Annotated in this window: 53 protein-coding genes, 8 tRNA genes and 1 rRNA gene (1 of these 62 running past the window's edge); 44 read left to right on the forward strand and 18 right to left on the reverse strand. The window is 46.1% G+C overall.

Annotated elements, in window-relative coordinates; all coding sequences use genetic code 11:
* Positions 1-28: 28 nt before the first annotated feature.
* The 11 genes from rrf to AB4114_RS15775 all read left to right on the forward strand — a co-directional run bounded on the left by rrf (position 29) and on the right by AB4114_RS15775 (position 2,068).
* Positions 29-145 (forward strand): 5S ribosomal RNA (gene rrf / locus AB4114_RS15725).
* 29 nt (positions 146-174) lie between these two features.
* Positions 175-250: transfer RNA gene (locus AB4114_RS15730), tRNA-Ala, on the forward strand.
* Positions 251-254: 4 nt separating this feature from the next.
* A tRNA-Asn gene (locus tag AB4114_RS15735) sits at positions 255-330 on the forward strand.
* 9 nt (positions 331-339) lie between these two features.
* A tRNA-Glu gene (locus AB4114_RS15740) sits at positions 340-414 on the forward strand.
* 80 nt (positions 415-494) lie between these two features.
* Positions 495-570: transfer RNA gene (locus tag AB4114_RS15745), tRNA-Val, on the forward strand.
* Positions 571-595: 25 nt separating this feature from the next.
* Positions 596-666: transfer RNA gene (locus tag AB4114_RS15750), tRNA-Cys, on the forward strand.
* A gap of 10 nt (positions 667-676) precedes the next feature.
* Positions 677-762: transfer RNA gene (locus tag AB4114_RS15755), tRNA-Leu, on the forward strand.
* A gap of 16 nt (positions 763-778) precedes the next feature.
* Positions 779-855: transfer RNA gene (locus tag AB4114_RS15760), tRNA-Arg, on the forward strand.
* Between the two features lie 20 nt (positions 856-875).
* Positions 876-946, forward strand: a tRNA-Gly gene (locus tag AB4114_RS15765).
* A gap of 151 nt (positions 947-1,097) precedes the next feature.
* Entirely contained in the window at positions 1,098-1,442 is a 345-nt protein-coding gene (locus tag AB4114_RS15770) for a hypothetical protein (RefSeq protein WP_441989294.1), read from the forward strand.
* Between the two features lie 23 nt (positions 1,443-1,465).
* Positions 1,466-2,068: an SHOCT domain-containing protein gene (locus tag AB4114_RS15775; protein WP_441989295.1), complete on the forward strand. Its 603-nt coding sequence runs from the start codon at positions 1,466-1,468 to the stop codon at positions 2,066-2,068.
* Positions 2,069-2,272: 204 nt separating this feature from the next.
* On the opposite strand, the gene AB4114_RS15780 is transcribed toward AB4114_RS15775, so the two are convergent.
* The 4 genes from AB4114_RS15780 to AB4114_RS15795 all read right to left on the reverse strand — a co-directional run bounded on the left by AB4114_RS15780 (position 2,273) and on the right by AB4114_RS15795 (position 7,426).
* On the reverse strand, positions 2,273-3,295 hold the full coding sequence (locus tag AB4114_RS15780; RefSeq protein WP_441989296.1) for an ABC transporter substrate-binding protein: 1,023 nt from the start codon (positions 3,293-3,295) through the stop codon (positions 2,273-2,275).
* A 43-nt stretch (positions 3,296-3,338) separates the two neighbouring features.
* Positions 3,339-4,502 (reverse strand): amidohydrolase family protein, encoded by a 1,164-nt coding sequence (locus AB4114_RS15785; RefSeq protein WP_441989297.1) that lies wholly within the window; start codon positions 4,500-4,502, stop codon positions 3,339-3,341.
* A 63-nt stretch (positions 4,503-4,565) separates the two neighbouring features.
* A complete protein-coding gene (locus tag AB4114_RS15790; RefSeq protein ID WP_441989298.1) occupies positions 4,566-6,146 on the reverse strand; it encodes a PucR family transcriptional regulator in 1,581 nt (526 codons plus the stop codon).
* 20 nt (positions 6,147-6,166) lie between these two features.
* Positions 6,167-7,426, reverse strand: a complete 1,260-nt coding sequence (locus AB4114_RS15795; protein WP_441989299.1) for an amidohydrolase family protein — start codon at positions 7,424-7,426, stop codon at positions 6,167-6,169.
* Positions 7,427-7,764: 338 nt separating this feature from the next.
* Here AB4114_RS15795 and AB4114_RS15800 point away from each other — a divergent pair, with 338 nt between their 5' ends.
* The 9 genes from AB4114_RS15800 (at position 7,765) to AB4114_RS15840 (ending at position 15,670) form a co-directional block, all read left to right on the forward strand.
* On the forward strand, positions 7,765-8,727 hold the full coding sequence (locus AB4114_RS15800; protein ID WP_441989300.1) for an MBL fold metallo-hydrolase: 963 nt from the start codon (positions 7,765-7,767) through the stop codon (positions 8,725-8,727).
* 280 nt (positions 8,728-9,007) lie between these two features.
* On the forward strand, positions 9,008-9,751 hold the full coding sequence (locus AB4114_RS15805; protein WP_441989301.1) for an SDR family oxidoreductase: 744 nt from the start codon (positions 9,008-9,010) through the stop codon (positions 9,749-9,751).
* Position 9,752: 1 nt separating this feature from the next.
* Positions 9,753-10,343 (forward strand): TetR family transcriptional regulator, encoded by a 591-nt coding sequence (locus tag AB4114_RS15810; protein ID WP_441989302.1) that lies wholly within the window; start codon positions 9,753-9,755, stop codon positions 10,341-10,343.
* A complete protein-coding gene (locus AB4114_RS15815) occupies positions 10,340-11,377 on the forward strand; it encodes a S66 peptidase family protein (RefSeq protein WP_441989303.1) in 1,038 nt (345 codons plus the stop codon). Before AB4114_RS15810 ends, AB4114_RS15815 begins: the two co-directional genes overlap by 4 nt.
* A gap of 55 nt (positions 11,378-11,432) precedes the next feature.
* The gene (locus tag AB4114_RS15820; protein WP_441989474.1) at positions 11,433-11,885 is read left to right on the forward strand and encodes an NUDIX domain-containing protein; all 453 of its coding nucleotides are present in this window, start codon (positions 11,433-11,435) and stop codon (positions 11,883-11,885) included.
* An 84-nt stretch (positions 11,886-11,969) separates the two neighbouring features.
* Positions 11,970-12,131: a hypothetical protein gene (locus AB4114_RS15825; RefSeq protein ID WP_441989304.1), complete on the forward strand. Its 162-nt coding sequence runs from the start codon at positions 11,970-11,972 to the stop codon at positions 12,129-12,131.
* Positions 12,132-12,283: 152 nt separating this feature from the next.
* Positions 12,284-14,083: a hypothetical protein gene (locus AB4114_RS15830; protein WP_441989305.1), complete on the forward strand. Its 1,800-nt coding sequence runs from the start codon at positions 12,284-12,286 to the stop codon at positions 14,081-14,083.
* A gap of 332 nt (positions 14,084-14,415) precedes the next feature.
* Entirely contained in the window at positions 14,416-15,237 is an 822-nt protein-coding gene (locus AB4114_RS15835) for a squalene/phytoene synthase family protein (RefSeq protein WP_441989306.1), read from the forward strand.
* Positions 15,238-15,319: 82 nt separating this feature from the next.
* Positions 15,320-15,670 carry a hypothetical protein gene (locus tag AB4114_RS15840; protein WP_441989307.1) on the forward strand — a complete coding sequence of 117 codons (351 nt, stop codon included), beginning with the start codon at positions 15,320-15,322 and terminating at the stop codon, positions 15,668-15,670.
* An 87-nt stretch (positions 15,671-15,757) separates the two neighbouring features.
* On the opposite strand, the gene AB4114_RS15845 is transcribed toward AB4114_RS15840, so the two are convergent.
* From AB4114_RS15845 to AB4114_RS15860, 4 genes are all read right to left on the reverse strand, one after another.
* Positions 15,758-17,701 (reverse strand): FtsX-like permease family protein, encoded by a 1,944-nt coding sequence (locus AB4114_RS15845; protein ID WP_441989308.1) that lies wholly within the window; start codon positions 17,699-17,701, stop codon positions 15,758-15,760.
* A complete protein-coding gene (locus AB4114_RS15850; RefSeq protein WP_441989309.1) occupies positions 17,691-18,452 on the reverse strand; it encodes an ABC transporter ATP-binding protein in 762 nt (253 codons plus the stop codon). Before AB4114_RS15850 ends, AB4114_RS15845 begins: the two co-directional genes overlap by 11 nt.
* Before the next feature lie 101 nt (positions 18,453-18,553).
* A complete protein-coding gene (locus AB4114_RS15855; protein ID WP_441989310.1) occupies positions 18,554-19,564 on the reverse strand; it encodes a sensor histidine kinase in 1,011 nt (336 codons plus the stop codon).
* Complete coding sequence (locus AB4114_RS15860) at positions 19,557-20,252, reverse strand: response regulator transcription factor (protein WP_441989311.1); 696 nt, start codon at positions 20,250-20,252, stop codon at positions 19,557-19,559. Before AB4114_RS15860 ends, AB4114_RS15855 begins: the two co-directional genes overlap by 8 nt.
* 127 nt (positions 20,253-20,379) lie before the next feature.
* On the opposite strand from AB4114_RS15860, the gene AB4114_RS15865 reads away from it, so the two are divergent.
* From AB4114_RS15865 to rpmF, 3 genes are all read left to right on the forward strand, one after another.
* On the forward strand, positions 20,380-21,114 hold the full coding sequence (locus AB4114_RS15865) for a class I SAM-dependent methyltransferase (protein WP_441989312.1): 735 nt from the start codon (positions 20,380-20,382) through the stop codon (positions 21,112-21,114).
* 122 nt (positions 21,115-21,236) lie between these two features.
* Complete coding sequence (locus AB4114_RS15870) at positions 21,237-21,863, forward strand: hypothetical protein (RefSeq protein WP_441989313.1); 627 nt, start codon at positions 21,237-21,239, stop codon at positions 21,861-21,863.
* A 117-nt stretch (positions 21,864-21,980) separates the two neighbouring features.
* The gene (gene rpmF / locus AB4114_RS15875) at positions 21,981-22,157 is read left to right on the forward strand and encodes a 50S ribosomal protein L32 (protein ID WP_047680282.1); all 177 of its coding nucleotides are present in this window, start codon (positions 21,981-21,983) and stop codon (positions 22,155-22,157) included.
* A gap of 390 nt (positions 22,158-22,547) precedes the next feature.
* Here the strand turns inward: rpmF and AB4114_RS15880 are convergent, their stop codons facing one another.
* Both AB4114_RS15880 and AB4114_RS15885 read right to left on the reverse strand, forming a co-directional pair.
* On the reverse strand, positions 22,548-23,315 hold the full coding sequence (locus AB4114_RS15880) for a DODA-type extradiol aromatic ring-opening family dioxygenase (protein WP_441989314.1): 768 nt from the start codon (positions 23,313-23,315) through the stop codon (positions 22,548-22,550).
* Positions 23,316-23,357: 42 nt separating this feature from the next.
* Complete coding sequence (locus AB4114_RS15885) at positions 23,358-23,711, reverse strand: DoxX family protein (RefSeq protein ID WP_441989315.1); 354 nt, start codon at positions 23,709-23,711, stop codon at positions 23,358-23,360.
* Positions 23,712-23,846: 135 nt separating this feature from the next.
* Here AB4114_RS15885 and AB4114_RS15890 point away from each other — a divergent pair, with 135 nt between their 5' ends.
* On the forward strand, positions 23,847-24,230 hold the full coding sequence (locus AB4114_RS15890) for a winged helix-turn-helix transcriptional regulator (protein ID WP_171628932.1): 384 nt from the start codon (positions 23,847-23,849) through the stop codon (positions 24,228-24,230).
* 78 nt (positions 24,231-24,308) lie between these two features.
* On the opposite strand, the gene AB4114_RS15895 is transcribed toward AB4114_RS15890, so the two are convergent.
* Complete coding sequence (locus AB4114_RS15895) at positions 24,309-26,294, reverse strand: hypothetical protein (protein WP_441989316.1); 1,986 nt, start codon at positions 26,292-26,294, stop codon at positions 24,309-24,311.
* Positions 26,295-26,435: 141 nt separating this feature from the next.
* Between AB4114_RS15895 and AB4114_RS15900 the strand changes: the two genes are divergently transcribed.
* From AB4114_RS15900 to AB4114_RS15915, 4 genes are all read left to right on the forward strand, one after another.
* The gene (locus tag AB4114_RS15900; RefSeq protein WP_441989317.1) at positions 26,436-27,290 is read left to right on the forward strand and encodes a hypothetical protein; all 855 of its coding nucleotides are present in this window, start codon (positions 26,436-26,438) and stop codon (positions 27,288-27,290) included.
* A gap of 42 nt (positions 27,291-27,332) precedes the next feature.
* Complete coding sequence (locus AB4114_RS15905) at positions 27,333-28,094, forward strand: hypothetical protein (protein ID WP_441989318.1); 762 nt, start codon at positions 27,333-27,335, stop codon at positions 28,092-28,094.
* A 1,080-nt stretch (positions 28,095-29,174) separates the two neighbouring features.
* Positions 29,175-29,849, forward strand: a complete 675-nt coding sequence (locus tag AB4114_RS15910) for a phosphatase PAP2 family protein (protein ID WP_441989319.1) — start codon at positions 29,175-29,177, stop codon at positions 29,847-29,849.
* Entirely contained in the window at positions 29,846-31,027 is a 1,182-nt protein-coding gene (locus tag AB4114_RS15915) for an MGDG synthase family glycosyltransferase (protein WP_441989320.1), read from the forward strand. Before AB4114_RS15910 ends, AB4114_RS15915 begins: the two co-directional genes overlap by 4 nt.
* Positions 31,028-31,093: 66 nt before the next feature.
* On the opposite strand, the gene AB4114_RS15920 is transcribed toward AB4114_RS15915, so the two are convergent.
* On the reverse strand, positions 31,094-32,002 hold the full coding sequence (locus AB4114_RS15920; protein ID WP_441989321.1) for an ArsR/SmtB family transcription factor: 909 nt from the start codon (positions 32,000-32,002) through the stop codon (positions 31,094-31,096).
* A gap of 230 nt (positions 32,003-32,232) precedes the next feature.
* On the opposite strand from AB4114_RS15920, the gene AB4114_RS15925 reads away from it, so the two are divergent.
* Together AB4114_RS15925 and AB4114_RS15930 are read left to right on the forward strand one after the other, a co-directional pair.
* Positions 32,233-32,964, forward strand: a complete 732-nt coding sequence (locus AB4114_RS15925; RefSeq protein WP_441989322.1) for a sialate O-acetylesterase — start codon at positions 32,233-32,235, stop codon at positions 32,962-32,964.
* 45 nt (positions 32,965-33,009) lie between these two features.
* Complete coding sequence (locus AB4114_RS15930) at positions 33,010-33,726, forward strand: sialate O-acetylesterase (RefSeq protein WP_441989323.1); 717 nt, start codon at positions 33,010-33,012, stop codon at positions 33,724-33,726.
* A 309-nt stretch (positions 33,727-34,035) separates the two neighbouring features.
* On the opposite strand, the gene AB4114_RS15935 is transcribed toward AB4114_RS15930, so the two are convergent.
* Positions 34,036-35,700 (reverse strand): DUF2339 domain-containing protein, encoded by a 1,665-nt coding sequence (locus tag AB4114_RS15935; protein ID WP_441989324.1) that lies wholly within the window; start codon positions 35,698-35,700, stop codon positions 34,036-34,038.
* 190 nt (positions 35,701-35,890) lie between these two features.
* Positions 35,891-36,475, reverse strand: a complete 585-nt coding sequence (locus AB4114_RS15940; protein ID WP_441989325.1) for an AAA family ATPase — start codon at positions 36,473-36,475, stop codon at positions 35,891-35,893.
* A gap of 189 nt (positions 36,476-36,664) precedes the next feature.
* On the opposite strand from AB4114_RS15940, the gene AB4114_RS15945 reads away from it, so the two are divergent.
* The 10 genes from AB4114_RS15945 (at position 36,665) to AB4114_RS15990 (ending at position 47,902) form a co-directional block, all read left to right on the forward strand.
* A complete protein-coding gene (locus tag AB4114_RS15945) occupies positions 36,665-37,798 on the forward strand; it encodes a serine hydrolase domain-containing protein (RefSeq protein WP_441989326.1) in 1,134 nt (377 codons plus the stop codon).
* A gap of 123 nt (positions 37,799-37,921) precedes the next feature.
* Complete coding sequence (locus AB4114_RS15950) at positions 37,922-38,641, forward strand: 4'-phosphopantetheinyl transferase family protein (protein ID WP_441989327.1); 720 nt, start codon at positions 37,922-37,924, stop codon at positions 38,639-38,641.
* 85 nt (positions 38,642-38,726) lie between these two features.
* A complete protein-coding gene (locus AB4114_RS15955) occupies positions 38,727-40,319 on the forward strand; it encodes an AraC family transcriptional regulator (protein WP_441989475.1) in 1,593 nt (530 codons plus the stop codon).
* Between the two features lie 100 nt (positions 40,320-40,419).
* Entirely contained in the window at positions 40,420-41,427 is a 1,008-nt protein-coding gene (locus AB4114_RS15960) for an ABC transporter substrate-binding protein (protein ID WP_441989328.1), read from the forward strand.
* Positions 41,428-41,437: 10 nt separating this feature from the next.
* A complete protein-coding gene (locus AB4114_RS15965; RefSeq protein ID WP_441989329.1) occupies positions 41,438-42,445 on the forward strand; it encodes a FecCD family ABC transporter permease in 1,008 nt (335 codons plus the stop codon).
* Complete coding sequence (locus AB4114_RS15970; protein ID WP_441989476.1) at positions 42,438-43,466, forward strand: FecCD family ABC transporter permease; 1,029 nt, start codon at positions 42,438-42,440, stop codon at positions 43,464-43,466. Before AB4114_RS15965 ends, AB4114_RS15970 begins: the two co-directional genes overlap by 8 nt.
* A gap of 581 nt (positions 43,467-44,047) precedes the next feature.
* Entirely contained in the window at positions 44,048-44,608 is a 561-nt protein-coding gene (locus AB4114_RS15975) for a helix-turn-helix domain-containing protein (protein ID WP_441989330.1), read from the forward strand.
* 216 nt (positions 44,609-44,824) lie between these two features.
* Entirely contained in the window at positions 44,825-46,057 is a 1,233-nt protein-coding gene (locus tag AB4114_RS15980) for a CynX/NimT family MFS transporter (protein ID WP_441989331.1), read from the forward strand.
* Positions 46,054-46,251, forward strand: coding sequence for a hypothetical protein (locus tag AB4114_RS15985; protein WP_441989332.1), 198 nt, complete (start codon positions 46,054-46,056; stop codon positions 46,249-46,251). The genes AB4114_RS15980 and AB4114_RS15985 overlap by 4 nt, the downstream gene beginning before the upstream one ends.
* 778 nt (positions 46,252-47,029) lie before the next feature.
* Positions 47,030-47,902: an alpha/beta hydrolase gene (locus AB4114_RS15990; protein ID WP_441989333.1), complete on the forward strand. Its 873-nt coding sequence runs from the start codon at positions 47,030-47,032 to the stop codon at positions 47,900-47,902.
* Between the two features lie 654 nt (positions 47,903-48,556).
* Here the strand turns inward: AB4114_RS15990 and AB4114_RS15995 are convergent.
* Positions 48,557-49,429, reverse strand: coding sequence for an AraC family transcriptional regulator (locus tag AB4114_RS15995; protein WP_441989334.1), 873 nt, complete (start codon positions 49,427-49,429; stop codon positions 48,557-48,559).
* Positions 49,430-49,600: 171 nt separating this feature from the next.
* Between AB4114_RS15995 and AB4114_RS16000 the strand changes: the two genes are divergently transcribed.
* The gene (locus AB4114_RS16000) at positions 49,601-50,038 is read left to right on the forward strand and encodes a GNAT family N-acetyltransferase (protein ID WP_441989335.1); all 438 of its coding nucleotides are present in this window, start codon (positions 49,601-49,603) and stop codon (positions 50,036-50,038) included.
* A 33-nt stretch (positions 50,039-50,071) separates the two neighbouring features.
* Positions 50,072-50,563, forward strand: a complete 492-nt coding sequence (locus AB4114_RS16005) for a GNAT family N-acetyltransferase (protein WP_441989336.1) — start codon at positions 50,072-50,074, stop codon at positions 50,561-50,563.
* Between the two features lie 171 nt (positions 50,564-50,734).
* Here AB4114_RS16005 and AB4114_RS16010 read toward each other — a convergent pair whose 3' ends face one another.
* The 3 genes from AB4114_RS16010 to AB4114_RS16020 all read right to left on the reverse strand — a co-directional run bounded on the left by AB4114_RS16010 (position 50,735) and on the right by AB4114_RS16020 (position 54,910).
* Positions 50,735-51,835, reverse strand: a complete 1,101-nt coding sequence (locus AB4114_RS16010; RefSeq protein WP_441989337.1) for a GerAB/ArcD/ProY family transporter — start codon at positions 51,833-51,835, stop codon at positions 50,735-50,737.
* Between the two features lie 262 nt (positions 51,836-52,097).
* A complete protein-coding gene (locus AB4114_RS16015) occupies positions 52,098-53,285 on the reverse strand; it encodes a Ger(x)C family spore germination protein (RefSeq protein WP_441989338.1) in 1,188 nt (395 codons plus the stop codon).
* Between the two features lie 38 nt (positions 53,286-53,323).
* Entirely contained in the window at positions 53,324-54,910 is a 1,587-nt protein-coding gene (locus AB4114_RS16020) for a spore germination protein (protein WP_441989339.1), read from the reverse strand.
* A gap of 126 nt (positions 54,911-55,036) precedes the next feature.
* Here AB4114_RS16020 and AB4114_RS16025 point away from each other — a divergent pair, with 126 nt between their 5' ends.
* Both AB4114_RS16025 and AB4114_RS16030 read left to right on the forward strand, forming a co-directional pair.
* Positions 55,037-56,482, forward strand: a complete 1,446-nt coding sequence (locus AB4114_RS16025; RefSeq protein WP_441989340.1) for a DEAD/DEAH box helicase — start codon at positions 55,037-55,039, stop codon at positions 56,480-56,482.
* Between the two features lie 484 nt (positions 56,483-56,966).
* Positions 56,967-57,671 carry the 5' portion of a carbohydrate ABC transporter permease gene (locus AB4114_RS16030; RefSeq protein ID WP_441989341.1) on the forward strand. 240 nt of this gene lie beyond the right edge of the window, so only the first 705 of its 945 coding nucleotides appear in the window; it begins with the start codon at positions 56,967-56,969; the stop codon falls past the right edge of the window.

Below are 57,671 nucleotides of genomic sequence, written 5' to 3' on the forward strand. Positions count from 1 at the left end.
TTCAAGGCGCAAACAAACGCTTTGACTGTTTGGTGATGATGGCGGAAGGGATCCACGCGTTCCCATCTCGAACACGACCGTTAAGCCTTCCAGCGTCGATGGTACTTGAACCGCAGGGTTCTGGGAGAGTAGAACGTTGCCAAGCAGTTACCCTAACGGGTATTTTTTTTGTCTGGGGCCATAGCTCAGCTGGGAGAGCGCCTGCCTTGCAAGCAGGAGGTCAGCGGTTCGATCCCGCTTGGCTCCACCATTATTCCCTGATAGCTCAGTTGGTAGAGCACTCGACTGTTAATCGAGTTGTCACAGGTTCGAGTCCTGTTCGGGGAGCCATTTCTTCAAGGCCCGTTGGTCAAGTGGTTAAGACACCTCCCTTTCACGGAGGTAACAGGGGTTCGAGTCCCCTACGGGTCACCAATATTCCCCACAAAGTGACGTATTGCTGTCGAAGCATATTGCGATTACTTTGCGTGGACCCCAAAAGAATTTCTTCCCATGGAGGCTTAGCTCAGCTGGGAGAGCATCTGCCTTACAAGCAGAGGGTCGGCGGTTCGATCCCGTCAGCCTCCACCATATATTTGGTTGATTAAAAGATTTCGGCGCTATAGCCAAGTGGTAAGGCAGAGCTCTGCAAAAGCTTTACCCCCAGTTCGAATCTGGGTAGCGCCTTTATATATAAGCCGGAGTGGCGGAATCGGCAGACGCACAGGACTTAAAATCCTGCGGTAGGTGACTACCGTACCAGTTCAAGTCTGGTCTTCGGCATTATAACAACTTAGATGCGCCCTTAGCTCAGCTGGATAGAGTATTTGACTACGAATCAAAAGGTCGGGAGTTCGAATCTCTCAGGGCGCGCCATCTTTGCTTAAACAAACTGCGCGGGCGTAGTTTAATGGTAGAACTTCAGCCTTCCAAGCTGATCGCGCGGGTTCGATTCCCGCCGCCCGCTTACAAAGAAAAGGCCACCTTCGGGTGGTCTTTTTCTTATGTCTCTGTGTTAATTACAGTATTTACTATTCATTTCGTGATATATTACTAGTGAGAGAATTGTAAAATAAAAACGACAAGCGATGAAGAGAATGCGTGGGAGGATGTTCGAAATGAAAGAAAGTCAACAATCAAATAACACCTTTGAGCTGGTATTAGTAAATGCTTTGAAGGTACCTGGAGTTAAAGTGAATCGAAAAGAGTTCCTTGCTCATACGCTAGCAGATTATGCTAACTCTGAACAGCTTGCTGCAGTGTTAGATAAGGGGCCAGTGGAGGCAGGGATTCCACTTAGTATAATTAACAAGGTTGCCAAATCATTAATTGAGAAACGTACAATGCAAAGTACGGCTGTCTCATTTGCTGCAGGTCTTCCGGGCGGGCTTGCAATGGCAGCGACTATACCGGCAGATACACTGCAATTTTTCGGTGTAGCTCTACGTATGGCACAGAACTAGCTTACTTGTTTGGTTATAAGGATATGTGGGAACAAGACAAGCTCGACAGTGAGCGGGTAAGAGGAGAACTTACGATTTTCTTGGGTGTGATGTTTGGTGTAGGTGGTTCTGCTTCTGCATTGAAGATTTTATCTGCAAAACTTTCACAGCAGGTCCTCAAGAAACTTCCGCAGAAGGCGTTGACCAAAACCGTTTATTATCCAATCATAAAGAAAGTAGCTGCTGCAATTGGCATCAAGATTACCAAGAGGACTTTTGCGCAAGGAATATCGAAAGCGATTCCAGTTATCGGAGGCATTATCTCCGGTGGACTGACTTATGCTTCGATGAAGCCAATGGGAAATCGACTGAGAGAAACCTTATTTGATGCAGTTGGGAATTATTCAAATGAGGACTTTGAGAAAGACTATCAGGATGTCAAGAATGAAGTCATAGATATCACTACTGATGTCACTGAAGTGATTGAAGAGCCATTTGAGGAAGCAACCATTTCCAAGACAGATAAGCCAGAATTCAGCGTGGCTGACGAGTTGCTCAAATTCAAACAGCTGCTTGATATGGGTGTGCTGACTCAAGCTGAATTCGATGAGAAGAAGTCCGAGTTGCTAAGTTTAAAAAGAAACTAGCGATTATTGCCAATGGTTTGAACAGTTCTTTATCATTAACCATACTCATTAGTTGGAAGAACTGAACCCTAGCACACCAGCGTTTACACAAACAAAACCACCTTCGGGTGGTCTTTTTTATTGCATTAGGCAGGGAAGAGCCCATAAAGGATTTAGCAAATCCCTACCTACAGCGGCAATCATATAGGGGTAGGTAGGTGTTTGTTACTTCACCGGCAGAAACTCATTCGTATACAAATCCTTAACCGGAATATCCTCTTTGATCATGCCGGCTTCTTTCATTTGGCTAACGAGTGTTTTCCAACGTTCGTCGGACATGTAACCGACGCCGTGGGCTTTGGCATCGCCGCCGAAGATGAAGTCTTTGGCAACGGCTTGCGCATCCTTCAGGTGATCGACGTCATAGTCTTTGTTAACGCCGTTAAGGGCATTATTGACTTCGTCGCCGTGCGCGTAGTAGTAGTCCCAGCCTTCGCTGGTGGCTTTGATATAGCGCTTAATCAAGTCGGGATTTTTCTTGATAAAGTCATCTGTGGCAATAACGACGTTGCCGTAAGGGTTGTAGCCAAGGTCTGCGTTCAGGAACCAGTCGACGTTGACGCCTTGTTTTTTCAACACGTACGGCTCGTTGGTAGCGAAGCCTTGGGTGATGGAGTCCTTATCGGCAGAGAAGCCAGCGAGAGAGCCTGTATAGTTTTGGATTTGTACTTTGTCGAGTTTATACTTGTAGCTGATGTACTGCCAGAACGGAAAGCCAACGGCGGTGTAAACTTTGCGTCCGTTGAGGTCTTCGATTTTCTTGATACCAGAGTCTTTATGGAAAATCAGGTTTTGAGGATTGGTTTGCAGATTGGCATAGATAACTTTGACGGGAATCCCTTCCTTGCGGGCAAGGACAACTTCATCGGCATTGGCCATCGCGAATTGCACTTTGCCACCAGCAACGAGTTGAACGTTGGAAACTTGAGGTCCGCCCTGTTGAAGCGTAATGTCGATGCCAGCCTTCTCGTAGATCTTCGCCAGCTGCGCAGCGTAGTGTCCACCCATTTCTGGTTGGGCAAACCAGCTCATGGCTTGAGTGATTTTGTCTGGCGCTTTCGAGCTTGACGCGGCCGTTGATGCTGCAGGTGTTCCTGACGTTGTTGATGTACTCGTTCCACAAGCAGAGAGCAGAAGGACTGTTGCAATTGTGGTTGTAGCTACCTTTGTTTTCCCCAGTAATGTCATTTGAAATCTCCCCATTCCCTTTAAATGTGTATGGTCACGTTATCTATATCTTCCAAGCGTTCAGCAGCTGTCTGCCAGCAACAGGAACGCCACGAACACTAACGACCTCGCGCGGAGGGGCTGCAGCGGCAGCATGCTCGGCATTTACCGCAGCTAGGAGGATGAAATCGGCAGGGTCGCCGATTTGGAAGATCCCTGCGGTAGAGCCAAGGTGCGGATAGACGGAACGTAGACGCTCATCGTCATTCCAACGATACATATCCGCCATTCTTCGGGCACGCATGAGTTGATCGGTGAAACCGAAGGGTGTCCATGCATCCAGCCCGGTATGATCGGAGCCGAGGTATACTCGCACGCCTTCAGCTCTTAATTGCGCGACGCGAGGCATAGCGGAATCGATTGGCACGCTGGTGATGATGGCGATATCTAGGGTGGCTAGCCGCTTCGCTATCGCAAGGGATTCGCTTTCGGATACCTCGCCTAAGCAGTAGGCGTGGCTGACGGCGACTTTCCCCATTTTACCCGTCTGCTCGGTGTAGTCCATGATGCGCTCTAAGGTGAAGAGTCCTAGGTGTCCAGGGTCGTGCAAGTGAATATCAACCTCGGCGTCATGAGCCAGGCTCATTTCGAAGATGGCACGTAAGCAAGCCTCGATATCGCGGTCTACGCCAGCAGGATCCACGCCGCCGACAATTGTTGCGCCCTCCTGAAGGGCTTGATTAATGAGGTTAATGGATTGTGAACGAATCAGTCCTTGCTGCGGGAACGCGACGATCTCGATGGTTAATGCCCCTAAGAATTCCTCCTGAAGCTCCCGCACCATGGCGAGATGGGATAAACCGATCTCCGGGTCAATGTCGACATGAACGCGGAGACGGGTCGTTCCGAAGGCCAGCATCTGCTGCAGAATGCCTCGGGCTCTCTCCTTTTGCCCACTTTTGAGAGGAGCCAGAAGGTCTTTCTCCATTTGGAATTGATCGTATAAGGAAGCAACTTTTTTTCGCGGAATCCACTGATCATCAGGAAAAGCTTTATCCAAATGCACGTGATAGTCTTTGAAAGTAGGCACCATGAGCATGCCTTGTGCGTCCCAAGAGGGAGTCTCCTCGCTATTCGCAGCAGGTACGATCTCGGCGAAAACGCCTTGCTTCAATAGCAGGTTATGTAGGGCACCGTTTACAAGAACGTTACGTAGCCATTGTTCCATCGTGATAACTCCTTTCGCAGCGGAAAAGCGTAGTGTCTGTTTTTATAGTCTAGTTGCTTGCATTTATTTCAGATAATTTCGGAAGAGAAAAGCTAGCTTCAAGCGCAGGAGATCACTCATCTTTTTAAAATCCATCTGCAATAAATCTGCGATTTTCTCCAGTCGGTACGAAACCGTATTGCGATGGACAAAGAGATAGCGGCTTGTTTCATTAATCGATCCGTCATACTCAAAATATACTTCCAAGGTTAACGCCAGCTCGGGATCGACCTGCTTGTTCTTACTGTAAATGGGCTCCAATACGTAGTTGTAATACCCTCGCATGGCTTCCTCGGATAAATGCTGGAACAAGGAGAATAGTTCGATGGAATCATGATGCAGGACAGTTTGACTCATACGCAGTCGCTCAGCGGCGTGGTGCGTTTCCAAGCATTCGTTGAATGCGTTGAAGATGAGTTCAGGTTGAGCTTTCACACGACTGACCCAGCAGTGCAGACCAGCGGCAGAGGTTTTGGAAGTTAGCTGCGACAAGCAGGAATTTAGTGAAGATAGGAAATCTTTCTTATGAAAAGTTTGTTCCTCCGGAAGAGCGAAGATCGAGAATAATCCTTCTGCCAAGTAGAAGTGCTCTGATTCATACTGCTGCAACTGCGGATGATAGATCAGCAACTGACGAACCTCATTAAGCAGCCTAGTTGAGCCAGGTTGTTCCAACGGGATTGTCGTAAGCACACATTGGTAGGTGGTGGACATGACGGTGAGATGGTAGCTTTTGCAGCTTTTCATGAAATCGTGAAAGGACAGCTCTCGCTGGAAAAAATCCGTAAACACTTGACTAAGCGCGTGCTGTCGTGAGGGGTCTTTGCCTTTCTGAATATCGAGTCCGAGATGATAGGTTAAGATTTCGGCGGCTTGATGGAACAAAGCTTCCTCTTCCTTCAACATCAACGGAGAATTCACATACACCTTGAAAAAGCCCGTGCAGCCTAGAGAATCCATCAGTGGGATGCGGAAGCATCGGGTGTCTCCGAAGCCTTCCCATTGCGGCGATTTCGTCCATGGCCATTGGTGAAGGATGATATCCTCCGACCAAGAAGTGTTGTGAAAAAGTACGTTGCCACCTTGACCGAATACGGCGATCGGTTGCCCCAAGATACCTGAGATCATATGAAAAATATCCGAGGATTCCTTATTGCGCAGGGCGAATTGCATGAGTTGCTTTTGTTTTTCTAGGACAGTCTGTAGTTTCTTGGTTGTCTTCGTGTGCTCCGCGTTGAATAAAGCGTCCATCTGATCGGAAAAAGTGAATTCGAATGGCAGCTCTAGGATCGGCATTTCGAGTCGATTGGCCTCGTCGTACAACTCTTGTGGAATTTGATCCCAATATCGGCCAACCTTGATGCCTAGCCCTGCTCCACCTCGCTCATCCAACATCCGTAAGGTGGAAAGGGCCATATCCAAGTGATCTTTCATGACAAAAGCGGTCGTAAACAGCATCTCGCCGGATTTGATCCAATCGCCCGCATCAGGGGCGTCCATGACATTGACGGATCGCAGAATACGTGACAAACCTTTCTCTCCAGCAACTAATTTGGCACGTGACAAAGGGTAAATGGTTAACGCTTCTTCAACGGTCAGGTGCATCTAATCCCCGCCTTTCCTCATTAGGAGCTCACTTGTTCATTGTAAAAGGTCGTCTGCTTCACAGTTGAAGCTACCAGTTGTCCTCGCTTCCAGACGTAGCGTCTAGGTACTCTTTCGTAGAAGGCACTGCGCAGATTAGTTGACTCGAATAGCACGAGATCAGCATCCGCTCCGATGTGCAGACCATAATTCTCAAGTTCTAATGCTTTCGCCGCACGGGTAGTCGCCATTTCGATCAGTGTGACAACGTCCTGCTTGGAGCCCATATACGTGGTATGTGCGAGGAGCATGCCTGTGTCCAGTGGATCTGCCGTGCCGAAAGGTGTAAAAGGGTTCTGAATGTTATTGCTTCCATAGATCACATTAGCTCCTTGCTCCAAAAGGAGGGGCACAGGGGTCAGTCCCCGTCTGTGACTGTGATCGTCTCCGCGTCCGTTCAGATACAGGTCTGTTGCGGGTAATGACATGACATGGATACCTGCTTCCGCAATAGCTGTACAGATGACTTGAGCCTCTTCATAAGGGAGTGAACCGAGTGAAGTCAGATGCCCCACGCTTACGCGCCCTTGCATCTCATACGCATGCGTCATACGGATGATGCTGAGAATCGCTAACATGGACGGATCGTCAGAGAAATCTACGTGTAAGTCTATGGATTTGTTGAAAGCTTTGGCTAAGTTAAAAACGGTGCTGAGATGCGCTTGTAAATCTGCATCCTGATACGTGATTCCGCCGACGACATCGGCGCCAAGTTGTAGGGCTTGCGTGAGCAGTTCTTCGGTTCCAGGCTGCTTGGCGATGCCTTCTTGGGGGAAGGCGACGATTTGCAGGGTGATCTGATTGGCGTAGCGTTCTTTCAGCGCTAACATCACTTCGAAACCGATTAGGCCAACGATAGGATCAATCTCAACATGACAACGCATGTGAGTCACACCATTGGCAATGGCTTGTTGGATGACTTGGATCGAACGAGCCTCGATATCTGTTGAGGTGAAGGCGTGTTTAAGCTCCAAGGTAGAGGCGATCGCTTGCTGGATCGAGTTGGCGTCTTTCGTCATGAGATTCAATAGAAAGGCCTTATCCAGATGAATATGTGGTTCTATTAGACCGGGGAGTAGAACTCGCCCGTTGGCTTCAATTAGTTGCCCAGCGCTGAGAGCGTTAGGGTTGCCAGGGAGATGCTCCTGAAGGTAAATAATTTTCCCATCCCGAATGCCGACATCCATCAAGGTGCCGAAGTGGGGGTTAGAGAAGCATCGGATGATCAAATCAGGTTCCATACCTTAGCACCTCATTAATGTCAGGTAATATGACGTAGTTTCAATTTGTTAACTGAATTATAGGTCTGTTCGCTCGAAACAGTCAATGATCTGGTAGATGGATTGTGTTTTTCATTAAAACAGGCAGGTGGATTGTGATTATATAAATTTTAGTGTCAATAAATATGACGCGTATGACTTAGTAGGTGGATTTCAATGTCTTGCTCTCTTTTGATATACTTAAAGGTAAGATTTTACGCGTGTAACGGAGGGTTCCAAGGGATCTAACGGGAGTTTGCATCCGCTGGAGCTGGGTTAGAACGGAAATAAATTGTAAGAAGATGAATGGGGATGAACGTATGGCGCGGCAGCGATATAGCAACGTAGATCCAAATGCGAAGACGAAAACATGGAAAGAAGTACGTCGCTGGCAGAAAGAGCGGAAGGGTAAAGTGAAGGATCTAAGCTTCCGGATTGGCCAGTCCGAACATAAGCAGCAGGAGCTGCTGAAAAATAATCAGGGTGAAGTCACGATCACATGGATCGGGCATGCAACCTTTTTGCTGCAAGTGGGTGGAATGACGATTGTAACCGACCCCGTATGGGCCACACGAATGGGTTTTAGTCCAAGGCTCGAGGAGCCAGGTTTATCTATAGAAGAGATCCCGCCTGTTGATGTTATATTGCTGTCTCACGCGCATTACGATCACTTGCATGTGGGTTCGTTGAAAAAGCTGCGAGGCACGCCATATGTGCTTGTGCCCGAAGGGCTTGGCACTAAGGTGCGGAAGCTGGGGTTCCGCACGGTCTATGAATTGCCATGGTGGGGAAGTCAGACCGTTGGCCAGCTGGAGTTTCATTTCGTTCCTGCGCAGCACTGGACAAGACGTACGTTAACCGATACGAATACCTCGCTATGGGGCGGATGGATCGTGAAGCGGAGTGCGGCGTCGGAAGGAGAGCAGGATGCGCCAGCAATCTACTTCGCTGGCGATAGTGGATACTTCGCAGGATTTCGGGAGATCGGAGCGAGGTTTCCGGGCATTCGCTACGCGCTGATGCCGATCGGCGCTTACGAGCCGGAGTGGTTCATGGGGATGCAGCACGTTTCCCCGGAGGAAGCGGTGCAGGCGTTTCTTGATGTCGGGGCAAAAGAGTTTATCCCGATGCATTATGGGGCATTTCGTCTTGCCGATGATACGCCCAAAGAGGCATTGAATCGATTGCTGGCGGATTGGCAGCGGAGAGGTCTCGACCCGAGCTTGCTGCGCTTGTTGAAGCATGGAGAAACATTGGTCGCTAGCAGAGTTACAGGGGAATAGGATGCAAATAGAGGTGCTTGATGTAGAGGATGAGAGTCCTGGAATCAAGCACCTCTATGCTTTTGTTTCGCAGGTTGAAATTAGCTACGGTTAAATGATGCTGACACCTTTGTTGCTGTTGCTGGGGGAGAGCTCTTATTGTTTCATTAAAATCGAGAATGACAAAAATCAAATGACAATATTTGATTTTTGTCACTCTCGATTTTATAATAAAGTTAATAAGGCTCGGGGAAGGAAGGCGACGCTACCTTCTCATTACATCGAAAAGGCGGGATTGTGTATGGAGCAGAAATTAACGGGTAAAGTAGCTTTGGTTACGGGTGCATCGAGAGGGATCGGTCAGAAGATTGCAGAAGAGCTTGCGCTGCACGGGGCTAAGGTCGTCGTGAATTATGCGAGCAGTCCAGATAAAGCCGAAGAGGTCGTTAACAGCATTAAGCAACAAGGCGGGGAAGCGATCGCGATTGGGGCGGATATTAGCCAAGTGGAGCAAGTGGAGCTTTTGTTCCAGAAGACGTTGGAGGCGTATGGTCAGGTTGATATTTTGGTCAATAATGCGGGGATTATGATTACGAAACCGATTCTCTCCATTACCGAAGAGGATTTCGATAGGCAGTTTAACATTAATGTGAAAGGGACATTCTTTGCGATTCAGCAAGCGGCGCTGCATATGAAGGAGAATGGTCGGATTATCAATTTCTCTACGTCGGTTAATGGGCAAATGTTCCCTGGGTACAGCTCCTATGCAGGCACGAAAGGCGCTGTTGAGCAGTTCACACGTCAGTTAGCCAAAGAATTAGGACCCAAAGGCATTACGATTAATGCCGTTGCACCAGGACCGGTAAATACCGAATTGTTCACAGTGGGGAAATCCGAGGAACAAATCAAAGCCATAGCTAATATGAATTCGTTCGGCCGCTTAGGAGAACCGGAGGATATTTCGCGAGTCGTACTGTTCCTAGCCGGTGAGGAATCGCAGTGGGTAACGGGACAAACGCTACGTGTGAATGGCGGTTTTGTGTGATATGACGAAGAATGAGTTGCCATTATCGAAGGATGAGATTTTGGATGCGGCGGAGCAAGTGCTGCGGCGGTATGGACCGGACAAAACGTCCGTTGTAGACATAGCCAAGGTGCTGCAAGTGAGCCATGGGACGTTGTACCGGCATTTTGAAAGTAAAGCTGCGCTAAGGGAAGCGGTGACATCGCGTTGGTTGCATACGAGCATCGCAGTTCCTTTGGAAGCTATTGCGAGTGGGAGTGGCGGAAGTGCCATACAGCGGTTGCGATTGTGGTTAGACACGTTGATTCAAACCAAGCGGAGATTCGCTGCGGAAGATGCGGAAATGTTTGCGATGTATGCCAATGTAACGGTTATTGAAGTTGAAATGATTAGCACCCATATGTATCGCTTAACAAAGCAATTAGAACAGATCATTGAGCAGGGGATGGCGAGTAAAGAGTTGAAGCCAGGTGACTCGGAATCGCTTGCTAGAGCCATTTTCATAGCTACCTCACGTTTCCATCATCCATCGCATGCTGGGGAATGGGGAATGGGGAGCATGGAGGAGGACTTTGAAAGTGTCTGGCAGTTATTACTAGGAGGGTTAACATGATCAAACCCAAACGATTAAAGCCAGGCTCCAAAATAGCTATTATTTCTCCCTCCAATGGACTGCCTTACTTGTTCCCGGATATTTACGAGTTGGGCTTGAAGCATCTGGTGGAGGTTTTTGGACTAGAAGTTGTTGAAATGCCATCGGCAAGGATGTCACAAGAGGCGTTGTATAAGAATCCGCAACTTCGTGCTCATGATATTAACCATTGTTTCGAAAATGAAGACATAGATGGGATCATCACTTCGATCGGCGGCTATGAGTCGGTGCGGATTCTACCCTTTTTGAATAAGGACGTTATTGTGAATCATCCTAAATTCATAATGGGATTTTCGGATGCTACGACATTCTTAACGTACTTAAATAATTTGGGGATGATCACGTTCTATGGGCCATCTGTTATGGCGGGATTTGCACAGATAAGAAGTCTCCCTGACGGTTATACCGAGCATCTCAAAGCGATATTGTTTGAAGATCAGTTCCCTTATCACTATGCGCCGTATCAAGCATGGACGAACGGCTATAAAGACTGGAGCCAACTAGAGACCTTGGGCGAGTGTCAGCCGTTTATGGCGAACAAGAACGGGTGGACGTTTATACAAGGTGAAGCGATTGAGCAGGGGTATTTGTGGGGTGGATGTATTGAGGTTCTAGAGTTTATGAAGTCGACGATCTATTGGCCGAAGGATGATTTCTGGCAGGGGAAGATCTTATTTTTTGAAACATCAGAAGAGAAACCATCGCCCATGCAAGTGGGCTATATGCTGCGGAATTATGGTATGCAAGGCATCTTTTCACGTATTAAAGGCGTCATATTTGGGAGAGCGAAGGATTATAGCGCAGCTGAGAATGTAGAACTTAGAGAGATCCTTGTGAATATTATTGCAAAAGAGTTTGGAGCGGAGCGTGTACCGATTGTTGTTGATTTCGACTTTGGGCATACGGATCCGAAATTGATTCTGCCTCTTGGAGGGCGAGTGGAGTTAAACCCGGGGACGAATGAGGTTGTTTTGTTGGAGAGTCCTTTTGAATGATTGAAAAGTAGGAGGATTTGCATAAGTGAGTAAAGTTGAATGTGGCATCTACACAATGTGCCTAGTCCAAGATGGGAATAAGGTGCTTCTGATCAATCGTCCCGCGTCCAAAGGGTTTCCAGGATATCTTGGTCCAGGTGGCAAGGTGGATTTGGCGGAGAGTTTCACGGAAGGGACCGTCCGAGAATTATGGGAAGAAACAGGACTTGTCGTGAAACCGGAAGACCTCATATACAAGGGCGTCGATGAATATTTAGTTCCCGAGAAAAACTATAGATATATGGTGTTTAATTATCTGACTCGGACATTTACCGGGGAGTTGCTAACCGATCCACCTGAAGGCGAGTTAGCTTGGGTAGATATAGACGATGCTTTACAGATGCCGATGCAAGATTGGTTTAAACGGAGGTTTCCTTTATTTTTTGAGTCGGGAACTTTTGAAATTTCGGTTGTATGGGATGAGAGTAATCAATGTATAATTGAGGAAAAAGTAAGAAGATTAGGTTGATAGGATGATCCTAAAAACAACATGAGAGGGTAACAGATTACTATGAGCGAAACCGTAAGTTTGAGCCTTGGAGGCTCCTACGTTGTGGCACCAGATAACCCAAGAAAGACTAAGAATCGTGGTCGGAAATGTATGATTCTTGCCTTTGAGCTTAACGACGAGGAATTAGATATTAGAGTAATCTATCTGGATACGAGTAGGGAAGTATTGCTGAAATTTAGTGATTTGAAGCCGATTACAGAGTGATGGGCTGCATATGAGAAAAACGAGCTACTTAAAAGTAGCTCGTTTTGCATTTTCGTCTCCCATAAGMGGTTCCGATGGCAACTATTCATCAGTGCTGTACGTCTAATTTAATATGGGAAATAAGATGAAATCGAACAAGGATTGGTGTGTGCGTGATGGTGAGATTATGTGGTTTTGGATTTCTAATATCTGTTATGGTGCTGCTGAGCGCGTGTGAAGATGTAACCAAGGGTTCTGCCGTATCCTTATCGCCACAAACAACCTCTCCGGAAGCATCGGCGATCATTTCCACTGCGCCCGTCGAGTCTGTTCAATCCTGGGCTCGGATTAAGCTTCAAAACCTTATTTTCGGTGAACAAAATAGTTCTGAGGGCAGGGTATTCCAAGAATGGAAAGCAGCGGATGTACCTCAGGAACCTTTCCAAGTTGTGTATCAGCTAGAGGACGTTAGTGTGAATGCGACTTTTGCGAACTTGAGCGAAGAGGAACGAAATCAATTAACGGATCATATTCGCGTTGATGGCAACGTGGAATGGAAGGTTGATAAGAGCGGGAATTCCACGAATCAATTAAGCATTCGATTTCATCAGGGAAGTACCCCATTTGTCCTGCGCATAGGCGATCTCCCAGCCATTACATTCGTTCGAAAGGAACCTGTGAGTTATGCATTCAACCCAAGCGCAGGTCGCGATGTCCCGCATTTGATTGTGTGGGCTCAGGAATATGCACCTCGATTGCTGATTCCAGAAGGGGAAAGATCGGTGGAGGTCGTCTTCTCAGAAGAGATGCGCGGGGACTTACCGATGACCATGGAAGGTGTACCTGTAGCAGCCAAATGGGTAGACACTAAACATCTGTTGATCCAACTAGATAATATGAGGGCCGGAGAGAATGGAAAGAGAGAGCTGTTTCTGCGAATGGATAACTTAAGGGACCTAGGCGGCAATCGTTTGGGAGCGGGCCGCGAGAATCTCTTGGTTCAACAAGTGCCGTCAACTACGTGGCGTTACGTCCAGTCAGGCGAGACCGCTGGGGGAGGCCCAAGGGATATATTTTACGATCAATTGATTGTATCTGACGATAGACAAACTTATGTCGGAATTGTTCGCTTAGGCGGCTCCATGGGAGATGGGGACGGAACTAGCTACGCTTTTATTTTGGAGCAAAAAGGGAAGGAACCTGTTGTCATCGAGAATGTGTTCTATTCCACGATAGAGCCAGATAACCAGCCCATCCAATGGATAGATGACAAAACCCTCATGTATGCGTCCTACTTTGGCGTGTATGCCTATGATATTGAGAAACGTGAGAAGCGCATGCTTCATGAGGCTGATCCTGAAGAAGCTCATAATATCAATTACGCTTCGTATGATACGACGAGAGGATTGCTTCACCTTTTAACCTATGAGAACCGACATGAAACGAGTGGATTGGAACGACTCACTTACTCGGCAGGAGATTCCATGCCCCAAAGAACGCAAGATTACACAACAACTGTTGAGGTGGCCAAATACTCCGCATTGGATATGACGATTACCCCAACGGCTGATGGAACTTACTGGACACGTATACAAGATGGTGTTCCCTACACGGATTACGAGCGTAATTCAGGGGGAAAGTTCACCACCAAAGGGATTACTCGGCTCGTCACGAAGCAAGGCGTCTACCTGCAGCAATTTGAAAAAGGGGAATATCAATTGCAAGCCTCAGCGTGGATATTGTGGCAACCAGGCCAAGCCGCCAAGAAGATCGCTCCCTTGCCAGAGGGCAGTATTATCTTTGCTAGCGGGGAGGACTTATTTGCTAGGCAGGATGATACGTATGTTATCTATGATCGTGCACGCAATAAATGGGCATCATGGCAGGCACCCAATGGGGAGAAAACTGCAGAGCCTGTTCGGGGTAAAGATGGCATGTACCGCACCACTGTGGAACGAATCGTGAAACAATGAACGAGGGGGAATCGTTATTGTTTAATCGACTGTATCGTATGCTGTTCGGTAAAAAAAAGGCTGCCAATCGGCAGCCTTTTCTCATGCAAGAAAATGATGAATTTTGAGTGAAATTATTTTATTTCTTTTCATTTTGGGTATAATATCCAGAAAAAGGGATAATTGTTTGCTTCGTGGGAAGTGATGAGTACCTAGCGAATCGTCATATTTGACACTTTTGTGTAAGAAAGTGCAGTTTACTCAACTAGTGGCGGATTGATTTGGATTAAATTTATTAAAGTATGTTATCATTAGGTATCATACACAATTGTAAGTTAAAGGCAAGTTTATACTTGGAGGTAATTACCATTAATACCGATACGCTGAATGATGCAATGACGATGTTGAAGCAAACGAGCCGAACTTTTTATATACCGATTAGCAACTTGGATTTCGGAATAAAAGAGGCTGTCACATCTGCCTATTTATGTATGCGGGCCATCGACGAAATCGAGGATCACGAGGAACTCGCTGACCCTTTGAAAATAGAGCTTTTGTCTGGGGTATATGAAGCGTTTCAGTCCTCAGATATTATCGATTCCATACAGAGCTTGCTGGCGCCTCATAAAGAGGCTTTACCGGAAGTTTCGATGCGACTGGATGAATGGCTGATGCTCTGTCCGCCTACGGCAACACCAATCATTAAGCAGTATATTGCTAAAATGTCATTGGAAATGTCCGAATGGGTTCAAAATGGTTGGAACATTCATACGGAAGAAGATTTGGATCGCTATACGTATAGTGTCGCTGGTATGGTTGGCGAGATGCTGTCAGAGCTGTGGCTATGGCACGATGGAACGCAATCTGATCGCGATAAGGCGATTGCCTTTGGAAGAGGGCTGCAGGCGGTTAATATTCTCCGCAATAAATTGGAAGATGCGAATCGCGGCGTGAACTTCTTTCCGGATGGCTGGGGATTCAAGGAGATGCAGCAATACACGCGTCGCAATTTGAAACTGGCAGATAGCTATATTGCCGACCTGAAACAGGGGCCAGCGTTGAAATTTTGCAAAGTCCCATTAGCACTAGCGCATGCTACGGTTAATCTACTAGCTGCTGGCGGCAACAAGTTGACGCGAGATGCGGTTTTGAAAATTGTGAGTAAAGTAACGTAAGAATGAGATTTACATAGGGAGATTTGAGAGAAGTCTGCAGCGGTTCTGTGGGCTTCTTTTTATAATGGAGGGAGACATATTTGTGGGATACAATTTAAATATTACGAGGGCAAGATCTACATTTGAAGCGAAGGAAAATCCAATAACGCTAGAAGAATGGAAAGCTTATGTTGCATTAGATCCTGAATTAGATCTGCAAGAGGAAATATCACAAAGACTCCCTGATGGACAGGTTCTTACTATGAGAAGTATTGGGATGGCGGTTTGGATACATGATGGTCATGATGTGATGTTTCGATACTCAAATGGCTTGATCTCATTGCCTTATCCCCCATACGGTGATGCGGAGGACTCTCCATATCTACCCAAAATAAAATCGATTGCCTCGAAATTAAATGCTAGAGTGCTAGGCGATGAACAGGAAGAATTTTAAAAAGAACGAATAAGGAGGCTGTCCCAAAAGGTCTAATGACCTTTGAGACAGCCTCTTTATCTGTATATCAACGATGCTAAACCTGCCTTACAACGCCCTCTTAATCACCTTCCGATAATGCTGCACAGACAGCACCCCGAACACAGAGTAGAGTGCCGTGTACAGCCCCATCACGATCATCATCGGTGTCCACAGCTCCGTTCCAAATAAGAACCATCCCGATTGGATGGCGAAGTAACTGTGAACCAGCCCAACAACCAAGGGAATGCCAAAATTGAATAGCTGTTTAACCTTAATGCCATTGAGTAGATCGGCTTGTGTAAAACCAAGCTTTCGTAGAATCGTATACGAGGACTTCTCGTCTTCGCTCTCATCCATTTGCTTGAAGTAAAGAATGCAGCCCGACGTGATCAGGAAGGTGAGTCCGAGGAAACCGACGATGAACATGATCAAACCCATTCGGTTTTTCGCTTCGCTAGCCATGTCTTGGCGAGATTCACGGGAAGCTTGCTCATCAGATTCGACTTCATGAAAAAGTTGATTAGCTTTCTCGCGTTCCTTCTCATTCACGATATCAATACCGATATATAGCGATGATTTCCCTTGAATTTTAGGGTCGAGATCTTGCTTGAGACGCTGAAAGACGGAATCGTCTACGACGGCAACAGGCAGGTTGCCCATCGAGAAGCGCCTCGAAATGTAGGATTGTTCCTCGATGCCGCTATACTTTAGCGGGATGACGGTGTTCTGGGTGCTTAGTTGGACTAGACCGTTCTGTTTGAATTGAAGAAATTTCTGCATTTCATCGTTAGCGCCTGTAAAAAAGGTTTGGTCCGCAGTCACATCGATTGATTCTGTAGCGGCATCGCTGATAACGGCCATCTGACCGGCATCTAGGCTCATATAAAGTTCATTTTTCATATCCAACACTTGGCTAAGATTAGCTTTAATTTGAATAACCTCAATCGTTCTCTCGCGATGTTTAATACCGCCCGCGTCTAAGGCTTCCGTAAAGCGCTCAGCATGTTGCCGTTCTGTCACGGCAAAGTGAGCAGGAAGGTTCCTTTCGGCTGTTTTTTCAACCGAATAGTACGTAATATAGCTCAAGGAGAGCAACCCAATCGCTAAGGCAGATACCGTCGTGATCACCATCAACAACAACGCATTGGATTTCATCCGGTACATGATGGAAGCGAGGGAAAGCACCTCTTGCACGTTCAAGTAGCCATTCTTCCTTTTACGGATCCCATTCAAAATCAAGCGGACAGACCCTTTGTAGAAAAGATAAGTACCGATGATCACGGAGGCAAGAATGAAAAGCATGCTGCTCAATAATGCAGGTGCTGTCATAATGCTTCCGGAAAATAACTTTGAGGATACATAGTAGCCTAACAAAACGAGACATAGCCCAATGAATCCAAGGAATGCTTCCGGTTTCGACATTTGTTTCACTTTGGCTTGAGTCGAGGTAGCGACATGGAACAACGAAAGAATCGTCTGCCTTTGAATGAACAAATAATTGACCAATAGAATTAACAAGTAAACGGCGCTGAAAACAACAATGGTTTGGATAAACGCTTGGACCGAAAAGTGGAGCGTTGCGTTAGCCTTAACCCCTGTGATTTGTAATAGTACCATCAGAATGAGCTTAGACACGGAGAATCCGATAAACGTCCCAACGACAAGCGATCCGAAGTATAGGATGAAATTCTCGGTGCTTAAGATGCGGAAGATTTTCCCCTTCGTCATGCCGATAAGTTGTAGAAGACCGATTTCTTTACTGCGTCTTTTCACAAAAATATTATTCGCATAGAGATTGAAGATAGCAACAATGGCGATAAGCAGGACCGAGGCAGACTTCAGCGCAGCTGCGCCTTTAATGCTCCCCTTGGTCGCATCTAAAGCAGGGTCATACTGCAACGTGACAAAAGCGAAATAGAGCGCAACGCTAAACATGAGGGCCAACACGTACAAGTAGTAATGCTTGATATTAGCCTTCAAATTTTGGAGGATGAGCTGATTAATACTCATTGTGCACACCGCCCAGGACACCTTGGGTCTTCATAATGTCTTGAAAGAAGGCTTGTCTCGTTTCTTGCCCTTTATAGATTTGGGAGTAAATCTGCCCATCTTTAATGAAGATCACTCTGCTGCTGTAGCTGGCGGCGACCGGGTCATGTGTGACCATCACAATGCTCGCTTGGCGACTTACATTCATCTCACTGAGTTTATTAAGCAAATCAGAGGCAGATTTGGAATCGAGTGCACCCGTTGGTTCATCTGCGAAAATAATATCAGGATCATGAATAAACGCTCTAGCAGCGGACGTTCGCTGTTTCTGCCCACCGGATATTTCGTTCGGATACTTATCCTTCAACTCATAAATGCCGAGCTCAGTCGCAAGGTCATGAAACTTGTGATTAGCTTCAACCTTGGACATCTTCGTTATCGATAAGGGAAGCAGGATATTTTCTTTCACAGTCAAGGTATCCAGCAAATTATAATCCTGGAAAATAAAGCCGAGATGATTCTTCCGAAACTCAGCTAATTGCTTTTCCTTCATGGTCGTCGTTTCTGCCTTATTAATCTGAATGGAACCATGACTTACTTTGTCGATGGAGGAAAGCACGTTGAGCAGGGTTGTTTTCCCAGAGCCTGAAGGGCCCATGATGCTGACGAACTCCCCTTTTTCGATCGAGATATCAAGGCCACGAAGTACCTCTTGTTTGTTATGTTTATTGCCGAAGCTTTTATGAATTTTAACGGCTTGTAAGATAGACATGAATGACACACTCCTTTATACGATTAGCTTTATTATAAAAAGCTAGGCCGCATTTATCCTTCGATTGGACGAACAAAGTAGAAAAGCATGTGACATTATTGTCACATGCCTGTTATTCGCACGAGTTCGTTGGGCTGTGGGAAAGCGAGCGTGAACGTCGTTCCAACGCCAACCTCGGAATGCACAGTGATCTGGACGTGCAGTTTGTCAGCTGCTTTACGGGCTAGATATAAGCCCATGCCCGTCGCGGCGCTGTCCTGATGCCAAGTCGTGGAGGTAAAGCCCTTATCGAAGATACGGGGAAGATCCTTGGCATCAATGCCGCGTCCAAAGTCCGTTACTTCGAGGACGGTACGCTCCTGTACGATGAAACTCCTCACGATAATATCGGGTGAGAAGCTGTCACTATATTTCACAGCATTCGTCAAGAGCTGACGCAGGATGAAAGCGAGCCATTTGGCATCACTCAGGACTTGAGTGGCGTCCAAAAGAACGTCAAACCCCATGCCTTTTTGAATACACCAAGATTGCAGGGATTTAATCTCCGAATAGAGGAGATCTTCGATCTGTACCTTTTCAATGTAGAGATCATTGTCAATCGAGGGAAGTCGCAACTGGTGAAGCTGCTGGTCCAGAAGATGATGAATACGCAGCCATTCAAAGGTGATGGAGGCCTTCGCCCTATCGTTACCCAAACGTCCAATCATCAAATGCATGGCGGTGAGAGGCGTCTTCACTTCATGGATCCAAGATAGCAGTTCGTCTTTCTCTTGTTCCAGCGCGATTTGCTGCCGCGAGGCAGTCTGATGTAACTGCTCGGTCTGATTGACTAAGGCAGCTTCCATGATCTTCTCAAATGGACTTGCTGCGTCAGCGAACCCGGATACATCAAGGCTGGTTTCCCAGTCATTTAATCGCTTAATAAAGGCCGTCTCCTTGTGATAGCGAATGATCAAGAAGATGATGAACAGTATTGTGGATAAGAAAACAATATACAGAACGGATCGGAATGGAATCGAGTGGTCGAGATAGGCGATAAGGAGCAGGAGGATTTGACCGAAAAGGAACATCCCAAGCCAACTTATTCGCTCTCTGAGATACGTTTTAATCATAATGGGCTGTCTCTTCCGTCGCGATGTAGCCTTGCCCGACCTTTGTCTCGATAAAACGTCCTAAATCCAGCTCATCCAGCTTCTTTCTGAGCCGATTCACATTCACCGTCAAGGTATTATCACTTACAAAACGCTGGTCATTCCATAAGCTATTGATGATATCTTCCCGGCTGACAATCGTATTTTTATGCTCGATGAGGAGCTTCAATATGTAGATTTCATTCTTCGTTAGTTCAATGGATCCGGAAGCATGACTAACGATATTTTTCTCAAAATCGATCGTAGCGCCGCACCATGTTTTGAGCTTAATTTGCTCCGTATTGTAGTTGTAGACGCGGCGGAGTATGGCATGGATTTTTGCGATCAGCACGTCAAAATGAAAGGGCTTTTGGATAAAGTCATCCGCTCCAAGCTGCATGGACATCACCATATCTGTAGGATGGTCGCGTGAAGAGAGGAAGACGATCGGCACATTGGAATGCGTCCGAATCATGCGGCACCAATGAAACCCATCGAATTTCGGCAGTTGAATATCAATGACGACTAAATCGGGTTTCAATGCAATAAATGTCTCAAGTACTTTATTGAAATCAGCGATGCCATTCACTTCGTAGGACCATTGGGCCAAGCGCTCTTTGATCTCTGCGAACAAGGTGGCATCATCTTCGATAAGTAAGATTTTAAACAACGGAATTCACCCACTTCTGGTCATTCTTTGAGTTTTAAACTTATTGTATTGTAAACTAGTTCATAGAGCTAAATGGATTCTGACCTATAAATCATACCATAAATTCAAATGAGGAGTTCTGGATGCCATGAAACAGAATAAATACGATGAGCTTGGATTTTATGAAAAATATAGCGAGATGCCTCGTTCCATTGGCGGCCTCAACGCAGCTGGGGAATGGCCTGTACTTCGTACGATGCTGCCCACACTGGAAGGAAAACGTGTTCTTGACCTCGGGTGCGGTTACGGTTGGCATTGCAAGTATGCTCGTGAGCAAGGGGCTGCTTCCGTTGTTGGTGTGGATCTCTCGGAGAAAATGCTGGCATACGCCAGCGCGAATCATAGCGATTCGGGTATCACGTATCAGCGATTGGCGATTGAAGACATCGACTTTGCGGTTGGCGAGTTTGACGTTGTCATCTCCTCATTGGCTCTTCACTATGTTGAGCAATTTGATGCGGTTTGCCGTAAGGTGCAGCACTGTCTGGCCGCTGGAGGCACCTTCGTACTCTCTGTGGAGCATCCGATCTTTACCGCACGTGCTGCGCAAGACTGGCATTACGGTCCCGGAGGCGAGCGTATGCACTGGCCTGTCGACGACTATCAGGAGGAGGGTCAGCGGGTAGCGAGGTTTTTAGATCATGATGTAGTCAAATATCATCGAACGATCGCTTCCTATATGAACGCGTTAATTGAAGCGGGATTCCTTATTACGAAGATCGCTGAGCCGCAACCAACGCAAGAAGCATTGGAGAAGTATCCCGATATGAAAGACGAAACGCGCCGTCCCATCTTCCTATTGATTTCAGCCGTTAAAAAGTAACAGTAATCCTGCTGCCCTTCGGGGTAGGAGGATTTTTTGTGTGTCTTCGTCCTACGAGTGAAACATTATTTGGAAATCCACGTCTGTTAGTTTAGGAGATTTCCAATGGAAGGACGACGCTTGTGAATAGATTGGTGATGGCTCTCTCTGTTGTATTCATACTAATTTTTATAAGCTTAGTATTGCCGAGTAAAAGCTATGCTTGTAGCTGCGCGCTGCAACCAGATCTAATAAAGGCTGTGGAACAATCTAAGGCTGTATTTTCAGGCAAAGTACTTGCCATCGAACCAAAGGTACTAGATATTAATGGCATTCTCGATCATAAAATCGCCGTTCATTTCGATGTAGAGAAATCGTGGAAAGGGATGAATCAGACGCAGGCCATTGTCCTTACCAACTTGGGTGAACCTTCGTGTGGCTATACGTTTGGGTTGGGAGAAACCTATCTTGTTTTTGCCTATGACTATGATTATAAGGAGAATATGCTGCAAACAAGTTCTTGTTCCTTAACGAAGAAGCTTACGGATGCTACTTCAGRACTGAGTAAGATGGGGCAAGGCGTGGATCCGATTGAGAATGTTAGTTTAAAAGACAAGATGGATACGATGGCGTATACGAATAAATGGGCTTTGCTCGAAGCGATTTATCATCGATTGGTTCGGTATCATCTACTAGAATTCGTGCAAGTGGCCGTAATCCTAGTTATTGGGGCAGGTTTGCTGATGATTAGGGCAAGACGCCAATCGTAATTATTCGACAGTAGTCAGCTCAAAGGTGGGTTCTAGCATTGACAAACGGCTTCGAGAAGGCTATGATATCTCTTGTTGTTTAGTTAAAGTAGAAAAGTAACTGGAGGTGTTTTGACTATGGCAGTTCCTCAACGGAGAACGTCCAAAACACGTCGCGATAAGCGCCGTACTCACTTTAAACTGGCTGTGCCAGGAATGGTGAAGTGTGAACAATGTGCTGAACTTAAAAAAGCGCATCATGTTTGCAAAAACTGCGGTTCATATAAGGGTAGAGAGATCGTACAAGCTCAATAATCATATGAATCTTGCAATGAAAAAGACACTTCTAATAGAAGTGTCTTTTTTTTACAAATAATAGAAAGTATAAAATTCAAAGAGCAGGATTCCCTTCTAAGTGTAGCGATTTTGCAGGTTCTTCGCCCGTCACGCGCTAGCGCACAAATATTGTGCGCAAGGTAAGCAGCCCCGTCGGCCGTCACGCGCTAGCGCACAAATATTGTGCGCAAGGTAAGCAGCCCCGTCTGCCGTCGCGCGCTAGCGCACAAATATTGTGCGCAAGGAAAGCGGCCCCGTCGGCCGTCGCGCGCTAGCGCACAAATATTGTGCGCAAGGTAAGCGGCCCCGTCGGCCGTCGCGCGCTAGCGCACAAATATCAAAATTGGCGGCGAATGCCTCCTTTTTCAATTAAAATTTAAAGGAAAGTGTGCTTAATGAACCATGCTCGATGGTGTCGTGCAGCACACGGATGTCGCGACCCGGGCTTCCGCTGCCAAGTGCAATGAGCAGAGGCACGAAATGCTCAGCACGTGGGACACCTATTGCTGCATGCGGTGCCAACGTTTCGTATTTACTTAAGGACTCGATATCTCTAGCGAGCACCTTTTCCCGAATCCAATCTCTGAATTGCACGGCCCATGAGCGTGGTGGAGCATCCTTGTCACGGTCAATTTCATTAAAGTTATGCGTCAAAAAACCGCTTCCGATGATGAGAATGCCATCTTGCTCAAGTCCTTGCAGTGCTTCACCGATCGCAATCTGCTGTCTCGCAGGCAAGAAGGGGTTGACCGAAACGGGAACGATAGGAATATCGGCTTCCGGATAAGCGTGCATCATTATAGGGAAGACGCCGTGGTCTATGCCGCGATATTTCATTTGAACCGGAATGTTATTTCGGCGCAGACGCGCTTCCACCATGGAAGCAACAATTGTTGAGCCCCTCGCGGGATATTGAACTTGGTAATAAGACGGAGGAAACCCGTAATAATCATATTCCATGTCATGAACATCGTCAGTCGCGGCAATGGTCGTAATTTCACTTTCGAAGTGGGCTGAGAAGATGACGATGGCTTTCGGGCGATTCTCCTGGCCAAAGCGGTTCAGGAACGCCGTGAATTCGGATTTTTCAAAAATGGTATAGGGTGAGCCRTGAGGCAAGAAGACAGGGGAAAGCATAGTTGGACCTCCTACTCGTCATTGTGTTAATCTGTATGCAACTTACCAACGTCCGATTGCTACAAATAGTAATATCGCCAAGAAAATGATGTTCATCCCGATCCCTGAGTTTTCTTTTCTTTTCGCGTGGAATACGGCTGCGAGTACCATGATTAAACATAGTGCAATAGCGGCAATTGGCGTCAAAATAGGTGCGATTCCTGTCGCATAAGGGACAATTAATCCTAATCCTCCAAGTAGTTCKGATACCCCGATGAAAGTTACCAGGCCTTTTGATGACTCTTTGACCCAAGGCATACCGGCTTTGGCTTTCTCATACTGAAAAGATTTCATTGAACCTGCCATAATAAATGCTAATGCTAAAATTCCCTGTGCGATCCACAATGCGATATTCATAAAATAAAATTACCTCCTTGAATTAAGTAAGTGTATAGTCGTATAATAATCCCTAGGAGCGATACTGAGAAGTAGTTACTCAAAATAAACCTAGTATACAAAAAGATACCTAAGTAAATTGAGGAGGAAATCAATATGGAGGAACCCCATTGTAAATTTGAAACTGTCCTAGAGATTCTTGTAGGCAAATGGAAGCCCATCGTTTTGTTTCACCTTTTCTCGAATGGCACGATGAGATTTAGCGAACTTCAAAAAGCGATTCCCGATATAACGAAAAAAATGCTAACCCAACAATTAAGAGAGCTAGAGTATCACGATATTGTTCATCGAAAGATCTATCACCAAATTCCTCCCAAAGTCGAATATTCCATCACCGAACACGGCAAAGGAATGTCTACGGTCCTACAGGCGATGAATGATTGGGGAATGTCGCATCTCACCCATCTGAATGAGTTGTATGGGCAAGAGAGATCTGTGGAATCATTTGAAGGCAGATTGGACGAAGTGACAGGGAATTAGAGGGAGTTAAGCAGATAGGAAGTCAAAAAGAAGAAGCCTCTTCCAAGGCTTCTTTTTTCGTATATTCCTGTCAATCAACTACTCCATTACCACATGCCAAGTCTGCATCCACACGATTCGCTCACCTACTCGAAGAACGATGTTCACGTCGTGAGGGCCAGAAGTCAGGGTTCTTGAAGTATTCAGTTGGAACAATGGCGTGACCGTGTCAGCGGAAACGGCCTTACTGGCGGGTGCAACCGCGATCGATGATAAGGCATCCTTGCCGCCTAGATCATTATTTTCCTCCAAAGATAGCCGTGGCTGGATGGCGTCTTTGAGATTTTTCTGAGTCCATTGTACCTGCGTATCGTAAAGGAAAGCATGCAGTCTAGCGGTTGTTCCTGCTAACTTGTCAGGGAGCTTACCGAGTTCGACTTTGTAGCCTCCTTCATAGTAAGCGTGCCCCTCATACCAAGGAATGGGGGAAAGTCCGAATAATAACTTCACATCCGTCTGTTCCAAGTACCACTCACCTTCTTGTTGCTGGGGGATGCTGCTAAGGGCAACGGATTTGGTTAAACTATTTTTCCAGTAGATATCAGCACGTTGTTCCCCTTTGTGTAGAACGAAGGCATAGTCGCCTTTCGAATAACGAACGGCACCGTTCGGATCTTCCACATCCGCTTGCTGGTATCCCAACTGCTCAGCTAGAACCTTCAGCTTCAGGACATCCACGCCTTTTTTTACATAGCCTGCGTCAACATTCTCGTTCCACTTTAGAACGCCTTGGCTATCAAGCTTAAGAATAACCTGTTGTGGATATTGGGTTTCAATCTGTAGTTCAGTACCCGTATCGAGGTCCCAGAATCTGTCTTGGTTCCAGGGTTGTAAAGGGATCCACCCGGTATGTCCTTCCTTACTGGCCTTGAGCCAGGTGGCGCCGTTTGGCAGACTCCATACCGCGGAAACCTCCACATCCTGATTTCGCAGCAAAAGGACAGAAGATGTATAGTACACATCAGGATAACGCATTAACTCACGGTCACCATGAATGGATACCTTCCAATGAACGTTCACCGCGTMCGCGGGCTCCCCGTATAAGAGATTAATCCATCCTGTTCCTTTGGACGTGTGTACATGGTACCAAGTTGAGAAATGCCAAATCTCATAAGGACCTCTACCAGTCCATAACGGCTGGGTGATTTTCTCGAAGGCAGTAACCTTCTCCCCTGTGACGACGGCAGTTTCTTTGTTTGCTGGGTCAGTGAATAGTGGAATCTCCGTAGTCAGGTTTAATGTTTCATCGGTAGGGACGATGGTCACACCTGCTTGCGAAGTCCACAGAGGACCCACCTCGGTTTCAACCAAGAAGTAACGGTCATAAATCGTTGTATACTCTTGGATGATTCGTGTTTCCCTAGCAGATGCGGTTTCCATCGAAGTCTGCGCTAATTGTAAAAGGGGCAACAGCTCCTTACTGCCGTAGATACCTGGATAATAGACGGGCTTGCTGACGTCTTGAACGGTGCCTATTTGCTTCACGGGGATGTGCGCCCACAAGTCTCCCATCCATGACGTATGAATCTGAATCCAGGCTTTACTGGACGTGTCATTCGTGTAGAACCACTGCTTCTCCGCACTGACGACCTTCACTTCTTGAGGTGCGAGGGCTGCTACCGAACCGCCTCGTTCGCTCATTTTGCTATAAAGAGGTGTGTCCGAGGTTAGCAAAATGTGATCGGGTGGAGCGATATCAATCTCCCATGGATTTGGACGAATCCAACGAGGGCCGAACATTGTCTCAATTTTCCAGTTAGCTGCGCCAATAGACCAAGCGCCATTCGTCTCGATGACATTGACGTTTTGCGGAGAAAACCATCCCTCGGGCTGATCGGCAGGTGTATCTGCTGCAGGATAGTAAGCTGTATCCGACAGTAGCGCTATCGATCCAGGAATACGTAAACCATCTGGGGGATAGGGCCCCTGAGCCATGAATTCCGCCGAGGTTTCTGCAGGTTTACCTAACAGTCCCGTAAGTGTTACCACTAACAAAGTTACCATCCAACTTGCTCGCCAATTCATTTCGCAACCACTTCCCATCACCAATTGTGGTAAATATTTCAAATATTAGACGTAAAGTAGGGGCAAAAAGTTTCTGAAATCGGTGTAACATAGTGGAAAAGGTGTGATGAATAGACTTTCTTGAAGTTGGGAGGCGAACTCATGAAATTTAGAAGGTTAATCCCGTTACTTATTGGTACAATGCTCCTGTTGCTCTCGGCACAGCCATTGCTCTTGATGGGGCAAGAGATGATTATCGGAAGCCGTGTTAACCGTGACTTTACTTTTGATCATATCTATGTGAATTTCATGGAATTAGGTAAAGTGGAGATTCTCGGGAGAGGCGCACCCATTCCAGTAGATCGTATTTCAGTTGAGAATTATATAGCTGTTGGCAACGACAGCAAAGCTATTCATACAATCGCAGCGTATACGGACATGAATCGACGCGACGACGCGACGCGGCTTACCTACACTAGAGTATACAAGTGGGAGGGGCAGACGATTGAAATTGCAGATCAATTCCAATCGGGCGTATTTAATGAATCCAGTCGTGAACAAGCGAATTTAAAAATGACAATCAATCACAAGGATTGGTCTGTAGAGGGGCCTGTCCTGGTGAGGCCGAATTTCTTGGATGATAATCGGTACCATGGATACTTTGGGGTCTTGACCGTCGAGGAGAATGGAATTGAGAAGTTCGTGGTTATTCAACGAATCTCTGGAACAGCGTTTACCCCGGATAAAAACTTGTCATGGCGCATTCTAAGTGTCGATAGTGATGGTCAGGTTGAAGAAGATCGATTCACATTTGATGAGCTGGGTGAGGTTCCACAAAGGGTGAATATGATCAATCTGACGTCAACTTCACCTTCTGCCGTGGGATATCAGAGTGACATTTTGCTCGGCTGGCCATCTCTTATTTTCCCGTTGGCGTACCCGTATGGAACAGCTTTACTAGGACTCCTTTTCGTTGTCGTTGGGTTAGTGATAGGATTTCGCACATTTCGTGAATAATAAGATACGGTTTAAGTGATGAGTCGAAAGGAGGGGGTGCGGTTGAAAATCACGTATTATTTCATGGTATTCGCATTCATGATCGGGTTGTCCGCGTGCCAAGCAGATGAGCTTGCAACGGTTGTTTCGAGCGCTGTGCCAGAAGAGCCGACGGCTTCTATTCCTCTGAAAAAGGGAGAAGTTGCCCCCAAGGTGAGCGAGGCTAAAAATCCGTCAGTCCTTATGCCCAAAGGTTGGCAGCAGCTTGTCCGTCAAAGTGTCCCTGTACGTGTGGAAGGTGACTTGAACAAAGACGGTAACCAAGACGTAGCCATGGTCATAGAAAAGCTGGATAGCGGAGAAGACCAAGCACCTGAAAKGGCGCTTTTGATTGCTTTTGGGAATAAGGAGGGCACCTACACACGATCGATCATGGCGGATAAGGCGATCCTGAAAGCCGATGAAGGCGGAGTATGGGGCGATCCACTAGCGGGCATTTCTATCGATAGAGGCTCCCTTATCGTGAGTTTCTATGGGGGAAGTAACGACAGATGGTACGGGAACTACCGATTCAGATTTCAAGACGAAGACTGGTACCTGATCGGTGCCACGGTGGGATCCTTCTATTCGGGGACGATGACCGAAACGACAGGTGACGAAGAAGAATATAACCTGCTTACAGGTGATTACGTCAAACGAATCGTTGACGATCCGAAGGCTGAGAAGCCCACTTCACACACGATAAAAGGCAACAGGGGGAAGAAGAAACTGCTGAAGCTAAGTGAATTTGTGGCGACGGGATCAACGGATCAGTTTTTAAAATAAGGCTTGTCCGCGGCTGTTGGATGCGTCGGTTGACGCTGATGGTTGCTGCGGAGGGAGGGGGGCAGTGACGGCAGTGCGGCAGTGGCAGCAGTGGCAGATTTAGATGGATTTCCTCCATCTATTTTCGGCGTAAATTGATCGAAACACAATTTAAATGGATTTCCTACAGCTAATTTGACGCAATCTCCCTCTTTTGCCGCGAAAGGTCAGATTTAAATGGAGATTTTCCATCTAATGCTCGATTTTAGTGAAAAACCCTGAAATTAGCTGGAGAAAATCCAGTTAGTTGGCCTGGGGGCGAGTATCTAAACACCACCAACGCTACTCGACCACCTACATGTCAGCATCTACACGCAACAATCTACACTCAGCTATCCACATGCCACGAACCGCATACAACCATGCACAAGTCATCAACCACCAACCACCAACGCCACTCGACCAACACATGCCACTATCCTGCAAGTTCTATCTACTCTGCCACCAGCATTTTGTTCTACCCTCAGTCGTCCTTTCCCGCCAGCCTACCTTCTACCGTCACTCTTCTCGCTCCATCCAGCGCCTTCCTCCCTCTTTTTGCCCTCAAATTTGCCATGGAAATCCACCCAATACATACTTATCCCCAAAAATATCCACAATATCAACATGTCCACAAAGCAAGCTGTGCATAATCTTTTCAATATCTTATACACATATCCACAGAAAATGTTATCCACAGGTCGAGAGTGTGATAGCCTTTTGGACGTGAAACCGCTAGTCCTCATTACAAACCATAATGACATGCTTCACACAGAGATGCTAGAAGATGCTTTTCCGCGTATGATTTGGTATGCTGTATTATGTTGTAATATTTCTGTAATCATATTGTAACAGTAACATTTGTGCCGACATCTGCTAAGCAGACAACGCATTGGCGTCATCAACCTTCATCTTATATGCACCAAAGGATGTGGACAACTCCGCCTTTGGTCTAGGTTTTTTCACGACTTTTGGCTAAAGAAAGACAGTACCTTGGTGCGTTTAGCAAATGGCTATACTCCTTTATGATAGAGATAACGTAGAGGAGAGCGAGGATTTGGCATGAGAACAAAAGCTTGGGTGTCCTATTTGCTTGCGTGCAGCGGACTACTTTTGATCCCGTTAGTAGGGCTCATTTATATACATTTAAATCAAGATAACGGTACAGCGTACAGTTTAATGACGGATCTCGATCGACAGATCCCTTTTATCAAAGGCTTCGTCGTTCCTTATTTATCCTGGTATGTCTTTCTTGCCGTAGGATTCCTATATTTAGCGTATCGAGATCGCTCGAATTATATCCAGACACTCGTGGAATTTATCATAGGTTTGCTTTTGTGTTATAGCGTCTATGCTATATATCAGACGACAGTGCCGCGACCGAACATTGAAGGCAGTGATTGGCTGCTGCGGACGGTCCAGTGGGTGTATCGCTCGGATGAACCGTTTAACTGTTTTCCCAGTACACACGTGTTAACAGCATACCTCATGATGAGAGCCTATCTCCGATCCAAACGAATTGCAATGTCGCACACAATCATTGTAACGAGCATGGCGATTCTCATTATCGTTTCAACATTATTCGTTAAGCAGCATGTGTTAATGGATATCGTGGGTGCAGTGCTAGTGGCAGAAGGAGTCGTCTATCTAGTGGAGAGAAGTAGAAGAACGTGGTTAACAGGATCGACCGCTGCTAGTGCGCGGCAGGATAAGCTCGAAAGGGGACTGAAGCAATGAGAAGCAAAGGAAAGCTTTTGATACTGACGGGCAGTCTTGGCGATGGGCACAATAAAGCAGCACAAGCTATTCTTGAAGCGGTACGTATGTACAGACCGGATATGGAAGTGAAGGTCGTCGATTATTTGGCGTGGACGCATCCGTATCTGCATGGGTTCGGTAAATACTGTTATATGCAATGGGTAAAAAGCTTGCCCTCCGTATACGGTTTTCTATATCACAAGACCAGACATGATACCGCGTTATCCCATTTGTTCAAAAGAATGAAGTCATTCAGCACCGAACGGATGCTGGATTTGTTAGAAGAGGAAGCACCCACGGAAGTCGTGTGTACGTTCCCAGGTGCTGCGGCAGCGATGTCTTATCTAAAATGTAACGGCCTTACGATCGTGCCGACCGTGACGGTCATCACCGATTACACCGATCACAGCTACTGGATTCATCCGGGGACGGATAAGTATCTGGTTGGGGCCGAGCATGTGAAACAGGCGCTCCTGCGGTATGCGATTCCTGAACAACGTATCGTTGTGACAGGGATACCGCTTCGCATGCCATTCACACAAACCTACAATCGTGAGGAGCTTCGTGATAAATATGGCTTGCACCGCGACATGCCAACTGTCCTTGTGATGGGCGGGGGCCATGGGCTGATCGGGAAGTCGTTTAAATCGGTGCTGCAGTCGGATGATCTGAAGACTCCCGTGCAGTTTGTGTTCGTCTGTGGTCGCAATGAGAAGCTGAAACAGCATTTGGAAGAAGAGTTGGGCGGCTCGAATACGCACCATCATGTGATGGTGACAGGGTTCGTCGATCATGTGCACGAGCTGATGGCACTATCTGATCTGATCGTGACGAAGCCAGGCGGGCTCACCGTATCCGAAGCGCTTGCGCTGGATTTGCCGATGATGCTGTACAAGCCAATTCCAGGCCAAGAGCAGGCGAATGCTGCCTATCTCGTTGGAATCGGAGCAGCTGTCGAAGTGAAGAACGCAGCCGAGATGAAAAGGCAGTTGTTAGAGGTCATCGCGAATCAATCTGTACTGCTCAAGCTGAAAAAGAATGCACAAATGAGTCATCGTCAACCTGATGTGCTTCGCACGGTAGATGCGATTTTGGAAACGGAGCATCATTATCTTCCGATTCAGGATGACTTACAATTTTCTTATGCCAATGTTTAAAATAGAGCTCAAAATAACCCTATTCCTCCCTCTTTTTGAGGTGGGGGAATAGGGTTATTTAGTTTGCTATTTATCTTCTTGCATCGTCACGATGATGTCTTGAGCATAGTTGCCGAATTGTTTGCCGAATAGCGTAACACCACCACAATTCGTGGACGTTTCTAAGGAGGCAATACGGAAATGAATATCTTGGGAGAATACGATATTCAGGTCGTGTATGGTCGTCGCTGAGATTTGTGTGCCATCTAGAAAGGAACCCTGGGGATTCACGGTAATGATTTTCAGCAGACCATGCTGTGTGTTGCCATTTCCCCACCAGTCGGGGGAGAGTACCCCTCTGTGTTTGCCGAAATCACCAGGGCAGGTCCACTGTCCGAGTGGCTTATCGTTGATCGAAAACGAAATATCCGAAGGCCAATTTTCGTTAAAGCCAGGAGCTTCCGAGCAGATTTCAAATGAAATTTCCAACGAACGAAGCTTCTGGTTGCTGTGGAAAAAATTCGGGATACGGTACTCCACGTAACCGCTGCCGAACCAAAGAATGCCTGCTTGTACATGCTGCGGATCCGCAAAATACCGCGGATCATCGAGCACGCCAATCAGCTGCGTCGGTGACGCCAAGCCACACGTCGGGTTCACGTCGAAGGAGGCGTACTGACCGATGGGAATCGCAACCGTCGTTGTCGGATGCTCATAAGGCTTCTTCGACTTAAACTGAAGTGTGGCTTGTTCAAGCTGCAGGTAGCAAATCTTTTGCGTGCCTCGTACACCGGTCACGTTCTCCGACCGCACAATGCCAGCTTGCTCCAGTTTCTGAATATGCTTCGTCACGATCGCTGACGAAATCTCTAGTCGCTGGGACAGCTGTTTAATATTTAATGGCGCTTCGCCAAGCAGTTCAATCATCTTCACGCGAGTTTCCGATGAGAAGCATTCCAGGAAGGGCATATTTTTGGATGAAACCTCAATTTGCATAGGGGAAACCTCAACTTTGTAGGCATATTTATTTCTATTGTATAACCTGTAGGTTATTTAAACAACTTGATTGTGAGTGTTTGTTGTATGCTGGAGAAATCGTTGTTAGAAAAACAAAAAAACGCCCTCCGCCTACTCGGCAAAAAGGACGTTCTTCGTCAAAGAAATAGTGTATCATGAGATAGAGGATTAATCCATTATATACCAAGTTTAGATAACGAGGTGTGAAAATGAGTAATCGCTTTCAACTGCATGCAATTTTCTCCGAAGGAGTGATTTTGCAGCGAAATCAAGARAACCCCGTCTGGGGGACAGGCCCGGATGGGATGCAGCTAACCTTGGAGTGCCAAGGACAACAGGTTCAAACCGTCTGCGCAGAGGGCAAGTGGCAGGCGATGCTGCCAGCATCCGAAGCGGGAGGCCCGCATATTTTAACCGTCAGCTCCGAGGGACAACAACTTGCAACCGTTCAAGATGTCTATTTTGGCGATGTGTGGCTAGCTGGCGGACAATCCAACATGGAGTGGAAGGTGCGAGATACGAGTCACGCGGAGACGGACATCGCGGAAGCGAATTTCCCTCTGATTCGTCACTTCGAAGTTCCTCGATTAGAGTGGGAGGATTCATCCGAAGTAACGCCCATGATCGCAACGTGGAAAAAGGCTGCTCCTGAAAATGTCCCTGATTTTTCAGCGGTTGCTTATCATTTTGCCCAGCATATTCAGGCTTCAGAAGGCGTACCAATTGGCATAATCGGCTGCTATTGGGGAGGCACCTCGGCATCGAGCTGGGTGAGTGAGGCCACCATTAACCAGCAACCAGAGCTGCAGGTGTATATAGATTCCTTCCAAGAACAAGTGAAGGATTTCGACTGGGATGCCTTCGCAATAATCCGTCAAGCCTATGATCAATCAACGGCAGACTATGAATTACGTAAAGCTGCTGGTGCAAGTGATGAGTAGCTCGGCGGCTATCCATGGCCGCCTCCAATGAGTCCGCATAGCTTCATGAGACCAAGCGGTCTCTACGAAACGATGCTGCTCAAGGTAGTTCCCTATGGGGTAAAGGGGTTTCTGTTCTATCAGGGAGAAAGCGATGCAGGCCATGCTGAGCTGTACGATAAACTGCTATCAGGACTTATCCATAATTGGCGTTCACTCTGGCACAATGACAATCTCCCTTTCCACTTCGTCCAATTGACATCCTACTGTGCGGATGGTAAAGCAGACGGTGAATCGTGGCCGCTGCTTCGCGAGTCCCAAGCGATCGTGAATGAGCGCGTCCCGCATACGGGCATGGCCGTCACATTAGATTGCGGGGAACGCGATGACATTCATCCACGAGATAAGCGGACCGTGGGGCAGCGCCTCGCTTTAACAGCGTTAGAGCATGTCTATGGGAGAGAGCTTACGAGCTCAGGCCCCGTGTACCGTGAGCTGCACATCGAAGGTGGGCGGATTGTGCTTCATTTTGATCACACAGATGGGGGGCTAGCACTTCCTGTGGGGAACGATCGACTCATCGGTTTCCAAATCGCTGCTGAGGTTGGCGACTTCCTGACCGCTGAAGCGAGTATCGTTGGGAACACCGTCCAAGTGTGGCATCCAGAGATTACGAAGCCAGCTAAGGCGCGTTATGCCTGGGCGAATTACACGGAGGCCAATTTAGTAAATGGACTTGGCTTGCCAGCGGGGACATTCCTCACGGACAGAGCAAGAGAATAATTCAAGAAATCAGGRGGTTGTCCCCGAAACGTATGTGGGGGGAGAACCTCTATTTCCATTTTTTTTGGAACAGGTGCCAGCTGTGAAAGATGCAAAAGGGCATCTTTGCTCATCGAATTAATCGCTCTTTCCGAAATACGTGCAATTAGGCAACAATTTCTGCTGGTACTCATCATTTCGGCACCTTAACGTCATAAAGGTTGCTCTTTTGCACTAATGTAGCTAAGTTTAGCTATTTATCCCGAAAATTAGTGCTCTTTTGCATCTTTGCCCCCGACTTCAATGGCTGACGATGCGTGGCGGGAGTACTCACGTGTTGGATGTCTTCTTGTAGAAGAAGCGAGATAACAAAAGGCCGACAAAACCAAGACCAATGAACAAAACAGCTTTAATAGTCAGTGAAACATTTGGCAAATCCATCAAGATGACCTTCATTAAAGTTAGGAATAACAAAGCGATACCAGTGAGTCTGATTTGTTTGACTTCTTTCTTCAGTCCGTAGGCAATTACACTAATCGCGTAAAGGAGCCACGCCGTCGAAACACATAAGTGTTGGATATTCAAACTGAAACCATCTGTCAATGTTCCGGTTACTTCCGTTATGAACCACAAGAATAGGAATCCAAGTCCATACTTAAGCGTAATTAATGTGTTCTTCGTGTTGGTGCCGACCCCGAAATGTGAAACTATTGCAATCATACCTGCCAKGGTTCCTAATAATAGCAGCCATATTAACATGTCGACCGACAGAATACTGCTCATACCCTCGGTGACTGTACCCAATGCAGTTGCAAAAGCGATTACATAGATGATGATTCCATTGATTTTTTGTAATAGCGACTTCACAATGAAACCAAGTAACAACGCAATAATTCCCTCAACTAATAGGAAACCAGGTAATGCATCAGCGCTGAAGTAGTTGGCCGAGTAGAATAGTAAAGCATAGGATGCTACTGTCATCGTATAGGGTAGCTTCTCGTGTGCTTTTCTACTGAACCAGTAGGAAATGAAGGCATAGGCAATACAAGTGGAAATCATCACAACGTTGAATTGCGTATCTGTGTAGGCCACTTTAAACCAAATAGCGGTGAACGCGAAACTTGGAATCAGCAATCGAAGTTGATGATTCATTGTGGGGCTTTTCAAACAGATAGACGCTAGCAAAGCTACTTGTTGTACTAACATCCCAATTGCTGCAACCTTTGTATCCCCATGTACACCAAGGCCAAATAGGAACAAGGCTAAGGGGAGTAGCGCGAACGAAGTATAGAATAAGCCGACAAATGTATGTCGTATGGCATATATCATAAAACTTACAAATAACAGCGTCTCGTAGCTAACGAAAAATACGGAGGAAGGGTTGTTACTATTTAATAAGAAAGGTGTCAGAACACCTGCTGCACTTGCTATGATCGCCAAGGATTGTGATTTTAATTTGTGTGAAAACCATAAGCCCAAGACGACCCATAACACATTCAGTGTGAACGCAATAGGCGCTCCAATGAGTTCATACAATTGATGACAAGCAAAGGTGGTTAGCATTAGTAATCCGATGGAACCGCCTAACAACACTTGTGACAGCAGTGGACGATTAGCCTTGTGTTGTTTAAACCCGAGGATTATGAAGGTTCCCCCGACGACATAGCCAATAGCACAGCGCATCCGCTCAGTGAGGAGTCCGTTGTCAACCGCCGCTTTGAATCCCCATACGATACCGATCAGAAGTACAAACATAAAAATTCTCGGCAGCCATACCCTAGCAATGAGGTGTTCCCAGTCGGTCTCTTCTTTCATAGCTTCTTGTTGGGGTGGTGCAATGGGCTGAACTTGAACGGGAATGCGATTGGGAGTGGGATTAGGATTAGGATGACTTACTCTGTTTTCAGTTGGTTTGCTTTGCTTTAGAAGTGCGAGTTCTTTCTCGAGCTCGACAACTCTCTTTTCTAAGTTCTCAAATCGATTATGAATGTCCAAGAAGTAACCTCCCTTTCGCTCAGTGGTAATTTCGGGCAAATGTTTATACATTTAAGATAACAGTTTATGATGGATGAAATAAGTACTATTCTGCAGTAGTACCTAGATGAAGATAGAAATTATATCAACCAAAGAACCCAGCAAACCATTGCGTTTGCTGGGTTCTTTCATTTGCTCCCATACACCCAATTCAAGCCAGGATAAAGGCAGCTAATTCAGCTTCCCTAGCATCCGATAAAGGCTCCGAATTATCCCAATACAGGAGAGATGACGGTTCCATCCGCCAAGTAACTTCTCTGCGCTGCAGGGATGAACGGAATTGATCCCAATTGTCCAGCTTCCATACATCCAATTCCAAGCCCCTTAAGCGAATACGCTCCTTATAAACATCCTCACTCGGTAAATACGCGTAAATCACCTTAACACGGACATTCTGTATGGAAGCTCCGATACGAGCCAACTCCCCTTCCAGCCACAGCGGGTCTCCCTGTTCCTTCGTAAATGGCCCGATCACGATAGCATCCTGATCAAGCAGGAGCTGTTCAAGCGCCGCATCCATCGTGATGCGATATCCCAAATCGCGGCAGTGTTGCTTATAAAAAGGCGAATCCCGATCGCTGGGATCTTGCCCAGCAAGGGTCATGATCGCTTCTGCCGCGGGGCGCAGCAATGTGTCCATATCTAAGAAAGCTCCGCCATGTCGGCGCACCCAAGCTCTTGCTAGCGTTGTTTTGCCTGCACCTGCAGGACCGATGAAGAAGATTAATTTGCGCATGGTGACCTCCAAAATTTACGGTGTAAATGACTGTTCAACAAATTGTAACATAAGAGCGTTTTCAACACAGATTTTCAGGAAACTTTCAGCTATCTTAAGGTTTCTTTAAGATTCACACCACATTTGCTTCACACTTTTTCTGTATATTACAAGAAAAAAGGGGAAAACCAAACTGGAAGGATCGATCTTGTGGTAACAAATGTGATTAGTCCAACTCGAAGTAGTATGGAAGCAACATCCCGTCCACCGGCTCAATGGCCCACGCATGGCTGGCCAACATCAACGCCTGAGGCGCAAGGATTATACTCAGCTACGTTAGCTAAGACTTTTGACGTTTTCCATGATCAAGGCGTGCACAGTATAGCGGTTATCCGGAATGGTGTATGGGTGGCAGATGCTTGTAAAGAAGGGATTCAACCTGGAATTCCGCAAGATATGAAATCAGTTACCAAAAGCGTGACATCAGCATTAATCGGAATTGCTTTAGCAGAGGGAAAACTGAAGACGATTGAACAGCGTCTGGCTACATTTTTTCCAGAGTTAGAAAATGATCCTTTAAAATCAAAGATCCAATTGAAGCATCTGCTCAGCATGACTTCAGGACTTTCATGGGATAATGATCAGGAACAATCATCGACTGAGATGATGCATGCAGCGGATTGGGTAGCGTATATTCTAAATCGCCCAGCCCAACATCAGCCTGGTGCTGTGTTTAACTATTCGAACGGTGATGCGCATTTACTCTCGGCAGTAATAGGGAAAGTAACGGGTATGTCCATGTTTGAATATGCGAAGTCGCGGTTATTCGAACCGCTTGGCATAACGAATGTGAAATGGAATCATGATCATCGAGGCATTACAATTGGCGCGTGGGCATTGGCTTTATCACTGGAGGACATGGCGAAGTTAGGCTTGCTGTATCTGAATGAAGGACAGTGGGAAGGAAAGTCAATTATTCCCCAATCTTGGATTCGCACATCATTCATGAAGCGAGTAACTTTAAATTATAGTAATGGTACGCAAGGCTCTTACGGCTATTATTGGTGGACTAAGTCACTTGCCAAAGGTTTAAATAAGGGAAGTCGCAAGGAAATGGAAATTTTCTATGCTTCGGGTTCAGGCGGTAGACGTATCTTCGGTATTCCGGAATTGAAGATGATTGTTGCATTAACAGCGAATACCGGTGATGTGGATATGCCAGAAAGTCTGCTGCACCACGTGGTGCAGGCTGTAAGGTCGAACAAGCAGCTCTCTGAGAACCCATTGGCCTTCGAACAATTGCAGCAAGCGAAACAACGTTTCGAGGAAACACCCTATATGTAAAAAGGAAAGCTGTGTATCAGAGGATACACAGCTTTTCTACGTGTGCATGTTGCAAAAGGAGGATTCGCAGGTATTGGATCGAAATGAGTGAATGGTTAATGGAATATTTGTGGCATAAATGAGGTGTTCACCATCGCGCGTTTATATGTATTACCAATTACGTCAATAACTCCAGAAGCGGTAACCGAAGGACTCACCTATATATCGGAAGAGAAGCGGGCACGCCTGCATCGCTTTCGTCACCGAGAAGATCTGATCCGAGGATTGATGGCGGATCTGCTGCTTCGTAGTCGAATTATCGAGGACCTTCACATGGACAATGCAAGTATCAGGTTCGAGCTCAATAGCTACGGTAAACCGCGACTCAGCGGGGTGAGTAACTACCATTTCAATGTGTCCCACTCGGGGGATTGGGTGGTCTGTCTGGTGGACAGCGATCCCGTCGGCGTCGATGTGGAACGCGTGCAAGCCTTCGAAGAAGGGATTGCTCGATCCTTTTTTGCGGAGGATGAGTATCGCTTCGTGCTGAATGGCGCTCAAGATAAGGATAAGCAGCTGCGTTTTTATCAGATTTGGACGGCCAAGGAAAGTTATATCAAAGCTGTAGGCAAAGGGCTATCGCTGCCGCTTACCGACTTCTCAGTCTTGATCTCGGAAGGTGTGGAGGGGTTGAAACTATTAGGCGGCGAGGCGTGGCAGCTCTCATCCTTTGAACTGCCCCGCGCTCAAGACACGAATACCTACTATTTAACGACATGCTGCAAACCATCGGCACACGTGAAAGGTCCGGAACGAGCAGATGCAAACTATATTTTAAGCACATTTAGGTCTGTCAATCGTTGACAGGCCTTTGCTTTTTGTGCTAAATTTTAAATTGATAATGATTCTCATTTTCATAAATAGAGGGGAGCCTGCTACCTTGTCTGAAGTGTTGACTAAAGATGAAGACACGTTCCTTTGCCTTGATCATACATGGCTTAAATTTCGTACTGCTCAATTCATTCAAGAGGGAAATTTGGCTCAGCAATTTATTTCTTCTTACTGCATGATCGTTGTTAAGCATGGTGAAGGCCATTTGAGAATAGATCTGGAAACTTTTCGTATGCAACCGGACACTGTACATATTTTAATGCCTGGCGAAACGGTTGGTTTTTGTGATGGACAGAAGTCAGAGTTGTATCTCATTGTTTTTGATATTCAGGGTGATACGTCAGATGATGAGGTGAATTTCCCACTCATGGGCGAGCTGCGTGTCCATATCGAGGGTACACTGACTCAGCTGTGTGATCAGCTATTTGCATGCTGTAGAAGTGAGAGCGCTGTGGAGCGATTTCGAGGACAGTCTTTATTTCTAGAACTGATGCATTGGGTGATGACGCATATTCGTCAGAATCCCAAGTCCGACTCACGGGCCGCTATGGATCGTACGAAGAGCTATATCGAAGCCCATTTTAGAGAAAGTATGACGATTGAACAGCTCGCACGTATGGCTGAAATTAGTCCGAAATATTACGTGAGTTTATTCAAAAAAACGTACGGCAAAACCGCCATCGACTATCTTACAGAAGTTAGAGTGAACATGGCGAAGCAGCTGATGCTGCAAACCGATGTACGTTTGAAGGATGTTGCCTACCAAGTGGGTTACAATGATGAGTTTTATTTTAGCCGCATGTTTAAGAAAGAAGTTGGTGTCTCCCCGACCGAGTATTTGAAAAATCGCCGACAACGAATCGTCGCTTATTCTGTGGCGGTGCTCGGACAATTGCTTGCACTCAAGATCATGCCTTACGCTGCCCCCCTACACCCCAAATGGAGTTCCTACTACTATAATAAATATCGCACAGATATCCCTTTGCACTTGAGTGGCTACCGGTTTAATGAGGATTGGGAAACGAACGTGGAAGCACTGGAGCATAGTCAGGTGGATTACATCATTAGCACAGACCAGTTGGCAATGAAGGAGAAGGAGCGATTGTCTCAAATTGCCCTTGTTCATATTGTACCTCTGTATGATAAAAGCTGGCAGGAACAACTGCACGCCACGGCACAAATTGTAGGTGCATTAGATGAAGCAGTTGCTTGGATAGACGGTTACAACCGCGAGATTAAGATCGTACGAGAGCGACTGCAGGAAGAGCTTCAGAATGATAAAGTGTTGATTGCCAGCTTATTAGGCGATAGCTTCTTCCTATTCCCGACACGTGGGATGCGAGATGTCTTTCTAGATCTGGGTTTACAGGCGCCGCTGGGCTCAGAGCAATATGCAGATAACCAAAGTTTGACACTGGAAGAGTTGGCACATCTCGATGCGGATCATTTGCTTCTCAACATACGGCAGGAATCAAAGACATTGCAGCATTGGGAGCGAATCCGAGCGTCTGCCCCATGGCAGGACCTGAAAGTTGTACGCAGAAATCGCCTACATCTCATTTCCTCTGATCCGTGGCGCGAGTACTCTGCTTATGCCATGGAGCGCATGGTTCAAGACATTCATGATCATCTATGTGACAATCGTACATGAGAACTTCCGTATATTGTCCATGTTCGACATGGGCAACTTATTTTATAATTAAATGAGAATGATTATCATTTGTAACGGATAGAGAGGGGATTTAAGAAAAATGAAAAAGTTAGCAACAATCGGTATTACGACATTGGTTCTGTTAGGATTGACGGCATGTGGCGGGGGGAAAACGGAAACGGCTCCTGCAGCAGCAGGTACAATAACTCCAGCTGCTTCGGTGGCACCAACAGCTGCTCCTGCAGCAACACCTTCAGGGCCAAGAGTCATCAAATACGTGGGTAAAGAGTACACGGTCCCTGGAAAAGTGGATAAACTCGTTATTACGGGCGCACTGGAGTCTTTGGAAGATGCTTTGCTTCTAGATGTGAAGCCAGTTGGTGCACTAACGGTCGGTGGGAAATTCCCAGCTGTATTCGCGCCAATTACGGATAAAGCAGAGGGCGTAGGCGAGAAAGCACAGCCGAACCTTGAAACGATTTTGAAGCTGAAGCCGGATGTTATTCTCATGAGCACCAAATTTCCTGCGGAGACGATTGAGAAAATGACCAAAGTGGGACCGACGATTCCGGTATCTCACATTGCAACAGATTRGGAAAATAACTTGAATTTGCTTGGCGAATTGACAGGCAAACAAGATAAAGCGAAGCAAGTGCTTGATAAGTACAAGGCGGATTCAGCAGCTTTGAAAGCGAAGATCGGTCCTATTTTCAAAGATAAGAAGGTATTGGCAATTCGCGTACGTGCAGGCAGCTTATTCATCTTCCCTGAGGATGTATTCTTTAATCCATCTATCTACGCTGAGCTTGGTGCAACAGTACCGGCGGAAGTGAAGTCAGCGAAAGCGCAACAAAACGTTTCACTCGAAAAGCTTGCTGAGATGAACCCGGATTACTTAATTGTTGAATTCTCTGAGGAAGAGAACAAAGATACACCGAAAGTGTTCGAAGACTTGAAAAACAACCCTATCTTCAAAAACATTAATGCCGTTAAAAATGGCCAATTATATACGAATCTCGTAGATCCATTACTACAAGGCGGTACAGCTTACAGTAAAATTAAATTCTTAGAAGCGATTAATGGCTCTAAATTAGTTCAAGCAAAGTGAGAGTAGAGCTATGAAATGGAGAGTACCCGCACCAACCCTCATCTTATTGGCAGCACCTTTCGCGATATTTTTTACGATCGTGCTGTCCATCTCATATGGGGCCAAAAGCATGGATTTCAGCCGTATCATTGAAGCTTTCGTCCATTTTGATGCGAACGATGTCGATCATCAAATTATTATGCACGCTAGACTGCCAAGAGTAATTGGAGCGCTGCTTGTCGGCGCATTCCTCGCGGTGTCGGGCGCTCTCATGCAGGGGATGACCAGGAATTATCTGGCATCCCCTTCAATCATGGGGATATCCGATGGCTCAGCATTCGCAGTAACCTTGTGTATGGTCATTGCACCCTATTCCTCGATGATGGCTATGATTATGGCGTCTTTTGCTGGCTCGGCGCTAAGCATCGTTATTGTATTTGGGCTAGCTTCGCTATTACCAGGGGGATTGTCACCTGTGCGTTTAACGATACTAGGGACATTAATTGGGACGTTTCTGAGTAGTGTGTCTGCGGCAATTGCGATGTATTTTCAAGTTTCCCAAAATATTAGCTTCTGGTATAACGCACGCCTGCATCAACTGGATCCACAGTTAATTATGCTGGCGGTTCCTTTTGCCGTTGTAGGTTTGGGGCTTGCCATATGGATGTCCAAGTCGGTGACGATCTTCTCATTAGGTGACGAAATCGCCGTATCGCTTGGGCAGAAGACGATGCAGGTCAGATTGTTAACGACATTAAGCGTCGTATTACTGACGGGTATTTCTGTGGCTATTGCAGGTAAAATTGGATTTGTTGGCCTACTTGTCCCACATATCACAAGGTTTCTAACGGGAATCGATTACAAATGGATTATTCCATGTTCGGCTGTGATCGGTGCCGTTTTCTTGGGGCTGTGTGATGTGTTGAGTCGTTTCCTCAATTATCCATTCGAGATGCCGATTGGCGTCGTTACCGCGATCCTCGGTGTTCCGTTCTTCCTCTATCTCATTCGCACGCGAGGAGGGGAGTCTCATCGATAAAAGAAATGATCGGTACTATGCCTTACAGATTATCGTTGGTATTGGGCTTCTGTTACTAACGGCGTATATGTCCCTGACAAATGGGGCTTTCGATATTACGTTGAAAGATGTGTTTAAAACCCTGCTGCGGATTGATGCGCAGCATGATTATGATTTAGTGATATTAGAGTTCCGACTACCTCGTATCGTCATCGCGTTGTTGGTGGGGATGGGGTTAGGGATGGCGGGAACAGTTGTGCAGAGCTTGACCAGGAACAACTTGGCCGATCCGGGCATCCTGGGTATCAATGCGGGAGCGGGGATGGCGATGGTCATCTTCCTGTTTTTCTTTCAAGGGAAGGTGAAAGGAACGGGCTGGGCGGCGATTCTGGCCATGCCTATTGTCGGCTTGGTCGGTGGGCTGGGCGCAGCGCTTCTGATCTATGTCTTCTCCCAAAAGGAGGGGAGGCTAGATTCACAGCGCCTTCTGCTCACGGGGATCGCAATAGCCTCGGGTTTATCTGCAGTGACCGTGTTCATTACGCTCAAAATGAATGCTAAAGATTTCGAGATGGCTGCCGTCTGGGTATCCGGCAGCATCTATAATGCGAACTGGAAGTATATTATCTCCATCCTGCCGTGGTTGATCATATTGACGCCAGTTCTTATCTGGCGATCTCTTGTGCTGGATGTGTTCCAGCTGAGCGAAGAGAGCGTTCGCGGGCTGGGCGCTGCTGTGGACAAAGAGAAAGCGATCCTTCTGCTGAGCAGTATCGGTATTGTAAGTGCCTGCGTGTCCGTCTCCGGCGGCATCGGATTTATTGGCCTCATGGCGCCGCATATCGCTCGCCGACTCGTCGGCATAACGCATCGCCGACTGCTGCCCGTCAGCGCGATTGTCGGCGCGCTCTTGGTGATGATCTCCGATTTCATCGCCAAAATGGCGTTCGCGCCGGTGGAGATGCCCGTCGGCGTCGTCATCGCGATTATTGGCGTGCCGTACTTTGTTTGGTTGCTGTATCGGAATAAGCATCGCCGATAGAGAGTGATGGAACCGCCCCTGGGAGGGGGCGGTTTTTGTGTTGTTTGCGGCTGTGCTGGCCGAGCTAGGTAGAGCAGAGCGAGGCTAGACGGTGCTGGGCAAACCTATACGCGTGCCAATTGCCTCTCGTACTCACATCTGAGCGGATTAGATGGATTTCCTACAGTTAAATTGGCGGAAAATCGCGCTTTCGAGCAATTAGATGGATTTCCTGTAGCTAATTTGGGCCGGAATCGCAGATTTCACTAATATCGCCAGAAATAGATGTAGGAAATCCAGTTAAACAAGAAAATCGAGGAATTCCATAGAAAGTAGCTGGAGTTTATACAGTTAATCCGCCGTAGGGAGAGGGAGTGACACCAAACAAGCTAGTTGAAGCCTCTCACTCCCACGATCACAACGTTCGACGCACCACATGTGTTAGAAGAAAATAAAGTATTAGACTGAAGAAGTTTCATTAAGCTAAACGGGCAGATTATGTTTTCATAGGAGTGTAGTCCACCATCAAATACTACTCGTATGGAAAAGTATCTAGATAAATAATATACTAGCTATAACTGTTTTTTGTTGAGGTGAATCTAATGGATGAAATCAATGAATCAAAAGAAATTGTATTACAAATCGGTGTTGCCTTGAAAAAGTACAGAAAAGAAAAAAACATGAGCTTAGACGACTTATCGGAACTAACGGGCGTAAGCAAACTTACTCTGGGGAATATCGAACGTGGCGAGACAAATCCAACCTTGGCGATTATTTGGAAAATTTCAAAAGGTATATCTTTACCGCTATTGGCTTTATTCAAATCAGAAGACTCTGCTAGTTTGTATCGAGCAGGTGAAGGACTGCGGTTTTCTAATGATCAAAAAAATTGGATCATTGAACCAATTTTTAAAAGTAACGATATTGAAATGTGTCGGGCTTACTTACAACCAAATAGCTCGTATCAGCCTGAAGGTCATCATGTCAATACAACTGAAATTGCGACAGTCATGACTGGTTCCATTGAAATTCAAATCAATGGAGAGATTTACACATTGAATCAATATGATACTATCAGTTTTCGTGCAGATTGTCCTCATTCTTATACCAATCATACGGATAACGAAACAGTGCTCCATATATCCTTAAAGTACGATTTCTAAAGTCGAAAATTCCACTTATTAAATACAACTCTGAATTCCATGACGGGAATTTCAGAGTTGTATTTTTGTTTATAGATGAATTAAAGTATATTATAAAGTACTTATTGATAAATAAAGTATATTATAATATACTTTATTTATTCGCGCGGATGTATCGTTTTTTTCAATAAGCAGGAAGCAAATAATACGTAAGAATTCAGGAAGGAGAAATTAAGAATGCCGAACAAACAAAATAATAAAGCCGTACCATCCTCTATAGGGCTGATCATTCTCGGCATTATTGTTATTGCAGCTAATTTACGTACTCCCTTAACATCAGTCAGTCCTTTAGTGAGTCTGATAAGGGATGACGTTCATATTTCAAATACATTAGCAGGCCTGATCACAACGGTACCCTTGCTTGCATTTGCTTTGTTATCGCCTCTAGTACCAAAATTAGGCCAAAGGTATGGGGTTGAACGTATCATAATGATCGCCTTGCTCTTTCTGACTGTAGGTATTGTAATACGTTCTTTATCTGGCGCAGCTAATCTGTTTATTGGAACAGCAATTCTTGGATTCGCAATTGCCGTATGTAATGTATTATTGCCAAGTATAATCAAGAGGGATTTCCCAAATAAAATTGGCTCCATGACAGGTGTTTACTCCATTTCAATGAGTTTATGTGGAGCAATCGCATCGGGAATCAGTGTGCCTCTAGCCGTAAACGCAGGTCTAAAATGGCAGGGAGCATTGGGAATATGGGGGATTCTAAGCTTTGTATCAATCCTCTGTTGGTTACCCCAATTAAGAAATCATACGAAGCAAACAACCACGACGAGTCAAAAAATGGCCAGCAACGATGTGAATGTTTGGCAATCCCTCATTGCCTGGGAAGTAACCTTGTTTATGGGTATACAGTCCATGGTTTTCTATGTTTTGATCGCATGGTTGCCTGAAATTTTAAAGCAGCAAGGAATTGATCCAAACCAATCAGGATGGTACCTCTCGATCATGCAGTTAGCTATGCTTCCATTTGCCTTTATTGTCCCCGTTATTGCTGGGCGCATGTCTAGCCAACGGTTGTTAGTGGTCATTACAACCATTTTGCTTTTGACGGGAACGATTGGACTTCTTTACGGAAGCTCCAATATGATTCTGTTGTGGATCATCATGCTCGGAATAGGTGGAGGCTTCGCCTTTAGTTTGTCCATGATGTTTTTGGGGTTACGTACTGAAAATGCGCATCAAGCAGCGAAACTGTCTGGCATGGCGCAATCGATCGGATATCTTTTTGCCGCAGTCGGTCCTGCTCTTATAGGATATCTGCATGATGCGACAAATAGTTGGAACCTGCCACTTTTCATTCTGCTTGGCGCTGCGATCTTGCTCTTTTTAGTCGGTATAGGAGCAGCAAGAAACCGTTTTGTAGGTAGCCGAAATAGTTACGAGCTGCCACGGGAAGGATGATACATGAGATATTAAAATATGCAGGGGATACCGAGCAGCAACTCATTATTATTGGGAGCCGTGGGCTAATTGGCATAATAGAAATGATGCTTGGAAGTGTCAGCCACACAAGGTTTCACAGCTATCAAGTTACCCAGTCCTCATTATGCATTAACTCTTTCGGGAATTGCAGAGATGATGCATTGTTATACTAAAGGGTAGGTTATTTGAATGACTACAGCGGCAGTCTAAGACTTTATTTTTCAAGTCTTGGTCCGCCGCTGCTTCTTTTAAGGGATCAATCTACAACTTATTTATCAACGACTCCAGTCTAAAACTTTATTTTCACCGAACAACATGAACTACCACGGCAAACAAGTTAGTTGAAGTCCCGCACTCCCACCATCACATCGATCCACGTACCACATGTACGCCTGCCAAACAAGCTGCTTGAAACACCCTCCCCCTCGTCGCTATTGACTCTGACTGGATTAACTGGATTTCCTACAGGTAATGTGGTGGGAAATCGCACTTTTGAGCAAATAGATGGATTTCCTGTAGATAATTTGGAGCGAAGTTGTAGATTTCACTGATATCGCCAGAAATAGATGTAGGAAATCCAGTTAAACACGAAAATCAAAAAAATCGACAGAATTTAACTGGATATTTTACAGGTAACCGCCACACGGAGGAGTAACCAACACCAAACAAGCTAGCTACTTAACCCACACATCTCCACCAACACAGCATCCAACGCAACACATTTTCGCCCCCACCAAAGAAGCTAGTCATTGAACTGCCTCCCCGATGATCTGAACATTCTCCATTCCATTATGTGGATATCGTTCATGGTCGATGTGTTTACCTTCCCCTATAATCAATAATGAGAATCATTATCAAATGTTATTCCCATAGACAATCCATCGATCCGTAAACACACTAGATCCAGCCTGATCGTTGAACCTGAAACGAGAGGAGAAGAAAGGAAACCCAATGACCCGTTTACCCCATTCATCCATCGAGACCACTACGCCTTCGAGGGAAGTTGTCCGTCAGTCTTTTACATTACCAAACACAGAGCAGTATCTTCTTCACAGCGCAACAAGAGAGCAACCCTATCAAATTTACGTATTTAAGCCTTCGCAGGAGGCGCCGCCTGAAGGATTCCCAGTCATCTATTTGCTGGATGCCAATGCGCTTTTTGCCACGATGGTTGAAACGATGCGTGTACAATCACGCGTTCCCGAGAAGACGGGTGTCTACCCGGCAGTCGTTGTGGGTATTGGCTATCCGACAGGCGAGCCGTTCGATTCCTCACGGTTTTATGATTTTACGATGCCAACGCCGAAAGAAGTGCTTGATGCTCTACCTGTACGCAACAAAGAAGCTGCAAGACCTCAAGTCGGTGGGGCGGATGCTTTTCGGGCTTTCATCGAGGAGGAGCTTAAGCCACGCATCGAGCGTGATAATTCGATTAATACGAAGCAGCAAGCGGTCTTTGGGCATTCGCTAGGTGGACTTTTCGTGCTGCAAACCTTATTCACGCAGCCGCACACGTTTCAAACCTATATTGCAGGCAGTCCATCAGTCCATTGGAACAAAGCGATGCTGCGCGAGCAGGAGGACCAGTATACTTCCGGTCTCCAGCAGAGGCAAATTCAACATAAGCTGCTTATCACCATCGGTGAGCTCGAGAAGAATCACCCGAGCAATATGAGCGAGAATGCCAAAGAGCTGTATGGGCGCTTAGCTCTCTTGCCGAGTGAGAAGTTAGATGCTCATTTCTATGAGTTTGAAGGCGAAGGACATGTTTCGGTGCTTCCGGCACTGGTAAGTCGTGCTGTTCGCTTCCTGCGAAGGGGGTAAGTGAGCCGATGCTCCAACTGCGCTTGTTCGTAGATCGCCTGTATCTACGACAGGCATGATCGCATTGTGTACCGCAGCGGGGCTGCTCGGCATGCTCTAAATTTCCCCGCTGATGTATCAGGATGTGTTCAAAGCCCGCGTTGCATACCGGACTGACGACATTTCCCGAGGCGCTTGGCCTCATGGATGCGTCTCAGCTCATGCCGTGGACGGCGAGGAAGCTCGGACCTCGCCGGATCATTCAAATCGCGCTGCTTGGCGCGGCTGGGTTTCTTGCGGTAGCGTGGGGATTCTCCCTCATGCTACGGGAGCGGGACACCGCGGGCGTGCAGTACAAGAAGCCCGCGGTGCCAAGCGCTCCGAAGGAGAAGGCCACTGTCATCGTCTAGCTGACGGCTTTCTCGATGTCAGCCTCCGGCGGCTGACTCATTAACCTCTGCCAATAGCAATGAAAAACATCACTACAGTAGCAGGATGCACTGAAAAGCTGCTCCCACATGCCAATAGTGATGTAATCTAACCCCAAAAGCTCCTAATTCCTTCAATTATGCAGGAATCCAGGAGCTTTTCTATATGCTACTGTAGAGATCCTCCAAGTCACTTTGGTCGGCAACGGGAGGAGCGGCCCCCCTCACGATCTAGCAATTGCTTTCACTACATCTTCTTCACCGGTATCCATATCTCACTTCTAAACGTAGGCGAAGTTGTATCCTTATCTGCGTTCCACAGCATTTCCGGTCCAGCAACTTGTTCATAGCCTGAGGAAGGGAACCATTCGGAGTAGATGCGTCCCCATACATTTTGCAATGTTTCGGGGAACGGTCCGATGGCTTCGAATACCGCCCACGTCGAGGCAGATACGTCGAGTTGTGTGAAATTATCGGGACACGGATTCGTTGTAGCAACGCCAATATAGTGGTCAAGCTCTCCCTTTTCCTCCATGCGGCCTTCGGAGAAGTTGGTAGAGGCACTTACTAGACCAATGGGCTCGACATTGGAGAGTTGTTTAAGGGTGTTAATTAAGTCCATAGTTAAGCTTTGCCACATCGCGGCAATTTCAGGATTAACGCCGTTAAAGATAATGGGCACTCGTTTGTGAATACCAACAATATGAAACGCTTCTTTTTCCTCAATACGATAATTCATTTCACTTCCCCCTTGAATGGTGATTTGGAAGGTCATAGGCGGATAGGCTTTCAAAGACTGTCCATTATTCCTAGCCTCAGACGGTGTAACACCATGCAAATTCTGAAAAGACCTTGTGAACGAATCAGGCGAGTTATACCCATATTTGATGGCAATATCAATGACTTTGACCTGACTGTCTCTCAGCTCAAAAGCGGCAAGGCTTAGCCGCCTGCGGCGAATGTACTCGGATAACGGGATGCCCGCGAGGAAGGAAAACATACGCTTGAAATGATATTCGGAGCATAAGGCTATCCGAGCTACTTCATTCGTGTCAATCGTGTCCGTCAGGTTGTCTTCGATAAACTTGAGCGCGCTGTTCATGTTTTTAAGCAAATCCATCGTTCTGACCTCCTCTAACCATAGAATAGCAGGAATTGCAGATGGTTATCCGACATTTCGTGCACAAGTTTGTAGGACTTTTCGAAGGGATGAAAAGGGAATTCAGCAATGGCAATGGAATGTAGTATTATAGATGGAAATCAATGAACCGAGTTCAGTAGAGGAGCAGATATGATGGAGATTACGTGGAACCAATTTGTCATCAGCGGTAATAAAGAACGGCTAGATCTAGATGTTATCCAAGGTTTCCTCTCACGAAGCTATTGGGCGAATAAACGACCGGAAGAAAGGACGCTTCGCGCGATCGAGAACTCTGCATGCTATGGCGTATATGAAGGGCGCAAACAAGTTGGCTTCGCGAGAGTCGTAACGGACAATGCGACGATGTTTTATCTATGCGATGTATTTATTGATGAAGACTACAGGGGCATGGGGATCGGTAAGAAACTAGTAGAAAGCTTGATAACCTGTGATGATTATAAAGACCTCGTTGGCTTGCTGGGTACGAAGGATGCGCATGAGCTGTACAAGCAGTATGATTTTGAGCACGATACAGAGCGATATATGCGAAGGATGCCTGATTATGTAAGGAACATGGCTCGTAACTAGGCTTGATAAATCTATATAAGGAGTCGAGAAACGATGACCTTACCCATCAGAGAAGCTACAATCGACGAATCCGAACTCATTTACCAGGTCATGATCGCATCATTCAAAGAATACGACGGTAAGCTCAATCCACCTTCAGGTGCACTTAAGGAAACGGTGGATCACACGATTCATACATTTAACATCGGCGGTGGAGCAGCACTCGCATGCGAAGGAGCTAATGTGGTCGGGTCAGCGAGGTATAAGCCCGTCGACGATTATATGTATATTGGCAGAGTGTCTGTACTTCCTGAATTTCGGGGGAAGGGCATCTGCAAAGCACTGTTAACTTTCGTGGAAAACAAAGCACGAGATCAGGGGATTATGGAAACTCGGGTTGAGGTACGACTATCCATTCCAGACAATATTCGGATGTACGAAAGGTTACATTATGAAGTCATCGAGCATAAATTTTATCCAGAGCGGATAGATAGTTGGTATGTCATGCGCAAAAAGCTCGTGGATCGTATTTTCAGTTCGTCATGATAATACGCTGGCTGTGAACGTAAACCGGTTGCTAAGGAAGGAAGGTAAATCTTTGATGATGAGGATGACCGATCGATTCAATATTTAACGCTTCAATTATTTTGGCTAATCGCTGCTCCATTTCTGCGACAGGTGTTTATGTTGGATGAAGAAGCGATAACGATCCCCCATTCATTTATTCGACCTTCCAACAGGTCTAAAATAAGATACAATCAACAAACCTAAAGGCAGGAACAGCCCGATAGTTAGGGCAAATGGAGGCCAAATATTAGAAGCGAAATCTCGGAAATAGATGATGTTCGGGTAAACAAGGAAGGCGAGTGTAAACAGCATAAGCGCACTTGGCACGACGAACGGGCGATAGGTACGCAAGTTAAAGATTTGCTGCAGTCCAACCAGTGAGCTATAGAAGCAAATAACGAGCTTGAAATAGATGGTGACAAACCAAATGATCGCGACCAATACTTCGATGCGTTGGATGAATCCGCCGAGATGGATCTTTTTAGCTAATGTGTAACTAGGAAACGTATGGCGTGAAGTGAAGTCCCAACCAAGTACGACGATACATAAAATGGTTATGGTAAAAATGACCACACCACCCATAAAGCCTGCTTGAATAAATCCTTTGCCTTTTTTCAAATTGGTGTGAATAGTCGGGTAGACCATCAGAAAAACGACCATTTCCAGATAGGGAATAGAAAGTACCGACAAACTTCCGTGAATAATAGCTTTGGTACTTGCTTCAAATATAGGTGGTAAGCGTTCAATTTTAATCTGTGGAATCAGAAAGCCAATAAGCACACCAATAAACAACAGAACCCAAGGTAGGAAAATCTCCCCAGCACGGGCAATCACTTCTAAGCCCAACACTGCTCCGAGCATAATAATCAGCAGGAATACAAAGTGAATAACTTGAATGGGCGTCTCTGGCATGATAATGGTTGTAATAAAATCACCGACATTACGAAGAACTAATGAGGCTATGATAAGGAAAAATAGATAGAAGAGGATGCTTATGACTTTGCCTAACCATTTTCCTAGGATCAACTCGCTATAGGCCATTAAGGAGTGATTCGGATACCGATTACCCAGCGTTACATAGAGGCCTATCACACCTCCTCCTATAGTGATACCTAAGGCTGCAGACAACCACCCATCTTGACGGGCAAAAGCCGTAAGGACAGAAGGCACGATTAGGATCGTACTGCCCAAGCTGAATAGTAAAACTAATATTTTAAATTGGCGCAGGCTGATTTTCTCTTTTTCGAACATCGCTGACTCCTTTGACTTACAGTTACGTGAGTAAGGTTGTGATTATTTTGCCCATAGGTCTGAATAAGAAAGTGATCACATCTAATGGATTGAGCAAGGGGATCTTTAAACTAACCGCTATACTCAATAGGGCGGAAATGCTGAGAGATAGAATGAAAAACCAGATTTCTCTGTGCTGTTTCTTTGCTCTTAATAGAGAGATCTGAACCTTCAGTGTCCAAAGTGAGACAAGAACAATAATAACACTCCAAATCATGCGTATTCACTCCATCTTATCAACAAAAGATTCAACAACCGAACCCGTACGGCGGATTTTGGCATGCACAGCCACTTGAACAGGCAGATCAACAAAAGTTTGGTCCCAGTTATCTTTCATGAGATTCCATTGTTTATAATTCGTACGATGAATGGCAGATCCGAATCCAAATATATCTGACTTGTAGGACTTTGCTTTGGCCACGGAGTCGAGGATCGTCTGCTTAATTTCTTCATTTAATTGTTCCTCGATAGCTTGTATGGTATTGGTGGAATTTAAGTTCAACTTACAAGCTACCTCTCCGATATTCGCCTCGACGCGAACATTGACGAAAACCTGCGGTTGTTGATCTACAAATCTTGCTTTGATTTTGGAACTTGTACTCATCAATTCTATGGACATTTTGCCACCATCTTGGCAAGGAAGAGCAACAACCGTACTTTGCAGGTTACCCAAGGCATAATTGTAACCTTTACTTTCTCTGTCCGTTAACCATCCGACAAACTGATCTTTATGGAAAACACCAAGGCTTTTATACTCCAATATTGCAGGAGGGAGAACAGAACTTAAGTTTTCGCGAGACTTTGCTTTTTTCGGGTCTCCTTTAATATGAATACTAGAAAGGACGGGATCTTTACCTGGATCCACTAAATCGTAAATAAGTTGATGCAAGTCAACATCTGTGGTGACTCCCCAATTTTTCTCGGAGGAGATGAGTGAAGAATAGAGCTTGTTGGCCGGAATCTTCTCAAGCGGTGTCAACACTTGTAAGATATCGTTGGCTGTAGCATTTCTAGCTAATAAAATATTGAAGTCCGAGCGCGCCTCTGGATCTCTTGATATGAGATCCAGCACCTTCGTTAAACCATCCGCGGCCATCTCTTCTCCAATGACGAGAATACGTAAATGGGATGAAAGTATTTTACGTGGAGAACTCGTCGTTAGCTTGCGGAACGATTCGAATATCGTACCCCCGCTGCTCATCTGAAGTGTCACTACGGGCATCCTTTGACCTACGCCCTTCGTTGACGTAATTTCATCGGTGTTGAGTAATTGGACCGAAATATTATAATGATCCCCATGTTTATCAATGCCAATAGCAGTTGCAATGGAAATCTGATCAAGCTCCTTGCGGTTCCAACACCCCGTAATGATCAGCATGATGAGGAAAATAAGTACAGCTCGTTTCAACATTTGTATAGATCACCTTCTCCAGATTTGGCTAATCACGCTTAAGATTCTGGTTTCTGTGGGGGATTATAGGTTTGTTTCTGTCTATTATTTGAACTAATAAAGCTAGGACGCTTCAACAAGGCCCAATGAGGGAGGCGAATGACATTATCCTTCTGATCCTCCACATTATAGGGAGCGAATGGAGCTAGGTAAGGGACGCCAAAAGAACGCAAACTGCATAAATGCAACACCAGAGCAATAATGCCAATGAGTATCCCATATAGACCAAGTGATGCTGCCAAAATCATTAGGATGAAACGGATCATCCGAATGGAAATTCCCATGTTAAAGGAAGGGATAATAAAGGTAGAGATAGCTGTAATCGCGACGATAATGACCATTGCTGGCCCCACTAATCCAGCTTCAACAGCGGCTTGTCCAATGACAAGCGCACCTACAATGGACACCGCTTGGCCGATTGTACGAGGCATTCTGATCCCGGCTTCCCGTAGGATTTCGAACGTAACTTCCATAAGAAGTGCTTCAATAAAAGCAGGGAACGGGATTCCCTCCCGATGTGCAGCAATATTAACGAGCAGTGTTGTCGGTATCATCTCTTGGTGAAAGGTCGTCACCGCAATATAGGCAGCAGGAGCGAGTAAGGCCATCATCAGCGATACATATCGGAGAATACGGATTAATGAGCTGATATCTGCCCTTTGGTAAGAATCTTCCGCTGCTTGCATAAAGTGTGTAAATACGGCTGGTACAATGAGAACAAATGGTGTGCCGTCTACTAAGATTGCGATTCGTCCCTCTAGTAGTGCTGCTGCAACAACATCGGGTCGTTCTGTATTAAATATGGTAGGGAATGGCGTATAGGCTTCATCTTGGACGAGCTCTTCGATGTATCCACTCTCGAGAATCCCATCAATATCGATCCTTGCTAATCGGGTACGTACTTCCTCGACAATCGTGTCATCCACGAGTCCTTTGATATACATGGTGGCGACGTCGGTCTGGGTTACACGGCCAATCTGCCTAGTTTCCATCCATAGATGAGGATCTTTGATTTTCCTTCGAACTAATGCGGTGTTCGTGCGTAAGGATTCGGAAAAACCTTCGCGAGGCCCTCTTACAACCGTCTGAGACGAGGGTTCGGTGACCCCGCGATCTTTCCAGTCTCGTGAGTTCGCGCAGATTCCTTCGTTATACCCATCCACTAATATGACCGTATCCCCAGATAAAATCATATGATAGAGCGTTTCAAAATCAGAAGTACCTGTGACTTCACCTGATTTCAATAAGTACTCTTTGATGAGAGATAACGGTGCTATGTCATCTAGCAAGGGGAGATGGATATCTCCGGATCGATAATCGATAAGAAGGGAGTCCAGAATTTCTTTGACATTCGCAAGTCCATCCATGTACACAATGGCAGCCTTGCAGGGAGGCACGGATGGTATCATCATTCTTCGAATCACAAGATCTGTGCTATGCCCCAGTCCTTCTCCGATCGTGAGCAGGATTTCTTCCAGGTTATCTGGCATAGTGTGAATTTGATTTGCTTCACGAATACTGGCTATAACCGGTTGGTACTTCTGTTTCAGTAATTTTTGCATGAAGGTAAAGATAGAGTTCTTCATTGAGCGAACCACCTGAGTTTGTTTTTGTTACTATTGCCGAATAATGGGTATTTCACTCATGTTTTTTCTTTTCCACCTCCAGATGTAGTAGAATAGAGCCACAGCAACAAGAAGGGGAGTCAAATCGTGACGACAAGAAGCTTTAACGATTATCAATTAAGTGAGGATATCACGCGTGCGCTAACCACACTCGGTTACACACAGCCGACGGATGTGCAGCATAAGGTGATTCCGATCGCGCTGCAGGAGCGGGACCTGACGGTCAAATCCCGCACGGGGAGCGGGAAAACCGCAGCATTCGGCATACCGATCTGCGAGCTGGTGGAGTGGGAAGAGAACAGGCCGCAGGCACTCATCCTGACGCCAACACGGGAGCTCGCCGATCAAGTGAAGCAAGATATGACGAACATCGGTCGCTTTAAGCGGATTAAGGCTGTGGCCCTGTATGGGAAGCAGCCATTTGCCAAGCAGAAGATCGAACTGCATCAGAAGTGTCACGTGGTCGTTGGTACACCGGGCCGAGTCCTCGATCATATTCAAAAAGGGACGCTGGACGTAGAACGCCTGCAATATCTAGTTATTGATGAGGCAGACGAAATGCTGCGGATGGGCTTCATCGAGCAGGTGGGGGCGATCATAGATGAGCTGCCGAAGGATCGGATGACGATGCTCTTCTCGGCAACCTTGCCGAAGGATGTAGAGCAGCTGTGCCATCAATACTTGCGGAACCCGATCGATATCGAGATTGAAACACCGGAAGCTGCGAAGGTTCAGATTGAACATTCTCTCATCACTGTGCGGGAGAACGAGAAATGGCCATTGCTTCAGAATGTGCTCGTGATAGAGAATCCGGAGAATTGCATTATTTTCTGCCGGACACAAGAGCATGTTGATAAGCTCTACACGCAGCTCGATCAGCTGGATTTCCCGTGCGATAAGATTCACGGTGGCATGGTTCAAGATGATCGTTTTCTTGTCATGAATGCCTTCAAGCGAGGGGAGTTCCGATTCCTCGTGGCCACGGATGTCGCGGCGCGTGGGATCGATGTGGAGGACATCACGCATGTCATCAACTATGATCTTCCGATGGAGAAGGAAAGCTACGTTCATCGGATCGGACGGACTGGACGAGCAGGGAAGACGGGCAAGGCGATTTCGTTCGTAACGCCGCATGAGGACAAGTTCCTTACGGATATCGAGGGCTATCTAGGCTTCGAAATTCCAAGGATGGATGCACCGGATTCCGAAGATGTTGCCGCTAAGCAAGCTGCCTTCGATCAGAAGATGCAGGCAACGCCTGTCATCAAGAGGGATCGCAGTGACCAGTTGAACAAGGGCATCATGAAGCTCTATTTTAACGGGGGCAAAAAGAAAAAGATTCGCGCCGTCGACTTTGTCGGCACCCTCGCCAAGATTGAAGGTGTCACCGCGGAGGATATCGGCATCATTACGATTCAGGATAATGTGTCGTACGTCGACATTTTGAATGGCAAAGGGCCGATGGTGCTCAAGATCATGAAGAATACAACCATCAAGGGGAAACTGCTGAAGGTGCATGAAGCGAATAAGTAAGGATGTAGCAGACCAGAGGGCCAAGTGGCGTTCTGGTTTTTTGTTTATCTAAGCGGTGCGACGGCAAATAACTGGATTTTATGCATCTAATTGGACGGGATTTTGGTGATTAAGACAATTAGATGGATTTTCTGCTGTTAATTTCAGTCATTTGAGCTCGATGAGCTACTTTCCTTGAAAATAGATGTAGAAAATCCATCTAATCGTTGAGAATCGTGGATTTCACCCAAATTAACTGGAGATTTTCCAGTTAGTTTGTTTGGGTTCGTGTCGATGAGTATTACGTCCAGCCGCGCGGGCCCGTCATTACGCTTGAAATAGTTTTATTGCGCGGCTGAGCATCCAAATCGGATGTTTGATTTTTTGTTTCATCATAGTAATCCATGTCTGAGGTTAAAATATTACTCGAAAGGGTCAAATCTGTGACTTATCCATGAATCGCACACAAGGTAGACTATAGAAAACACGACATGGGGTGAATTTCATGGCTAACCATATACAATCGCAAGCAGGCAGTATCCCAAGAACCAAAGTGAAATCTAAACAATCTAAACAGCAAATTCGAGAGAATTTGGCCGGATATCTTTTTGTTAGTCCCATGGTCATCGGCTTATTCGTATTCACGTTATTTCCAATCATTGCTTCCTTCTTATTGAGCTTTACCGATTGGAACTTTGTTGCCGGGTTTTCGAAGGTGAAATTTCTCGGATTGGACAACTTTACAAAGCTGATTCATGATAGTGTCTTTCTACTTTCATTGAAAAATAATATGATTCTGATGGTTGTTGTACCGTTAACCCTCATTGTTTCATTGGTTCTAGCGGTGCTGATTGATAAGCAAGTGTATTTCAAAGGTGTTTTCAAAGTTATCTACTTCATTCCTTATATTTCAAGTGTTGTTGCGGTTGCGATCGTATTCCAAGTTCTCTTTCATCCTACGTACGGACCCATTAATCAGACGTTGATGGACTGGGGCTTTGCGAATCCGCCGAAATGGCTGGCTGATCCTGATTACGCTTTGTACTGTGTGATGGGGCTGATGGTATGGATCAATATTGGGTACAACATGATTATTTTCATGGCGGGACTTCAATCTATTCCGAAGGATTTGTATGAAGCTGCTGATATTGACGGGGCATCGAAATGGAGGCAGTTCTACGGCATTACCGTGCCTTTATTGTCGCCCACT

This window comes from Paenibacillus sp. 2RAB27 (assembly GCF_052115445.1).
Taxonomy (GTDB): domain Bacteria; phylum Bacillota; class Bacilli; order Paenibacillales; family NBRC-103111; genus Paenibacillus_E.

Excerpts from the sequence above, each read along its gene's own strand:
- AB4114_RS15865 (WP_441989312.1), top strand. The coding sequence starts at position 20,380 with ATGAAACAGAATAAATACGATGAGCTTGGATTTTATGAAAAATATAGC.
- AB4114_RS15855 (WP_441989310.1), bottom strand. The coding sequence starts at position 19,564 with ATGATTAAAACGTATCTCAGAGAGCGAATAAGTTGGCTTGGGATGTTC.
- AB4114_RS15805 (WP_441989301.1), top strand. The coding sequence starts at position 9,008 with ATGGAGCAGAAATTAACGGGTAAAGTAGCTTTGGTTACGGGTGCATCG.
- AB4114_RS15975 (WP_441989330.1), top strand. The coding sequence starts at position 44,048 with ATGGATGAAATCAATGAATCAAAAGAAATTGTATTACAAATCGGTGTT.
- AB4114_RS15810 (WP_441989302.1), top strand. The coding sequence starts at position 9,753 with ATGACGAAGAATGAGTTGCCATTATCGAAGGATGAGATTTTGGATGCG.
- AB4114_RS16010 (WP_441989337.1), bottom strand. The coding sequence starts at position 51,835 with ATGTTCGAAAAAGAGAAAATCAGCCTGCGCCAATTTAAAATATTAGTT.
- AB4114_RS15815 (WP_441989303.1), top strand. The coding sequence starts at position 10,340 with ATGATCAAACCCAAACGATTAAAGCCAGGCTCCAAAATAGCTATTATT.
- AB4114_RS15920 (WP_441989321.1), bottom strand. The coding sequence starts at position 32,002 with ATGCAAATTGAGGTTTCATCCAAAAATATGCCCTTCCTGGAATGCTTC.
- AB4114_RS15980 (WP_441989331.1), top strand. The coding sequence starts at position 44,825 with ATGCCGAACAAACAAAATAATAAAGCCGTACCATCCTCTATAGGGCTG.
- AB4114_RS16015 (WP_441989338.1), bottom strand. The coding sequence starts at position 53,285 with ATGTTGAAACGAGCTGTACTTATTTTCCTCATCATGCTGATCATTACG.
- AB4114_RS15845 (WP_441989308.1), bottom strand. The coding sequence starts at position 17,701 with ATGAGTATTAATCAGCTCATCCTCCAAAATTTGAAGGCTAATATCAAG.
- AB4114_RS15990 (WP_441989333.1), top strand. The coding sequence starts at position 47,030 with ATGACCCGTTTACCCCATTCATCCATCGAGACCACTACGCCTTCGAGG.
- AB4114_RS15910 (WP_441989319.1), top strand. The coding sequence starts at position 29,175 with ATGAGAACAAAAGCTTGGGTGTCCTATTTGCTTGCGTGCAGCGGACTA.
- AB4114_RS15930 (WP_441989323.1), top strand. The coding sequence starts at position 33,010 with ATGAGACCAAGCGGTCTCTACGAAACGATGCTGCTCAAGGTAGTTCCC.
- AB4114_RS15800 (WP_441989300.1), top strand. The coding sequence starts at position 7,765 with ATGGCGCGGCAGCGATATAGCAACGTAGATCCAAATGCGAAGACGAAA.
- AB4114_RS15775 (WP_441989295.1), top strand. The coding sequence starts at position 1,466 with ATGTGGGAACAAGACAAGCTCGACAGTGAGCGGGTAAGAGGAGAACTT.
- AB4114_RS15915 (WP_441989320.1), top strand. The coding sequence starts at position 29,846 with ATGAGAAGCAAAGGAAAGCTTTTGATACTGACGGGCAGTCTTGGCGAT.
- AB4114_RS15965 (WP_441989329.1), top strand. The coding sequence starts at position 41,438 with ATGAAATGGAGAGTACCCGCACCAACCCTCATCTTATTGGCAGCACCT.
- AB4114_RS15785 (WP_441989297.1), bottom strand. The coding sequence starts at position 4,502 with ATGGAACAATGGCTACGTAACGTTCTTGTAAACGGTGCCCTACATAAC.
- AB4114_RS15850 (WP_441989309.1), bottom strand. The coding sequence starts at position 18,452 with ATGTCTATCTTACAAGCCGTTAAAATTCATAAAAGCTTCGGCAATAAA.
- AB4114_RS16020 (WP_441989339.1), bottom strand. The coding sequence starts at position 54,910 with ATGAAGAACTCTATCTTTACCTTCATGCAAAAATTACTGAAACAGAAG.
- AB4114_RS15890 (WP_171628932.1), top strand. The coding sequence starts at position 23,847 with ATGGAGGAACCCCATTGTAAATTTGAAACTGTCCTAGAGATTCTTGTA.
- AB4114_RS15820 (WP_441989474.1), top strand. The coding sequence starts at position 11,433 with ATGTGCCTAGTCCAAGATGGGAATAAGGTGCTTCTGATCAATCGTCCC.
- AB4114_RS16000 (WP_441989335.1), top strand. The coding sequence starts at position 49,601 with ATGATGGAGATTACGTGGAACCAATTTGTCATCAGCGGTAATAAAGAA.
- AB4114_RS15940 (WP_441989325.1), bottom strand. The coding sequence starts at position 36,475 with ATGCGCAAATTAATCTTCTTCATCGGTCCTGCAGGTGCAGGCAAAACA.
- AB4114_RS16005 (WP_441989336.1), top strand. The coding sequence starts at position 50,072 with ATGACCTTACCCATCAGAGAAGCTACAATCGACGAATCCGAACTCATT.
- AB4114_RS15985 (WP_441989332.1), top strand. The coding sequence starts at position 46,054 with ATGATACATGAGATATTAAAATATGCAGGGGATACCGAGCAGCAACTC.
- AB4114_RS15900 (WP_441989317.1), top strand. The coding sequence starts at position 26,436 with ATGAAATTTAGAAGGTTAATCCCGTTACTTATTGGTACAATGCTCCTG.
- AB4114_RS15995 (WP_441989334.1), bottom strand. The coding sequence starts at position 49,429 with ATGGATTTGCTTAAAAACATGAACAGCGCGCTCAAGTTTATCGAAGAC.
- AB4114_RS15770 (WP_441989294.1), top strand. The coding sequence starts at position 1,098 with ATGAAAGAAAGTCAACAATCAAATAACACCTTTGAGCTGGTATTAGTA.
- AB4114_RS15780 (WP_441989296.1), bottom strand. The coding sequence starts at position 3,295 with ATGACATTACTGGGGAAAACAAAGGTAGCTACAACCACAATTGCAACA.
- AB4114_RS15790 (WP_441989298.1), bottom strand. The coding sequence starts at position 6,146 with ATGCACCTGACCGTTGAAGAAGCGTTAACCATTTACCCTTTGTCACGT.
- AB4114_RS15795 (WP_441989299.1), bottom strand. The coding sequence starts at position 7,426 with ATGGAACCTGATTTGATCATCCGATGCTTCTCTAACCCCCACTTCGGC.
- rpmF (WP_047680282.1), top strand. The coding sequence starts at position 21,981 with ATGGCAGTTCCTCAACGGAGAACGTCCAAAACACGTCGCGATAAGCGC.